The following is a 57,671-nucleotide window of genomic DNA, read 5'->3' as shown; positions in this document are numbered from 1 at the left end:
GACGCCGAGCAGCGGGAGGTGGCCAGCACCCTCACCGGCCCGCTGTGCGTCCTCGCGGGGGCCGGAACCGGTAAGACCCGTGCCATCACGCACCGGATCGCGTACGGGGTGCACTCCGGGGTCTACAGTCCGCAGCGGCTGCTGGCCGTGACCTTCACGGCACGTGCCGCCGCCGAAATGCGCAGCAGGCTGCGCGACCTCGGGGTGGGTAATGTCCAGGCCCGGACCTTCCACGCCGCGGCGCTCCGGCAGCTCCAGTTTTTCTGGCCGCAGGCGGTCGGCGGGACGCTGCCAAACCTCTTGGACCACAAGGCACAGATGATCGCCGAGGCCGCGCGCCGGCTCCGGCTGAGCACGGACCGGGCCTCCATCAGGGATTTGGCGTCGGAGATCGAGTGGGCCAAGGTGTCCATGCTGACGCCGGCCAACTATCTGGAAAACGCCCAGGACCGCGGCAACCCGGGAGGCTTCGACCTCACAGCCGTGGCCAGGGTCTTCCAGTCCTACGAGGATGTCAAGACCGACAGGAACGTGATCGACTTCGAAGACGTCCTGCTGATCACCGTGGGCATCCTGCAGGAGGACCCGAAGGTCGCTGCCACGGTGCGCGAACAGTATCGGCATTTCGTCGTGGACGAGTACCAGGACGTGTCACCGCTGCAGCAACGCCTCCTGGAGCTCTGGCTGGGCGGCCGGGATGAACTGTGTGTGGTGGGCGACGCCAGCCAGACCATCTATTCCTTCACCGGTGCATCTCCGCGCCATCTGCTCGGCTTCAAGGCCCTGTACCCGAACGCGAACGTGGTCAAGCTGATCCGCGATTACCGTTCAACGCCCCAGGTGGTGAAGCTGGCCAATGACCTGCTGGCGGCCCGCCGCAGCGGAGGCCCCGTCGCAGACGCCGCCTGGGCCGCGCCGCTGAAGCTCGTTGCCCAGCGGAATGCCGGACCGGCGCCGCAGTTCACCGAGTGCTCGGACGATGAAGCAGAGGCGGCCACCGTGGCCGGCAAGATCCGCGGCCTGCTCGACGCCGGCACGCCAGCCAGTGAGATTGCCATCCTGTTCCGCACCAACGGCCAGTCCGAGGCGTACGAACAGGCGCTGGCCTCCGCGGGAATCGGCTACCAGCTGCGCGGCGGCGAGCGTTTCTTCGCACGCAAGGAGGTGCGGGACGCCATCCTCCAGCTGCGCGCGGCCACCCGCGCCGTCGCGGAGTCCGCGCCGCAGCCGCTGGGCCAGCTCGTCCGCGACATCGTTGCCTCGCTCGGCTACACGGACTCCGCGCCCCACAGCGGAGGCGCCCTGCGGGAGCGCTGGGAATCCCTTGCTGCGCTGGTGGCCTTGGCGGATGAGCTCGTGCTGAGCCGCGGCCCGGACTTCAGCCTCTCGGATTTTGTCAACGAGCTCCAGGAGCGGTCGCTGGCCCAGCACGCGCCCACGGTGCAGGGCGTCACGCTGGCGTCGCTGCACGCCGCCAAGGGCCTGGAGTGGGATGCCGTGTTCCTGGTGGGGCTGAGCGAAGGGCTCATGCCCATCTCCTTCGCCGACACCCCGGAAGCCGTGGACGAGGAACGCCGCCTGCTCTACGTCGGCATCACCCGGGCTCGCGAGCACCTGGCACTGTCCTGGTCCACCGCACGGACACCGGGCGGCCGCGCCAACCGGAAACCGTCACGCTTCCTGGACGGGCTCCGGCCGGACTCCGTCGCCACGTCGAGCGCACGCGGCAAGGGCGCCGTGCCCCGGCGGAAGGCGGCCGCGCCCGCGTCCTGCCGGGTGTGCGGCAGCATGCTGGCCAGCGGTGCGGAACGGAAAGTGGGCCGCTGCAGCCAGTGCCCGCCCACTTACGAGGAGCAGACCTTCAACGCGCTCCGTGAGTGGCGCAAGGAAGTGGCCCTGTCAGCGGAGGTTCCGGCCTTCGTGGTCTTCACCGACGCAACCCTCACGGCCATTGCCGAGGCCCGGCCGGCGTCGCTGGAGGAACTGGCGGGTCTCGCGGGCGTCGGCCCCTCCAAACTGGAGAAGTACGGCGAAGCCGTCCTCGCGGTCCTGGTGGAAAGCACCGCGCTCTGATGTCCGGCACGCCGCAGACGACGCACGACGGCGCCCCCGTTGAGGTGCGCCGGTCGGCCCGCCGGCGCCGCACCGTCGCCGCATTCTGGGAGAACGGTACGGCGGTGGTGGCGATTCCGGCGAACTTCAGCAGGGCCCAGGAAGCCGAATGGGTGCGGCGGATGCTGGAGAAGCTCAGGGTCCAGGGGGACAAGCAGTCCAACGGCAAGGGCCGGCGGCGTCCCTCCTCGGATGAGGCCCTGGCCGGCCATGCCGCCCACCTGTCGGCAACGTACCTGGGCGGCAAGGCAAGGCCGACGTCGGTCCGCTGGGTCAGCAACCAGAACTCGCGTTGGGGTTCGGCCACTCCCGCTGAGGGTTCTATCCGGCTTTCAGACAAGCTCCGCCCGATGCCGCAGTGGGTCATCGACTACGTGCTGCTCCATGAGCTGGCGCATCTGCTGGTGGCCGGGCACAACGCTGCCTTCTGGAAGCTGCTGGAGGCTTACCCGGAGACCGCCCGCGCCAAGGCCTTCCTGGAAGGCGTGGCATTTGCCACGGCCCGCGGGCTGCCCGCAGCCGACAACCAGCAGGGGCAAGCCGAGGCCGCGAGGCTACCCGCCGCCGTCGGCCCCTAACCGTCCCCTGGCCGGTCCTACCCGCTGGCCGGTCCTACTTGTCCTTGGCCCCGGGAGCTGTGCCGTCGGGTCCCTCATCCTCGGCAGGCCCGCTTTCCTCGGAAGACGCGCTTTCCTCGGCGGCGCCGCTCTCCTCGGCAGTCCCAGCGTCGGGGGTGTCAAAGCCGCCGTTCAGGAGCTTCAGAAGCGCGTCGTCCACCTCGCTGTCGCTGGCTTCGGCGAGCTGGCGGCGTTCGCTGAAGCCCTTGGGGTCGTCCAGGTCCTCGGCTGTGGGGAGCAGGTCGGGATGCTTCCAGATGGCGTCGCGGCCGTCAATGCCGCGCTCTTCCTTCAGCGACGCCCACAGCGTTGCGGCCTCGCGGAGGCGCCGGGGGCGCAGTTCCAGACCTACCAGCGAGGCAAAGGCGTGCTCGGCCGGGCCGCCGGTGGCGCGGCGGCGCCGGACGGTCTCGCGGAGGGCACCAGCCGACGGGAGGACCTTTTCGGTCGCCGCCGCGGTGAGTTCGTCAACCCATCCTTCAACCAGGGCCAGGGCGGTCTCCAGTTTCTGGAGGGCCTGCTCCTGGGCCGGCGTCCGCTGCGGCATGAAGACGCCCTGCGACAGGGCCTCCTGAATGCCTTCGGGGTTGCTGGGGTCGAGGTCCCGGGCGAGCTCTTCAATCCGCGACGTGTCAATGTGGATGCCGCGCGCGTAGGCCTCGATGGCACCCAGCAGGTGCCCACGCAGCCACGGAACCTGGACGAACAGCCGGGCATGGGCTGCCTCGCGGACAGCAAGGAACAGCCGGATGTCGTTCTCGGGAAGGCCGAGCCCCTCGCCGAACTTCGCCACGTTGCCCGGAAGCAACGCCATTTCCAGGTCGGCCAGCGGAACGCCTATGTCCGTGGAACTGACCACCTCGGCGGACAGTGCACCGATGGCCTGCCCCAGCTGCATGCCGAAGATGGCTCCGCCCATGTTCTGCAGCATGGAGGAAGCGCCGCCCATCATGGATTTCATTTCTTCCGGCATCTGCTCGGTCATGGCGCTGGACAACGCGTTGGCGATGCTGTTGGCCACCGGCTCCGTCAGCCGCTTCCAGGTGCCGAGCGTTTCCTCAACCCACTCTGCGCGCGACCAGCCCCGGCCGATCAGGCCCGTGGCTGGCAGGTCGGTGACCGGGTCCAGCCACAGTTCGGCTAGCCGGAGTGCCTCGTCAACCTCGCGGGACTGCGGCGCTGTGACGGACGGATCGGAACTGCTGGCGGCAACTCGACGGGCGTTGTCGTGCGCCAGCTTCCAGTTGACGGGGCCCTCGGACGGGGCGCTCATCATGGCCTGTACCTGTGAAAACATCTGGGCCAGCAAATTTGGATCGTCGGGGAGCCCGGCCGCCTTCGCCAGTTCGGCGGGGTCGATGTCGCCCATGCCCTTGCCGCCCATGAGGTTCTGCAGCATTTCTGCCAGCGGATCCTTCGGGTTTTCGTCGCCGTTGGGCGGATTGAGTGGGTTGGAGGTCATGATCCCGCCGATCGTCGGTGTGACTGTTGATCAACCTTCACGCTACCCCGCAGGCGGGCGGCTGTCTGCCGAAAGGGGGTCCGTTCGCTGTAGGCAAAGAGCTTTCGCCCGGCCCGGACGCGTAGTGTTAGAAATCGGAATATTTGCAGGCTGCGCCACGGCTGTCCGCCTGGCCGCAGCCACAGTGCCGCGATGTACGACGCGGTGGGGAGAGGTCCTTCAGTGACGATTACCAAGGGCGATCAGCCCTCAGAGGAGTCAGCGGCTGCCACCGGCGGCGGCGAACCGGCCGGCGCGGAAGAGGGCAGCCAGCCCAAGACGGCCCGTGACCCCCGGGTCTCAACGATGATGCTCTCCGGACTCCTCGCCCTCGGACTGGGCGTGACGGCCGCCGTCCTGCCGGTCCCTTACGTTGTGGAATCTCCCGGACCGACGTTCAACACCCTGGCCAGTGACAACGCCAAGCCCGTCATCAGTGTCACGGGTCACCAAACGTTCCCGGCTAAGGGGAACCTTGACCTCACCACCGTCTACGTCGACGGCGGCCCCAACGGTCCCGTCAGCGTTTTTGAGGCCTTCGCCGCCTGGCTTGACGGTTCAAAGGCCGTTTATCCGCAGGAACTGATCTTCCCGACGGGCGTCACCAAGGAACAGTCGGCGCAGGAGAGCGCGGTGGCCATGACCACATCGCAGGAGAATGCCGTGGCTTCGGCGCTGAACGAACTCGACATCCCGTACGGGCAAAAACTGGAAGTCGCTGATCTCTCCGACGGATCCGCCGCTGAGGGCAAGCTCAAGGCGGGGGACGTCTTCACGTCGATCAACGGCAAGGCCGTTTCGTCACTGACCGTGATCCAGGAGGACCTGGCCGCCGGCAAAGGCAAGCCGGTCGCCGTCGTCGTTGACCGTGGCGGGAAGCAGGTCACGGAAACGATAACGCCGTCCCGGAGCGAATCGGGGCGGTACATCCTGGGCGTCCTGCTCAAATACCGCTTCACCTTCCCGTTCGACGTGAAAATCTCCCTCGAGAAGGTGGGCGGCCCCAGCGCCGGAATGATGTTCGCCCTGGGAATCGTCGATACCGTGACGCCGGGGGACCTTACTGGAGGCAAACACATCGCCGGAACCGGCACCATCACGCCCGAGGGCAACGTTGGGCCCATCGGAGGAGTGGCCGTGAAGATGCATGGCGCCCGCGCCGCCGGCGCCACGATGTTCCTCGCACCCGCAGCGAACTGTGCCGAGGTCACGGGGCATATTCCCGACGGTCTCCAGGTGGTCAAAGTGGAGAACCTGGACGAAGCACGCCGTGCGGTCGAACTGGCTGCAACAGGTGGGGACACATCGGGTCTTCCTGCCTGCGCAAACAACTAGACTAAACGTAGGAACTATGGCCCGGCTTCACTCGTGGCAGTATTGACAGCCGTTGCCACGCTGGGCGTCGGACCGTGCAAGCTGACAAGTGCGGTGCGCCCACAAGCGCCGGCACTGTGCAGGCTGTCACCATGAAAACTTAAAATATGATCAGCAACTGACAAAGCTATGAGGTACAGAGTTTGTCCCGTCCTGCCAGCCCCACCCCGCCCGGAAGACTCCAGCCAAAGCGCGGTGCCTTGACGCCGACGCTCATTGTCGTAGCGCTGGTTGTCGTCGGATTCATTTTCTTCGCCAACGTGTGGACGGACGTCCTCTGGTACCAGCAGCTTGGCTTCTTCGAAGTGTTCCTCACGGAAAACCTCGCCAGGATCGCCATCTTCGCCGTTGGCTTTGCCATCATGTTCGCCGGCGTCTTCTACGCCATCCGGATCGCCTACCACGCCCGGCCCGTCTACGCCCCGGACTCCGAAATCCGTGACAACCTCAACCGGTACCAGGCCCAGCTGGAGCCGGTGCGCCGCGTTGTCATGATCGGACTTCCTGTGCTGTTCGGGCTCTTTGCCGGCAGCGCGGCCTCCAGCCAGTGGCAGAAGGTCCTCCTGTTCTTCAACCAGGAGCCGTTCGGCCAGAACGATCCCGCGTTCGGGCTGGATATCGGGTTCTACCTGATGACCCTGCCGTTCCTGGGCTTCGTCACCGGATTCCTGATCAGCGTCGCCATTGTGGCCGGCATCGCCGGCATCCTGACGCACTACCTGTACGGAAGCATCCGCATCATGGAGCGCGGCATCTTCACCAGCCGCGCCGCCCAGATCCATCTCGCCGTCACGGGCGCATCGTTCCTGATCCTCCTGGGCGTCAACTTCTGGCTGGACCGCTACACCGCCGTGCAGAACAGCGGCGGCCGGTGGGCAGGTGCGTTGTACACGGATGTCAACGCCGTCATTCCCACCAAGGCCATCCTGGCCGTGGCAGCCATTCTTGTCGCCATCCTCTACATCGTGGCCGCAGTCATCGGGAAGTGGCGCCTACCCGTTATCGGCACGGCGATGCTGGTCATCACCTCCATCCTGGCCGGCGGCGTCTATCCCTGGGTCATCCAGCAGTTCCAGGTGCGTCCGTCGGAGCAGACGCTGGAAAGGGAATTCATTGAGCGCAACATCGGCATGACGCGTGCGGCGTACGGACTCGATCAGGTCAAGGTGGAGCGGTATAACGCCACCACAGCGGCCACCAGCGGTGCACTTACCAAGGACGCCCAGACCACGGCCAACATCCGGCTCCTGGACCCCAACCTGATCTCGGACGCCTTCTCGCAGCTCGAGCAGTACCGCCCGTACTACCAGTTCCCCAAAGCGCTCAACGTGGACCGGTACGAGGTTGACGGCAAGGTACAGGACACCGTCATCGCCGTGCGCGAGCTTAACCCTGAGGGCCTGAGCCCCGATCAGCAGTCCTGGCTGAACCGTCACATCGTCTACACCCACGGCTACGGCGTGGTTGCCGCCAAGGGCAACAAGTTCACCGCAGACGGCAAGCCGGAGTTCCTGCAGTCCGGCATCCCGTCCACGGGCGTGCTGGGCAACGACGACACCTACGAACCGCGGATCTACTTCGGCGAGGACTCCCCGGACTACTCGATCGTGGGCGCGCCGGAAGGCGCAGCGCCCCGCGAACAGGACCGTCCGGCGTCCAGGGAAGGCGGCGAAACGCAGTACACCTTCACCGGAAACGGCGGCCCGAACGTGGGCAGCTTCTTCAACCGGGTGCTGTACTCGATCAAGTTCCAGTCCTCGGACCTGCTGCTGTCTGACGGCGTGAACGAGGCCTCGCAGATCCTGTACGAGCGTAACCCGCGGGAGCGCGTGCAGAAGGTGGCGCCTTACCTGACGGTCGACGGCAACGCTTACCCAGCCGTGGTTGATGGCCGGGTCAAGTGGATTGTGGACGGTTACACCACCAGCCAGTACTACCCGTACTCACAGCAGGAGCAGCTCTCCGACGCCACCACGGACTCGCAGACCACCGCGGGACGCAACGTGGCGCTGCCCAACAGCTCCGTCAACTACATCCGCAACTCGGTTAAGGCCACCGTGGATGCCTACGACGGCTCCGTCACGCTGTACGCCTGGGACGACCAGGATCCGCTCCTGAAGGCCTGGCAGAAGGTGTTCCCCTCTTCGCTGAAGCCATACTCGGAGATGTCCGCAGCGGTCATGAGCCACGTCCGGTACCCGGAGGACCTGTTCAAGGTTCAGCGTGAGCTCCTGGGCCGTTACCACGTGACGGATCCCGTGAGCTTCTACAAGAACGACGACGCGTGGAGCGTTCCCAACGATCCCACCGTTTCGGAACAGGTGAAGCAGCCGCCGTTCTACATGTCGCTGCAGATGCCGGACCAGAAGGCCCCGGCCTTCCAGCTGACATCGTCCTACATTCCCCAGGTAGTGGACGGCAACGCCCGCAACGTCCTCTACGGATTCCTGGCCGCCGATTCAGACGCCGGCGCCAAGAAGGGCGTCAAGGCGGACACCTACGGACAGCTCCGGCTCCTTCAGGTTCCGCCTGAGGCACAGGTTCCCGGCCCCGGACAGGCGCAGAACAAGTTCAACTCTGATCCGACGGTGTCGCAGGCACTGAACCTGCTGCGGCAAGGCGCGTCCGACGTGCTGAACGGCAACCTGCTGACCCTTCCGGCCGGTGGTGGCCTGCTGTACATCCAGCCGGTCTACCTTCGCTCAACGGGTGAGACGTCGTATCCCACGCTCCAGCGGGTCCTGGTGGCCTTCGGCGACAAGATCGGCTTCGCGGCCACCTTGGACGCGGCGCTCGACCAGCTGTTCGGCGGCGATTCGGGCGCCACGGCAGGGGACTCCCCCAACAACGGGAAGACGCCCACCCCGCCAGGCGGCACAACGCCTCCGCCGGCCGGCGCAACCGATGCCAAGGCTGCACTAAAGGCAGCCCTGGACGAAGCCAACGCCGCTATCAAGGCCGGCCAGGAGGCCCTGGCAAAGGGCGACTTCGCAGCCTACGGCGAACAGCAGAAGAAGCTGGCCGCAGCGTTGCAGAAGGCGGTCGACGCCGAGGCCAGGATCGTCGGCACCCCCACTGCCAGCACTCCGACGTCCCCGTCCGCCACGCCGACGCCGACGCCGAGCAGCTAACGGCCGGGCAGTCGACGCCTGAACAGCAAGCACACGGCAGGTTGGAAGCCGGCCCCGCACCCCGGAAGGGGACCGCGGGGCCGGCTTTTCGCATTCCCTCGCGCCGGCTAGGGGCAGCGGTGTGCGGGGCGGGGGCATGGCCTCTTCACGGCCCGGAGACGCAGATCACGTCGCCTGGATTTGGCCTCCCGTTCACCGGACGGTAGAGTTGTTCTTGCGACGCGGGGTGGAGCAGTTCGGTAGCTCGCTGGGCTCATAACCCAGAGGTCACAGGTTCAAATCCTGTCCCCGCAACTGAAGAAAAGGACCCGGATCACCGCAAGGTGGTCCGGGTCCTTTGTTGTTTCCGGTGTGCTGTCCAGATCGGAATGCCGACCATGGGCCCCCTGCGCCGGGGTGGCCGGAGTGCCGGCAAAAGTAGGGTAGTGTTAACCAAGCGACGCGGGGTGGAGCAGTTCGGTAGCTCGCTGGGCTCATAACCCAGAGGTCACAGGTTCAAATCCTGTCCCCGCAACCAAAGAGAGGCCCTGACCGGGGAAATCCGGTCGGGGCCTCTTTGCTTTGCCGGTCCGTTTTTGTCCAAGTGCTAGCAGTTCCTAGTATTCTCTTTCGCAGGGCCCGGAATTCCTGGCCGGCGCGCGACGCCCACTCTGGTCAGTCATTCTCGAGAGGAATGTAGTTCGATGTCCACAACGAAGAACAAGTCCGGCACTTCGAAGGGCAAGCGGTCCAGGCTCTACTGGGCGGTGCCTGCGGCGCTTGTGGCCATGGTGCTGGTGGTACTGCTCGCCAAGTGGCTGACAGGGACGCCGGCGGTACAGTCCTTCATGGCGGACTACCCGGGACATTCCGAACTCCCGGCCGGTGCTCCCGTCGGCTTCCCGGCCTGGCTGGCGTGGCAGCACTTCCTGAACGCCTTCTTCCTCCTGCTCATCATCCGCACCGGCTGGCAGGTACGGACCACCACGCGACCGGGCGGCTACTGGACCCGTAACAACAAGGGCCTGATCCGTACTAAGACCGCCCCCACGAAAATCAGCCTCGAGCTCTGGTTCCACCTGACCCTGGATGCGCTCTGGATCCTGAACGGGCTGATTTTTGCGGTCCTGCTGTTCGCCACCGGGCAATGGATGCGGATCGTGCCCACCAGCTGGGACGTTTTCCCGAATGCGGCTTCCGCGTTGCTGCAGTACGCGTCGCTGAACTGGCCCACGGACAACGGCTGGGTCAACTACAACGCCCTGCAGCTGCTGACCTACTTCGTGACCGTATTCATCGCCGCTCCGCTGGCTTTCATCACCGGCCTGCGGATGTCCAACGCGTGGCCCAAGAAAGCTGCAGCCCTCAACAAGGCGTATCCCATCGAGGCGGCCAGGGCAGTGCACTTTCCCGTGATGATCTACTTCGTGGCGTTCATTGTTGTCCATGTGTTCCTGGTCCTGGCCACCGGCGCCCTCCGGAACCTCAACCACATGTACGGCGGAAGTGACGACGTGAGCTGGGTAGGTTTCTGGATCTTCGCCGCGTCGGTCGCAGTGATGGTCGGAGCGTGGTTCCTGGCGCGGCCGCTGTTCCTGCGCCCCATCGCGTCGCTCATGGGCAAGGTCACCAGCCGCTGATTCGCAGGCCCGTCACAACGCCTTGAGCTGCTGGTAGGTGTCCAGCGCACGTTCGCGGGACTCCTGCAGGCCCACCAGCGGCTCGGGGTAGTCCGGCGCGGCAGCCGGGTTTTTCCAGGGCTCGTGGACGGCCCGGTCATCCAGCTCAGCGAGTTCCGGGATGAACGCGCGCAGGTACCGCCCTCCGGCGTCGAACTTCTTGCTCTGCGTCACCGGATTGAAAATCCGGAAGTAGGGCGAAGCGTCCGCGCCTGAGCCCGCCACCCACTGCCAGTTGGCCGGATTGCTCGCGGCGTCAGCATCAACGAGAGTGTCCCAGAACCATGCCTCGCCCAGGCGCCAGTCGGCCAGCAGGTTCTTCACCAGGAACGACGCCGCAGCCATGCGGACCCGGTTGTGCATCCATCCCGTCTGCCACAGCTGCCGCATGCCCGCATCCACGAGCGGATACCCCGTGCGCCCCTGTTGCCACGCTCCGAGCTCGGCTGCCGACGGCGTTTGCCAGGCAAAGCGGTCGAACTCGCGCCGGTAATTCTCTGTGGCCAGGCCGGGATTTTCATAGAGGAGCTGCCAGCAGAACTCACGCCAGCCGAGCTCGCTTCGAAAAATGCCGACGTCGGCAGGAGCGTGGCGCGGGAAGCTTTCGCGGAGTTCGTGCCAGATCCGGAACGGGCTGATCTCGCCAAAGCGAAGATGCGGGGACAGGCGGCTGGTGCCCTCGACCCCGGGCACGTCGCGTCCGGTCCCGTATTCCTCAACAGGTCCGCCCAGGAAGTCCTCAAGCCTCCGGTGGGCGCCTTCCTCTCCGGGCATCCACGTGTCCGCTAGGCCGCCGCTCCAGTCGGGCCGGCGGGGGAGCAGCCCCCAGCTGTCGAGATCGTCAGTGGCCGGCAGGGAACCGGAAGCCGGGGCCGGCGCTGGAAGCTCAGCGGCCGCGTCGGCAGCGGGCCGGGGTTCGGTCCCGGCGAGGCAGGAACGCCAGAACGGCGTGAACACCTTGTACGGGCCGCCCGTTCCCGTCCGGACCGTCCACGGCTCGAACAGCAGGTTCGCCTGGTAGCTGGTGGCTTCGATGCCCTGTGCGGTGGCCCATTCCTTGACGCCGGCGTCCAGGGTGCGCTCGGGCAGCCCGTAGCGCCGGTTCCAAAAGACCGCCCTGGCACCCGTCTCTTCAACCAGTTCCCGGATGACAGGGGCGGCGGGGCCACGCCGCAGCAGCAGCCGTGATCCCCTCGCCTCCAGGTCTGCGGAGAGCGCCGACAGCGAATGATGCAGCCACCACTTCGCGGCGCCTCCGAGCGGGCGGATGCCGGGGGAGACCTCGTCCAGGATGTACACCACGGTCATCGGGTCCGGCAGGGAGGCCGCGGCGGCGAGGGCCGGGTTGTCGTCGAGGCGGAGGTCGTCCCGGAGCCAGACAATCGTGGAAGCCATGGCTCCACGCTACACGCCGCGGGAATGGCAAAGGCCGGGGTCCGGCGGACCCCGGCCTCATGCCGGTCAGCTCTTGAAAGCGGGTTAGAGCTTGTCGAAATCAGCCTCTTCGACGGTGGAGCCCGACGCGGAACCCGCGGACGAGCCTGCCGCGCCGATGGCCGGCTTGGCGCCTCCGGACTTCAGGGCCGCCAGGCGGGCTTCGATTTCCGTCTGCTCGCCAAGATCCTCGAGCTGGTTGAACTGGGAGTCGAGACTCGACTCCGCGAGCTCCTGCTGGCCGCGGACCTTGGCCTCCTCGCGGCGGATCTTCTCTTCGAAACGGCCAACTTCGCTGGTCGGGTCCATGATGTCGATGCTCTTCAGGGCATCGTGGACCTGGGACTGCGCGGCCGCAGTCTTGGAGCGGGCGACCAGTTCATTGCGCTTGCTCGTGAGCTGGTTGAGCTTGCCCTTCATCTGGTCGAGCCCGGTCTTGAGCCTGTCCACCACGTCAGTCTGGGACGCGATGCTCGGTTCAGCGGCCTTGGCCTCGTTTTCGGAAGCCATCTGGCGCTGCAGTGCAACCTTTGCGAGGTTGTCGAACTTTTGGGCATCGGAGACGTTGCCGCTGCTGCGGTACTCATCGGCCTTACGTGAAGCCGCAAGAGCCTTGTTGCCCCAGTCCTGGGCGTTCTTCACGTCCTCGTTGTAGTCGTCCTGCAGCATCCGGAGGTTGCCAATGGTCTGCGCCACTGCGGACTCGGCTTCGGCGATGTTGTTGGAGTAGTCCCGCACCATCTGGTCCAGCATCTTCTGCGGGTCCTCGGCCTGATCGAGAATGGAATTGATGTTCGCCTTAGCGAGCTGCGCCATGCGGCCGAAAATGGACTGCTTAACCATGGTGTTACCTTTCGTCCTGCTCAGTGTGTCCCACTGAATTCAGTGAACAGTTGATGTACCGCTTCTACCCGCCGGCCGGCTTCCCGGCCCGGCGCCTAGTCTTTGCTTCCTGGCTCTGGCAGCTGGCTAGAAGTCGCCCCCGCCGCCGAAATCACCGCCCCAGTCTCCACCGCCGGAGTCCCCGCCGCCTGAGTCTCCGCCCCAACCGCCGCCGTCGCTGTGACCGCCGCCCCAGCCGACGCCGCTGCCACCGTTCAGGATGGAATTGATGAGGATTCCACCGAGGATCGCACCGCCGAGGCCTCCGCCCCCGCCTCCGCCGCCACCGAACATGCCGCTCCTGCCGTAACCCTGGTTGGCATAGCCGCCGAAGTTGTCGACGTCGGACTGGGCCAGCTGGGCGGCCTGGGCGGCGAGGGCGTGGGCCTGCTGCGCGTACGTCAGCGCCGTGACGGGGTCATTGCGTGAGATGGACAGCGCGTAATCGAGGTTGCGCTGGGCCTCGGCCAGCCGGGTGCGGGCTTCAGTTCCCACGCCGCCGCGCCTGGCGGTGATGTAGTCCGAGGTCGCGCTGATCTGCGCCTGTGCCGACATGATGGTCTGCTGCAGGGAAGCCTGGGCGCGGCGCGCCTGCTCCTGCTGGTCACGGATGCCACTCAGGGCCTGGTCGAGGGAGCGATGCGCCGTCTCCACCCGTTCGAGCGTGGCAATCGGATCGATCTTGCCGCCCTGGATTTCACTTTTCACCTGGGCAAGTGCCGCTTCCACTCCGGCCACGGGGCCGGACAGCTCCGGGTGGGCGCCGGACTGGATCATCGCCCTCGCCTGGGCCAGGTCCTGGGATGTGTCCACAACTGCGGCTTCGAGTCCCTGCCGGGCCTCGTCCAGACTCCCGGCCACCTTGGAAATCGCGCCGAGGAGCACGTTGGTCTGGTGCAGGCTCTCCTCGGCGGCACGAACGGCGACGGCGGCGAGGCTTCCCTCGCCCTCCTCAAGCTTTTCGCGCGCGGTGGTGCCGGCGTTCTGCACGAAGGCGAGGCGCTCCTTGGCCTGAGTGATGTTGTCCGCGACCTGGACGAGTGCGCTCTCGGCGTACCTGCCGCGCAGCTCTGCCAGGGTCTTCTCGGCCTTCGTTATTTTCGCGTCGGCGTCCGTTGCACCAGCGTTCACGGCCGCCAGGGCCTGTGGCGCGTTCTTTTCCAGTTCGCGAAGGGAATCGAAGTCGGCTTTCTGCTCTTGGAGTGACGCCAAGGCTGCCTCGGAACGGCGGATGATCTCGCCCAGCCAGCTGCGCTGCTGCTCCTCGGTGTCGGGAATGTGGTCGTCCAGCTGCTGCTGCAGCTTGAAGGACTCCGACATGTGCCCCTTGGCGTCCTGAAGCGCCTTGGTGAAGTTGCCGACGGCCGCCTCACCGTACTGCGCCTCCGCGAAACCAAGTTCCTGCTCGCTGGACTTGATGGCGTCGTCAGCTTCGATCAGGAGCGAACCGCTCTTCTTGCGGAGGTCATCGACGCTCAAGGAAGCAAGCGGATCAAGCTCGGCACCCTGCGGGCCGTAGCTCGCGCTGGATGCCTGTGTCTTCTTCCGCCGGTTCCGGAGGTACAGGTAGGTTCCCGCGCCGCCGGCCGCCACTATTCCGACGCCCACGAGAACCGCCGTCCCGGCGCCGTCGCCGGACGGGACGTTGCCGCTTCCGCCGCCGGCAGCGTCACCAATGGCAGCTGCAGCATTGATGGCCGCCTGGGCGTAATCGCCGTTGCGGAGCTGCGGATCAACCGCCTTATCCCGGATATTGTCCCTCTGGGCGTTGGTGATTTTGCTGTTCGATGGCTTGCTGAGCTGGTACTGCCGCGTATCGGTCGCGACGGTAAGCAGCATGGTATTCGCGCCGAGATTCGCTTTTTCGGCTACGTCGGCAGCCCACGCGACTCGGTCCGCGGGGCTTTCAAATTTCTTGACGTACACAACGTGCAGCGTCATGGCATGGTCCGTGCCGAGCTTCTTGATGGCCGTTTCGACGTCGGCCTTCTTGCCGCCGAGGACTCCGGCCGTATCGACAATCTTGGTGACGGGATCAAGCGCTACCGGATTTTCAGCCCAGGCTGTCGCGGCGGGTAACGCCAGCATTCCAGTCAGGCCGATCACGGCGAGAACACGTTTAAACATTGACCGCATGGCAACCCTTCAGCACACCCCGCGACTGTATCGGGACGAACAGTCGTCTCAGAATGCAGCAGCGCCCCCACGCCAGGTGTAAAGCCGCAGGTCGCTGTGGCAATTCTTCTTGATTCTATGGTGCACCAATGGGGCCGTCCACCGCAGGGAATATGCCACCAGCGAAAAGCGCTGAAGAGCCGCAACGGCGCGCCCGGCAAGGCAGTCCGGCGCGCCTTGGGAAGGACAGCCTGGCCTCGTATTCAGGAACCTCCCAGCAAACGTCGATTTTAGTTTCAGTCGAATCGTCCATAGTTAATACAGACGAGGATGAAAGGAAGTCCAATGACTGAGAACCCAGTACCGGGCGCAGCACCTGAGAACCGAGATCCTGCAGGGCGGCCCGCTGATCCCTCGGCTCGGCCTGCGCGCGAGGAGGGTCTCCACTTCCCGGGTAGCCAGCCGGAGGGAAACTACGGGGAAAACCCCACCGAACCCCTGGACCGCGACAGTGTTCGCGGCGATGATGACCGGCATGCCTCCGGTGCTGACAACCCCACTATGCGGCTGGACCGGCCGGTCCAGGACGCCGATGGGGAGGGCCGGGGCCACGCGCAGAATGAGCCTTTCAACGGACTCCGCCCCGTGTACCCCCAGCACGCGCCTTTCTACGGTCACCAGTCGGGGCCCGCAACCCAGCAGTTCGCGTCGGCCCCGCATCCGGGGGACCCCGCCCAGCCGCATCAGTCGCCCTATGCCCAGCATGGCGCACACTCCGCCATGCATGACAACCGGGCCAACGCGCCCAAGCGCAAGGCAAGCTTCGGCGTTGGCACCCTCGTGGCCAGCATCCTCGCCGCCGGGCTCGTTGGCGGCGGAGTGGCAACGGTCGGTTCCGGCAATCTTTTCGACGCCGGGACCGCGCCAGCCGTGAGTGCCGGCAGCCAGCCCGGGACCGTGATCGTTAATAACAAGGATGACGTCAACGCCATCACCGCCGCTGCCGTCAAAGCATCGCCGAGCGTGGTGACGATCAAAGCCACGAGCGGCGGCGAGGGCGGCACCGGCTCGGGTGTCATCCTCAACGACCAGGGCCACATTCTCACCAACACCCACGTAGTGACGCTGGACGGCACGGCCGCCAATGCGGACATTGAGATCCGCACGCACGACGGCCGCGTCCTGACGGCGAAAATCACCGGAACCGATCCGCTGTCGGACCTGGCCGTCATCAAAGTGGACAACCCTTCGGGGCTCACCCCGGCGACGCTCGGTGACTCGGGCAAGCTGAATGTCGGCGACACCGCAGTGGCCATCGGCTCCCCGCTAGGCCTGACCGGAACGGTGACCGACGGCATCGTTTCCACGCTCAACCGGACCATCAGCGTCGCATCCTCGGCCGCGCCGAAGGATGGCGCCGACAATTCCCAGGGCGGCGACCAGGGCTTCGAATTCGCTCCGCCAGGGCAGGGGCAGGGCCAAAGCTCAGCAAACAAGGGGTCCATCTCCATCAACGTCATCCAGACGGACGCAGCCATCAACCCGGGCAATTCCGGCGGTGCCTTGGTGAACAGCAAGGGCGAAGTGATCGGCGTCAACGTCGCCATCGCATCGGCCGGCGGCAGCTCCGCGGCGACCGGAACGGGCAACATCGGAGTGGGCTTCAGCATCCCGATCAACCATGCCAAGCGGGTGGCCCAGGAGATCATCGACAAGGGCAAGGCGACCCACGGCCAGCTCGGCGTCAGCGTCAAGCCCAAGGCGGCCTCGGCGTCCGCCTTCTCCGTCGGCGCGGATGTAGACACGGTGGAGGCGGGCTCGGCGGCAGCCAAGGCAGGCATCCGGGCCGGCGACGTTGTGACGCGCTTCAACGACCGCGCTATCAGCGACCCTAACCAGCTCACGGCAGCCGTCCGTGAACAGGCGGCCGGTGCAACGGTCAAGATCACCATCCAGCGGAACGGCCGCGAACAGCAGCTGGACGTGACGCTCGGCGCCGCCGCGGAACAGTAAGCCCAGGCACGGAACCGTAGCGCAGCCGCAGAACGGCAGCGCAGGTACGCAGCAGACAGGCGGCAGTGACGACGGCGGGCCGCACCTCCCGGAGTATCGACAGGGAGGTGCGGCCCGCCGTCGTGCTCGGAAGAATTTGGCTGCCCTCCCTCTGGCGGCCCTGACATAGGCGTTAACGGGGCGGCATCGGGCCGCCCCTATATGGTTAGCTAGGAGCTACCCGTATCCCGGGCGTTCCGCGGCCATGACCTCACCCGGCTGGCTATCCACAAGCATGGAAGGCTGCTGTAAATACAGTGGAAGAGACATTGAAGATCATCGTCCTGGTCAAGCATGTGCCGGACGCCCAGTTTGACCGGCACCTCAGCGGCGAGGGCCACACCACGGACCGCGACGAGAGCATTCTGTCCGAGCTGGATGAATACGCCCTGGAAGCGGCCCTGCAGCTGACCGAAGCGCGCGGCGGAAGCAAAGCGGGCAACAAGGTCATCGCCCTCAGCATGGGCCCGGCCGGCGCCGTGAATGCCATCAAGAAGTCCCTCCAGATCGGAGCTTCCGAAGGCGTTCACCTCACGGATCAGGCACTGGCCGGATCCGACGCCGCCGCCACGTCCCTGGCACTCGCGGCCGCGATCCGCCACATCGGCGCGGACGGCCCGGTGGACCTCGTCCTGACCGGCATGGCCTCCACCGACGGCGAAACGTCGCTCGTGCCGGCCCAGCTTGCCGAGCGGCTGGGGCTTCCCCAGGTGACCTTCGCATCCTCCTTGGACGTCGACGGGGGACGCATCACGGCCCGCCGCGACGCCGACACGCACTCGGAGACGGTCGAGGCCCCCCTGCCCGCGGTGGTGTCGGTGACGGACCAGATCAACGAACCCCGCTACCCCAACTTCAAGGGCATCATCGCTGCCAAGCGCAAGAGCATCACCACGCTGTCGCTGGCGGACGTTGGAGTGGATCCCGCCCAGGTGGGCCACGCCGGATCCTGGACCACCGTGACGTCGGCCGAGGAGCGCCCGCCGCGCACCGCAGGCACGATCATCACCGACGAAGGCGACGCCGGCATCAAGCTGGTCGACTTCCTGGCCGCCCAGAAGCTGCTCTAAGAGGGATCACACCACATGGCAAACGTACTCGTATTCATTGACAACCCGGGCCAGGCTCTGAAGAAGAGCAGCCTGGAACTGCTCACCATCGCGCGTTCCCTTGGGGAACCCGCCGTCGCCTTGAACGGCGAACTGCACGACGATGTTGCAGCCGCCCTGGGTGCCCACGGCGTCACCGCCGTGTTCCGGCCCTCGGCGCAGGACCTGGACGACTTCCTCGTAGCGCCCAAGGCCGCCTACCTGGCCGCGGCCGTGAACAAGTCCGGAGCTACCACCGTGCTGGTGGAAAATTCACCCGAAGGCAAGGAAGTCGCCGCAAGGCTCGGCATCCGGCTGGGCGCGGGCGTCATTACCGACGTCGTTGCCGTCGACGCCGACCGCACCGCCCACAAATCGGTGCTGGCCGGCTCGTACAACACCGCGGCGAAGGCGACCACCCCGCTCACGGTGCTCACTGTCAAGGCAAACAGCGTGACGCCTGAGCCGGCAGCGGCGCCCAGCGCCCCCGAAACGGTGACGGTCGAAGTACCTGCTGACGCAACCGCTTCGGCGGCGCGCATCACGGCCCGGGAACAGAAGGTCGCCAGCGGCCGCCCGGACCTCACCGACGCGCGGATCGTGGTGGCTGGCGGACGCGGGCTCGACGGCGACTTCGGCCCAGTGGAGGAGCTGGCGGACGCACTGGGTGCGGCCGTGGGCGCATCGCGGGCGGCAACGGACGCCGGCTGGATCAGCCACGATGCCCAGGTGGGCCAGACCGGCAAGACCATCTCCCCGCAGCTGTATATTTCGGCCGGCATCTCAGGCGCCATCCAGCAGAAGGCCGGGATGCAAACGGCGAAGGTGATCGTGGCCGTGAACAAGGACGCGGAATCGCCGGTCTTTGAAATCGCCGACTTCGGCATCGTCGGTGACCTCTTCCAGGTCCTGCCGCAGGCGACGGAAGAAATCAAGAAGCGCAAGGGCTGAGTCCTTGACCTCGTACACTGCTCCAGCACAGAGCCCGTTCAACCCGGACAAGCACCGGGTTGAGCGGGTGCTCTGTTTCGCCGCCCATCCGGACGATATCGACTTTGGCGCGGCGGGGACCATCGCCGCGTGGACGGCAGCCGGCGTCGACGTGAGCTACTGCATCATGACCGACGGCGACGCCGGCGGTTTCGAGCCCGCCCACCGGGCCGAAATCATCGCCATGCGGGCCGCCGAGCAGCAGCGTGCCGCCGCGCTCGTCGGCGTCACCGACATCCACTACCTCCATGAGCGGGACGGGTTCCTGGAACCGAACCACCAGGTCATGTGGGGAGTGGTGAAGCTGATCCGCGAAATCCGGCCCGACGTCGTGCTTTCCATGCATCCGGAACGCAACTGGAACCGCATCCAGAAGAGCCACCCGGACCACCTGGCGGTCGGGGAGGCAGTGACCCGGGCCGTTTATCCGGCCGTGGAAAACCCGTATGCGTACCCGGAGCTCGCCGAATCCGGCCTGGCGGCCTACAAAGTGCCGTGGCTGTGGCTCTACGCCGGGCCGGAGGAACGCGAAAACCACTTCATCGATGTAACGGAGCATGTGGACAGCAAGCTCGCGGCGATCCACGTCCACGTCAGCCAGCATCCCGACGTCGACGCCATGGAAGCGGCGGTGCGGAACGGAATGCACGTGAACGCGCGCCGAGGGGGACTCCCGGACGGGCGGAGCGCGGAGGCGTTCCACGTTGTAACAATCAACGGCCCGGGCACGATCGCGGGCTTCTAGGATTGCCTCAATGTAATGCCTGTCATAAGCTGGCCTCTGTTTAAATCATATTTATTAGGGAAGGCAGACTTTGATGGCGAAGACTGCACAGCAGCCGGTCCTGGTGATCATGGGCGTCTCAGGATCCGGAAAATCGACAGTGGCCGGCGTTGTTGCCGGCAGGCTCGGATGGGATCTCGCCGAAGGCGACGACCTGCATCCGGTGCGGAACGTGACCAAGATGCAGGCCGGGGAGCCGCTGACCGACGAGGACCGGTTGCCCTGGCTGGAAACCATTGCGGACTGGATCCGGCAACACACCCAATCAGGCATCCCGGGGGTCATTACATGCTCGGCGCTCAAGAGGCGCTACCGCGATATTCTTCGCGGCGAGAACGTGGTGTTCGTGTTTCTCCAGGGCAGCAAGGACAGCATCTCGGGCCGGCTTGCCTCCCGGCACGGACACTTCATGCCGCCGGCGCTCCTCGAATCGCAGTTCGAGGCGCTGGAAAAGCCCACCGAGGATGAGAACTACATCTCCCTGTGCGTCACGGCCACCCCGGCCGAAGAGGCCCAGGAAATCATTGAACGACTGAATCTCGCAGCTGCCTCCGCCGCTCCGGATCAGAACTAGGAATTTATCTTGAACTCTCGCATTGCAACGCAGCTTCCTGCTGCCGTCGAAGGCTGGACAGGCCACGACACCCACTGCTGGTCGTAGCTGGCCTCGGCATCGCCCTCATCGTGGTGCTGATCGCCAAGCTCAAGCTGCACCCGTTCCTCGCACTCGTGTTGGGCTCGGCCTTCGTGGGCCTGGCATCCGGCGTGGAGCTGCCCTAGATCATCACCAACTTCGAGGAAGGAGTGGGCGGCGTCCTTAAGGAAGTCAGCCTGCTGATCGCCCGGGGCGCCATGCTGGGCAAGCTCCTGGCGGACTCCGCGGGGCCATCGGGTGGTGGACACCCTGCTGGACAAGGCAAGCGGGAACAAGGTGGTGTGGTCCATCACGCTCGTGGCCGTGATCATCGGCCTGCCGATGTTCTTCGAGATCGGCCTGGTGCTGCTGCTCCCCGTCGTGGTGCTGGTTACACAGCGCTCCCGCATGCCCTTGTCGCTGGTGATTTAGCGGCCGGGCAGCTGCCTGCCAGGGGGTTGGCGAGCCCCAGTTTTCACGCGTGCTGCTCCTCGTCGCTTTGACGCACGCTTTCGAAAACCGCGGCCAGCCAGCCCTCGACCCAGGGGACGTGCCTCAGCCCGCTGCCGGGCTGAGGCGTGACGCCGCGTAGACCTTGATTCCCTCCAGCAGGTAGGGGGCAAGGCCTGCGCGGCTTTTCTCGTAGAAGGCCGTGAACCGCGGATCCTCGACGTACATCCGGCCCAGGCCCACGTAGCTGTCCGCGTCGGGCGTCCAGCTCACGCAGACCCAGCGATAATGGCGTTCGACGGCGGCCTGTACGCGCGCGTCGTCGGCCGGCAGGCCGGCGTCCAGGCAGTCGGCGAGTTCCTGGTTGATTGCCTCTGCTTCAGCAAGGAAGTCCCGCTTTTCGGCATCCCCCATGGCCGCATGCCGGGCCTTGCTGTCCTCCACGGCTTTGTCGCCCCACCGCTGGCGGGCCTCGTCCTCGTACGGGTTGCTGTCGAAGTCCTTAAAAATATCCTCGCCGGACATGGCGTCTCCTTGCTGCAGTGCCGAAATGGTTGCCTCGACGGTCCGGGCCATCCGGTCCAGACGGTCGCGTTCAGCCAGCAGCCATTTCCGGTGCACGCCAAGTGCATCCAGCTGGTTAGTCTGGCCGTTCAGAACCTCGCCGATGGTTTCGAGCCCCAGGCCAAGTTCGCGGAGAAGCAGGATCCGCTGCAGGCGCAGCAGCTCGGTCCGCCTGTAATAGCGGTAGCCGTTGTGCCCGGTGTAGGCGGGCGCCAGCAGCCCCAGCTGGTGATAGTGCCGCAGCGTCCTCGAAGAAACCCGGCTCAGCTTCGCCAGTTCGGCGATGGACCAGCTGGGGACTTCTTCCTGCTTCATGACTCCAGCGTAGAAGTTGACGTAACGTCAACGTCAAGTGCTCAGGCGTTGAGCGGCGCGGCTGCCACCGTGGGAAGAGTCGGGGCTGTGGAACCGCCGACCGGCTCCACCGTGATCCCCAAAGAAGCGGCCGAGTGGATGCCCTTGACCACGGCAGGTTTTGACAATGCTTCCGCATCCATCAGGCCCTGCGAGACAGGCGTGGAGCCATCCTTCGGAATGAGCCACATCTGGTAGACCTTGCCCTCCGGCGGGGGAGGAACATCCTTCATCCGGACAACCAGCGCATCCCTGGACGGCGAGATGGACACCATGGCCGTCCCTCCACCGCTGACCTCGACGGTGGCCTGGCGCACGTCCTGTGCCTGAAGAACCTGGGTCAGCGGATCATTCTGGTTGGCCACATACGCCCCGACGCCCACGCCGCCGAGCGCGATGACGGCAGCAGCCGCAACGCCGATCAGCCAGTTCCGCATGCCGGCGGTCCGGCGTCGGACCTCCCGGCGTTCACGCGCCGCGGAAAGCTGATCGGTGACGGGCGGCACAGCCGCCGGCGCCGGAGGCGCGTCCCCCCGGACAGTCGCGGGATGGGCCGGAAGCTGGGCCGCGATGCGCGCGAACAGGTCAGCCGGCGGCTCCTCCTCGGCAGTGAACGTGGCGGCCAGTGTTTCCCTGGCCTGGCGGACGCGCTCGTTGAAGGACTGGCGTTCTGTCTCCGGGGCGGTTTTGACATAGGCCTCGATGGCTTCGCGTTCCGCGTCACTCACGGCATCCAGCGCATAGACCTCGGCGAGCTCGACGGCGCGGCCCGCTGCAAGGTCAGTCGAAATGTCGGCGGCGAAGGCACGGGGCAACTGGCGGCCGTGTGCATCATTCGTATTGGTCATTTCAGCTCACCCCCAGACAGGTCTTCAATCGGATCAGTCCGTCGCGGATGCGGGACTTGATGGTCGGTATGGCCGCGTTGAGCTTTTCAGCGACTTCGCGGTACGTGAGGCCGCCGTAGTAGGCGAGCCGCACGGATTCCTGCTGTGTCTCGGTCAGGGTCTCGAGGCAGCGCACCACGGCCTCGGCTTCGAGCCTGCTGCCCACCTCATCGGAGACGGAATCGTGGTCGATGTCCTGGCTGCTGGCACCGTACTTGGCCTCGCGGTCGGTCGATGACTGCGACGACCTGACCTTGTCCACAGCGCGGCGGTGCGAGATGGTCATCAGCCACGCCAGCGGGCTGCCGCTGGCGGGATCGAACTTGGCGGCGTTCTGCCAGACCTGCAGGAAAACCTCCTGCGTAGCGTCCTCGCTCAGTTCCGGATCGACCAGCACCCTGCGGGCCATGCCGAACACGCGGCGTGAGGTGAGCTGGTAGAACTCGGCAAAGGACGCCTGATCGCCGCCGGCTATCCGCTCCAGCAATGCTGCAAGCTGGCGGTTAAGGTCGACGGCGGTGCCGGGCGGCGCTGGGGCACCAAAGTTCGGCGCGTTGGGAGTTTCCATCACAGTCAAGCATAGGTCGCCGGAAGAGAATCGTTGAGCACCCGTTCCGGATACGGCACTGTCGTGCCGGGCAAAACGTAGTACCGTCCTGCCCGTATGTACTGTTTTCACCTGCCGCTCCTCAATCCCGGGTATTTGCTCAGGAGTGATTCGGCGCCCGAGCGGGTCCGGATGGGTGGGGGCAGGCACTTACTTCGGCATGCTGACGGATGCGCCGACATTGATACATGGTTACTTAGGCATCGGCCTTATGCGCGCCGCCGGAACGTTCCGGTCAGAGCTGGGCGCCGGTGAAGCCCTGCTGGCGCCAGGCTTCATACACCGCGATGGAAGCGGCGTTGGCCAGGTTCAGGGACCGCAGCGACGGCAGCATGGGAAGCCGGACCCTCGACGTGACATGGGGGTCGTGCTTCAACTGTTCCGGCAGTCCCACGGACTCCGGGCCGAACAGCAGGACGTCGCCCGGCCGGTAGGAAACGTCGGCATAGGACACCTCCCCGTCGGAGGTGAAGGCGAACACCCGCTCGGGCTGCAGGGCTTCCCACGCGGCCTCAATGTCACGATGAACCGTCACCACCGCCAGGTCGTGGTAGTCCAGCCCGGCGCGGCGCAACTTGGCGTCCGAGAAGTCGAAACCTAGCGGTTCCACCAGGTGGAGTTCGGCGCCGGTGATGGCGGCAAGGCGGATGGCGTTGCCGGTATTACCGGGGATCTCAGGGGTGTGAAAGAGGATGCGGAACACGGTTCCATCCTATCGCCGGGAAAACGCCCGTCCGCCGGTACCGCGGGGCGGTTCCCTGACAGGGGTGTGAACTGTCAGTGCATGCCCCGGAGCAGCCGAGCCAGCACGGACACATTGACCGTGTTGGGCGCCGGGCCCCCGGCGAGGAAATGTTTGAGGCCCCTTGCCAGCCCCGCTGCATTGACCACCTGCACAACGTCAGACGCGCCACGGGACCGGCGGTGGTGATCGATGACCGGTTCGTGAAGGTTGCCGTCCGGGCTGTGGACCACGGTCCATCCGGTCACGTTCAGTTCCGGAAAAATGTCCTGCATGCGCCTGACCACGGGGGCAAGCTGCGGGGGAGCGATAGACCTGCCGCCGTGGTTCAGCGTGTTGCCGTCCCAGGCGTAGGCGCCCTTGGGCAGCAGCATGGATCCGATCAGGGCCAGCCGGTAGCCCGAGAGCAGGGCGTGGTCGATGTGGCTGTTGTCGGCGGGAGACTGGAGTCCGTTGATCAGGCGGGCCGCCGGGATGGCGGGAAGAACCTGCCTGTCGATGAGCTGAACGGTGCGCATCTCGCGCTGGATCCTTGCTTCAGCACCGAAGATGCCGCGCTTCCTGGGCATTCCGTGGATCTGTTGGCTGGCCAGATCCAGCGGGATCAGCGGCACGGCGCCCGGAACGTCAAAGGGCGGCACGTAGACCGGCGCGTCACCCGAGGTATTCCGCGGTGTCCCGGGCCGGTGGATCGTGGCGGAGGCATGGCTGCCGGCGGCCGGAGCGTCGAAGTGCGCCTCGTCAGCGCCCGCCGCGGTTCGGTGGCGCGGCCCGCCCGCATAGGAGCGGTCGTACGCCGCCCGTCGCCGGGGATCGATCAGCGTTTCGTAGGCCAACGTGACCTGCCGGAAAGTCGCGGCGTCGCCGCCGTGGTCCGGATGGGAGGCGCGGGCGGCCCGGCGGTATGCCACTTTGATCTCCTTGTCCGTAGCGGTCACGGCCACGCGGAGTACCTCGTAATGGGAACTGCTGCCCTCGGTCAAGCACGGTCCTTCGGTTGTCGTTGCCAGCGCAGTCTTGCAGACCGGTATGGCCAGCATATCGGCCGTTTCGCCGGGCCAGCAGTACGGCTAGTCAGACAACGTTCGGGGCCGTGTCCTGCGTTCCCGGTGCCTGCCCGGGGGACATGGACGAACCCTCCGGGGGCCGGATGCCAGGCGTCCCGGCCATGGAAGTGGCCCGGGGGCGGCCGGCACGCCGTGCGCGCCTGGCGGTCCAGCGGAGCGCGCCCGACGTCTAGACTTTTCCGGGGACGGGGCCCGCCTGGCAGGGCGTGTGCCGGTTCGTTCCAAAATTACTGCCCAGTGTCCGCGATTCCAGTAGTGAGGTGTGTATGGCAACCCGAACCCGGTGTGGAATTCGCCGTCGCGGGCTGCAGGCCGTGGCCGCAGCGGCGGCTGCGGCGTTCCTGGGAGGTTGCAGCGTGGGGGTGCCCGATCCGGCGATCCCCGTCACGGCGCCCGCCACCCGGCAGCTCGCCACTCCCACCATCACGCCCGGCCACGACGCCGCGGCAGTCGCCGCCCGCAACATGACTTTCTCGGCCGGGACAACGCTTGCACGCGGTGTGGCCGTGGGGCTGTCGGAGGGGCTGGCCGAAGCGCCAAAGTGGCGGCAGTCCGGGAACAATGCCGGCGGCACAAGCCTCTACGTGAAGTCCGACGGCTGCCAAGCTGTTGCAAAGGTTCGGGTGAATCAGTGGCCGCTGGTCAGGGGCGATGACCGGGAATCCACGGCCGGGCTGTTCACCTACCTCGACCCGACCATACTGCCCAAATACCTCAAAACGGCGGCACTGCGCTGGGGCGGGGTACCGGGCAAACCCGGCCCGGCGGTGGACGTCCTTGTCCTTGAGCGGGCGGCCCGGCCCGGAGGCAAGGCCGCCGTTGTGCTGGCGAGGGTATTCGGAACCGCCGGCTCCTCCGTGTATGTGTCCGTCTCGTGCCCGTCGGCTCCGGCGCTCGCCGCCGCAAGGGCCGACGTCGAGCGCTGGTTGACCGTGGTTCCGCCCGCCGGCTAAGGGCGCGGGCCTGGCCAGTTAGCGGCCGGCGCCTAGCCGCAGCCTGCCTGCCAGGTGCGCCCTGCGGGCGCCACTCTGCTGCTACCGTCTTGCCGCCGTTGCGAGCCGGTTGAGTGCCAGTGCGCCCACGAGCAGTCCGAAGTCCCGCAGGGCAACGTCGTAGAAACTGCCGAGGATCATCAGATTCACGATAATCCCGAACAGCCAGGCGGCGACGACCAGTGAACCGATCCGTGGGCGCAGCGCGACCAGCAGCCCGGCGAGTATCTCGATCACCCCGACGCCGTACATGATGGTCTGCGCGGGTAGCGGAACCAGGGTCGGCACCACCGGGGCGAGATAGGTGGTCCAGTCCGCGAGCACATTGGTGAATTTGTCCAGGCCGAACAGAATAGGTGCCACCGTGAAGACGGTGCGAAGAACAAGGAACGCCTGCCGGACCGTTTCCGGTGCCGGGGCTTCCGTTCGTCCGGGTGCCTTCAAGGCTGAGGTTTTCATGATCACTCCTTCTATAAGTAGGTATCTTGATTTTAGACCTGCCCGTCTTCTTTAGCAACGAATCTTGTTTTTAGAGATAGGCTGGAGTCATGACCCGTCAACCAAGCACCAGGCTTTCGTGGGCAGGGCGCCTCGCCGCCCTGGCGTCGCTGGGGGATGACACCCGGCGGCGGCTGTTCGAATTCGTCGCCGCATCGGCGTCTGCGGTGGGACGCGACGACGCCGCGGAAGCCTTGGACCTGCCCAGGAGCACTGCCTCATTCCACTTGGACAGGCTGGTCCGTGAGGGTCTGCTTATGGTTGAGTTCAGAAAGCTGGGCGGCAAGGGCGGGCCGGGCTCCGGCCGCCCGGCGAAGCTTTACCGCCCGGCGCTGGAGGAAGTGGGGGCGTCGGTCCCGGAGCGCAGTTATGACCTGGCGGGCGAGCTGATGGCCTCCGCGATCGAGGAATCGATGTCCGGCAACGGGTCCGTCCGTGACGCGCTGGTAGCCGCGTCCTACTCCCGCGGCCGCGCTTCCGTGGGCGGGGGAGCGTCACTCGAGGAGGTGCTCGCCGGGATCGGGTACAGGCCTGCGCCTGACGGCGAGGGCGGACTCATCCTCATGAACTGCCCCTTCCACCGGCTGGCGGACGGGCATGCAGACGTGGTGTGCGCGATGAACGGCGCCCTCCTGAGCGGAGCCGCCGCGGCCTGCGGGGTCCCTGAAGACAAGGTGGAAGAGGACCGGACGGCCGGACGCTGCTGCGCCCGGATCCGGCCGTAGCTGCCTGCGCGGGCCCCCGTCTGCTGGTTAGGTCCGAGCCGACTGCTCAGCCATGGCCGGCTGCCGCGTTCGGCGCTTCATGCCGGTGAGGAGCACGCCGGAGATGACCAGCAGTCCGCCCAGAATTTGCGGGACGGTGATCGGCATGCCCAGGAGCAGGGTAATCACCGCAGTGAAGACAACCATGAGGTTCAGGTAGTTTCCGGCAACCGCCGGGGCGGTGGACTTGAGCGCCAGGTTCCACAGCAGGAAGGCCCCGAATGACGGGAAAAGTGCCACGTAGGCGAGCGACCATGCTCCCTCCGCAGTGTCCGGCAGCCCCGCGCCGGCAGCCAGCGCCACTGGCATGAGCGAGATTGTCGCCATCGCCACCTGGACTGCGGTGGCGGCGATAGCTGGCACGTCCAGCCGCCTGGCGATGATGGTGTAAAGCCCCCAGACGACGATCGCGCCGAGCATGAGCAGCTCACCCATGTTGAAAGACAGGTGAAGAATCTGCTGCAGGTCGCCTCCGGTGAGGACAAGCAGCACACCGAACAGGCCCAGCGCTATCCCAAGCCAGCCCACCGGCCCGGGTCTGTCTCCGAGCATGAACATGGCCATCACCACGATCAATGCCGGATTGGCTGCCGTGATCAGCGACGCGTTGAGGGCCGACGTGTGGGCCAGGGCGCTGTAGAGCAGCAGTGTATAGCCACTCAGGCCAAGGGCGCTCAGGAGCAGCAGCGTCGGCCAGCGCCGCAGCACGGCGCGCCAGTCCGGCCGTTCCACCCACTGGGCCAGGAGCAGCAGCGGCACGGCCACGAGGGCCCAGCGCCAGAAGGTCAGTTCGAGCGGCGTCATTGATCGCATCGCCGCCTGGCCGACGACAAAGTTGCCGGACCAGAACAGGGTGGCAAGGACGAGGTAGAGGGGTGCTCTCACCGCTCGAATCTACATGAGGCGCGGCAACGGGAGGCATCGGCGCAGGCGGGCGCCGGGGCAGGGGCGGGCGACGGCAGCCGCAGGGGGAACTTAGCCGCGGGTAGAATTTTAACCGTGCCTGCCTACCTGGATCATGCCGCCACCACGCCCATCGCCGCCGAAGCCCTGGCCGCGCTGACCCGTGAACTGGGGCGGACCGGAAACCCGTCGTCGCTCCACGGTGCGGGCCGTCGCGCGCGGCGGTCCGTAGAGGACGCACGGGAAACCATTGCCTCGGCCGCCGGGGCCCACCCGTCGGAGGTCATTTTCACCTCCGGCGGCACGGAGGCGGACAACCTCGCCGTCAAGGGTCTCTACTGGTCCCGGCTCGCCGAGGACCCGCGCCGGCGGCGCATCCTGTGCACCGCCGTCGAACACCACGCCGTGCTGGATACGGTGGAGTGGCTGGAGCGTCACGAGGGGGCGGAGGTGTCCTGGCTGCCGGTGGGCTCGGACGGTGTCCTGGACCTCGAGGCGTTTCAGGCCGAGCTGCTCCGCGATCCCGCATCCATTTCCCTGGTCACCGTCATGTGGGCCAACAACGAGGTGGGCAGCATCCAGCCCGTCCGGCGGGTGGCCGAGCTCTGCCGCGCGGCCGGTGTGCCCGTCCACTCCGATGCCGTTCAGGCCTTCGGGTCGGTTGGCGTGGACTTCAGGGCGTCCGGGCTGGACGCGATGTCCATTTCGGGGCATAAGATCGGCGGGCCCGTCGGCGTTGGTGCCCTCATTCTGGGACGCGCCGTGAAACTTACTCCGGTGCAGCACGGCGGGGGCCAGGAGCGTGACGTCCGTTCCGGCACGCTGGACACCGCGTCCATCGCCGCCTTTGCCGCTGCGGCCGAGGCCGCCGCCACGAAGCTCCCGGCGGAGTCAGCCCGGATCACTGCCATGCGGGACCGTCTCATCGCCGGGGTGCAGGCCGCCGTCCCGTCCGCCGTGCTGCGCGGAGCGCGCGGGGCCGGCAGATTGCCCGGCAACGCGCACTTCACGTTCCCCGGGTGCGAGGGTGATTCGCTGCTCTTCCTCCTCGACCTCGCCGGCGTCGAATCGTCCACGGGCTCCGCCTGCACCGCCGGTGTTCCGCGCCCGTCGCACGTCCTCCTGGCCATGGGACTGGATGAGGAAACTGCCCGGGGCGCCCAGCGTTTCACGCTGGGCCACCCGTCAACGGATGAGGATGTGGACGCGCTGCTTGCTGCCCTCCCCGGAGCGTACGCCCGCGCCCGGCAGGCAGGAATGGCCGGACACGAGTCCTCCATCCAGACTGCCGCCACCGTCGCCCGCCAGGGTTAGGGAATCAGCTGGTCAAACGGGACTGCCGCATCCGCCAGGGAGTCCGGGGCCACTTCGGAGCGGGCCGAAATGAGGGCCTTGATGGTTTTCTGTGCGCTTGGTTTGGCGGACCCCGGCGTGTTGACGCTCATGCCCGCCACCACACGCCCGTCCCGCTGCCAGAAGGCGACGAACTCCTTCGCTTCGAGGGACCCGCGAATGACCGGAGAAGATCCTTCCGCGAGTGTCGGAAAGCCTGAATACTCCATGCTGACGTCGAACTGATCGGTGTAAAAATACGGAACGGCGTCCAGGACGGATTCCTGGCCGAGCATGGCCTTGCCGGCCACCTTGCCGCCGTTCAGCGCGTTGGCCCAGTGTTCGCTGCGGTGGTGCTCACCCGTGAACGGATGAAGGGCGTTGGCGACGTCGCCCGCCGCGAAAATACCCGGGGCGCTGGTCCGCAGCGAGGCATCGGTCAGGATGCCATTACGCATCTCGAGCCCGGCTGACTGGGCCAGGGCGGTGTCCGGAACCACGCCCACAGCAATAACCACGACGTCGGCCGGCAGGTGCTCGCCCGAATCGGTCAGCACGCCGGTGGCTCTGCCCCCGTGCCCCGCAATCTCACGCGCGGATGCCGGCAGCCGGAACTGCACGCCGTTGTCCTCGTGCAGGGACCGGAAGAACCTGCCCAGGTCTGGACCGATCGCCCCGCCGAGCGGAACCTCCTCGAGCCCCAGCAGGGTGACCTCGTTGCCGTAGGTGCTGGCGGCTGCCGCCAGCTCCATGCCTATCCATCCGGAGCCGATGAGGACCACCCGCCTCCCGCCGGCCGCGAGCTGCTCCCGCAGGCGGCGGCTGTCATCCAGCGTGCGGAACGTGGTGACGCCGTCGAGCTCGCTGCCCGGCAAGGGAATCTGCCGGGGCGCCGCCCCTGTGGCGAGCAGCAGCGCGCCGTACTGCTGCGAGGTCCCGTCGGCGTAGCGGACCATGCGGGCGGAAGGATCGACGTCGGACACCGCAGATTCGAGACGCAGGGTGACGTTATTTTCCGCATACCAGGCTGCCGGAACTACCTCGACGGAGTCCTCGCCGGCTTTTCCGAGGAGGTATTCCTTGGACAGCGGCGGCCTGATGTAGGGATGGTGCGGTTCGGCGGCGGCGACGGTGATAGTCCCCTCGAACCCTTCGGTGCGCAGCGTCCGTGCCGCGGTGGCCCCCGCCAGGCCTCCGCCGGCGATGACAATGCTCTCAGGAGTCATGACCTGCTCGATTCGTCCGGTGGCCCCATGGCCGCGTTCTAAAACTAGTACTTTTGACTTTAGAAGGGGTGGCTGGCGCGGTCAAGGCAATTTAGGGCCTGATTCGGCGGGGCGCTAGAATAGACGGGCAAGCGGTGCGTCATCTGGCGCGCGTGTCATCCGGGGCGTGAACGAAGCCCCGCACTGCGCTTCGGAATCTGGCGCCACGAATCGCCGGCCGCGCCGCCATCAGACTACAGAAAGCCGAAATGCGAGTTCTAGCAGCCATGAGCGGCGGAGTGGACTCCGCCGTCGCCGCCGCCCGCGCCGTCGAGGCGGGGCACGACGTCGTCGGGGTTCACCTGGCGCTGTCCAGGATGCCCGGCACCCTGCGCACGGGAAGCCGCGGCTGCTGCACGATTGAGGACTCGCGGGACGCATGGCGCGCGTGCGACGTTCTGGGAATCCCGTACTACGTGTGGGATTTTTCCGAGCGGTTCAAGGAAGACGTGGTCCAGGACTTCATCGATGAGTACGCTGCCGGCCGGACGCCCAATCCCTGCATGCGCTGCAATGAGCGCATCAAGTTCGCGGCGCTGCTGGAGAAGGCCATCGCCCTGGGCTTCGATGCCGTCTGCACCGGACACTACGCCAAGGTGATCAACGACGCCGACGGCAACCCCGAGCTGCACCGCGCCGCCGACTGGGCCAAGGACCAGAGCTACGTCCTGGGGGTGCTGACCCATGAGCAGCTCAAGCACTCCATGTTCCCCCTCGCCGATACCCCGTCCAAGGCCGAGGTCAGGGCGGAAGCGGAACGGCGCGGCCTGTCAGTCGCCAATAAGCCGGACAGCCACGACATCTGCTTCATACCGGACGGCGATACCGCCGGTTGGCTCGCCGAGAAAATCGAAATGACCACCGGTGACATCGTGGACGAAACCGGGTCCAAGGTCGGCGAACACCCGGGCGCCAATGCCTTCACCGTAGGCCAGCGCCGAGGCCTCAAGCTTGGCCGGCCCGCCCCCGACGGCAAGCCCCGGTTCGTGCTGGAAATCCGGCCGAAGGAAAACAAGGTGGTGGTGGGGCCGGAGGCGCTGCTCGCCATCGACGAGATCCGCGGCATCAAGGTTTCCTGGGCCGGGCTGCCCATCGCGGAGGTGGCCACCGGGGCCGAATTTGACTGCTACGCGCAGGTGCGCGCCCATGGCGATCCCGTCCCCGCGACCGCCCGCATGGTGCGCATTGCCGATGACGCCGGAGTGCTCCGCGACAGCCTCGTGGTGACGTTGACGGATCCGCTGCGCGGAGTCTCGCCCGGACAGACGGTGGTGCTGTACCAGGGCAGCCGGGTCCTCGGCCAGGCGACCATCGACGCTGCGCGCTCGCTGCAGCGCGCGGAGCTTTCCTGACGCGCACTCTTGTTCTGATCTGACCCAGCTTCGGACCGCAAAACGGCCGGCGGATTACCGCCGGCCGTTTTTCGTACCCATGAGTAGGTTCGAAGGCCGCGCCGCGCACCGTTATGGTAAATTTTGTGTCTCATCTCACAAGATGCAACGTTTTACCGGGCAACCGTCTGATTCAATCAAGGCATCAGGGCAGCGTGCCGCCCGCACGATACATGCCGGGCCGCGCGCGCATTCATCGAACAGAAAGTTCACAGATGGCAATGAACAAAAAGGCCTGGCACGGCGCTATCGCGTTCGCAGGCATTTCCGCTTTCGCACTGACTGCCTGCACGGGCCCCTCCGGCGGCGGCGGAACAACCACCGGCAGCGCTGGCGGTGGCACCATCACGTACGGCACCACCGACAAGGTGGTTACCCTGGATCCGGCCGGTTCCTACGACGCCGGCTCCTTCATGGTCATGAACCAGATCTATCCGTTCCTCATGAACGCCAAGCCCGGATCTTCCGATGCTTCCCCGGACATCGCCGAGTCTGCGTCCTTCACGAGCCCCACGGAATACACCGTCAAGCTCAAGTCAGGCCTCAAGTTCGCCAACGGCCACGCCCTCACGTCCTCGGACGTGAAGTTCTCCATCGACCGCGTGGTCAAGATCGCCGACCCCAATGGTCCGGCGTCACTCCTGGGCAACCTGAAGTCGGTGGATGCCAAGGACGATTCCACCGTGGTCTTCACGCTCAAGGCCGGCAACGACCAGGTCTTCCCGGGAGTCCTCGCAGCCAACTCCGGACCGATCATCGACGAAGAGGTCTTTCCGGCGGACAAGATCATGAGCGACGACGACATCGTCAAGGGTAAGCCGTTTGCCGGGCCGTACACCATCGAGAGCTACAAGAAGAACGAGCTCGTCAGCCTCAAGGCCAACGCCGACTACCAGGGCCTGCTGGGCAAGCCGGCCAATGACGGCGCCAACATCAAGTACTACGCCGACTCCAACAACCTGAAGCTCGATGTCCAGCAGGGCAACATCGACGTCGCCGGCCGCGTTCTGACCGCAACCGACGTTGCGGACCTTGAGAAGGACTCCAAGGTCAAGGTCCACAAGGGCCCGGGCGGCGAGCTGCGCTACATCGTGTTCAACTTCGACACCATGCCCTTCGGTGCCAAGTCCGCTGACTCTGATCCCGAGAAGGCCCTCGCAGTGCGCCAGGCCATGGCCAACATCGTGGACCGTGACGCCATCGCCGCTCAGGTCTACAAGGGCACCTACCTGCCGGCGTACTCCGTGGTTCCGGACGGATTCGCCGGCGCCATCCAGCCGCTCAAGGAAATGTACGGCGACGGCAACGGCAAGCCCGATGTTGACAAGGCCAAGAAGGCCTTCGCCGACGCCGGCATTTCCGGCACCGTCAACATCAAGCTGCAGTACAACCCGGACCACTACGGCAAGTCCTCCGGTGATGAATACGCCATGATCAAGGAACAGCTGGAGAAGTCCGGCCTGTTCAAGGTGGACCTCCAGTCCACGGAATGGGTCACCTACTCCAAGGCCCGGACCGCCGACGCCTATCCGGTCTACCAGCTCGGCTGGTTCCCGGACTACTCCGACGCCGACAACTACCTGACGCCGTTCTTCGTGCCGGGCAACTTCCTCAAGAACCACTACGAGAACCCGGCTGTTACCGAACTGGTGAACAAGCAGCTCACCACCGTTGACAAGACCGAACGCGAAAAGGTGCTGGGCGAAGCCCAGACGGCCGTCGCCAAGGACCTGTCCACGCTGCCGCTGCTGCAAGGTGCACAGCTCATGGTCGCCGGAGCGGACGTCAAGGGTGTGGAAAAGACCCTCGATGCATCGTTCAAGACCCGGCTCGGCGTGATCTCCAAGTAGGAGTTCATCTCCATCAGGTCCTGACCAGCTAAGGAGGCGGGACGCCCGCAAGGCGTCCCGCCTTTCTTGCTGGTTGCCGAACAGCAGAGTCCGGGACCCCGGGTCCCGGAAACACGAACCTAGGCAGTAATGACAACACTGATTGAGGCGCCGCCAACCGACGCCGACGGCCTTCTGCCGTCAAAGAAAAAGAAGTCCGGCGGGGGACTGGGCCAGTACATCCTGATCAGGTTCCTCCTGATCTTTCCCACCATATTCATCCTGGTCACCATGGTGTTCTTCCTCATGCGGATCACCGGTGATCCCATCACGGCCGCGATGGGCGGCCGGCTCCCCCCGGAGCAGTTGCAGGAGCGGATCCAGGCTGCGGGCTACGACCGCCCGCTGCTGGTCCAGTACTTCGAATACCTGGCGCAGCTCGTCACGGGTAATTTCGGTACCACGCTGTCGGACAACCGCAAGGTCACGGAGATGCTGGCCACCTACGGCGCGGCCACCCTCGAACTGACCATCAATGCCCTGATCGTTGCGCTCCTAGTGGGCATTCCCTTCGGCATGATCGCCGCCCATCGCCGGGACCATGTTCCCGACGCCGTGCTGCGCGTGTTCGCGATTCTCTGCTACGCCACGCCGGTATTCTTCGCCGGCCTGCTGCTCAAACTGACGTTCTCAGTGTGGCTCGGTTGGCTCCCGGTAGCGGGGCGCGCCAAGACGTCCAGCGAACTGGCATTGACAGGCCTCCAGGCGCCCAGCGGCATCTATTGGCTCGATGCAATCCGCAGCGGCAATATGGCTGCTTTGGGCGACGTCATGGCACATGCCGTACTTCCCGCGATTGCTTTGGGACTCCTGACGGCCGGCATCTTCCTCAGACTGGTCAGGACCAACGTGATCGGCACGCTCGGCCGGGACTACATCGAGGCGGGGCGGTCCCGCGGGGTCAGTGAATTCCGCCTGGTCACCAAACACGCGTACAAGCCTGCGCTCATTCCCATCATCACCGTGATGGGCCTTCAGATCGCCGTGATGCTTGGCGGCGCCGTGCTGACGGAAAAGACCTTCGAGTGGCAGGGCCTGGGCTTCCAGCTGGCCAACTACCTGACAGCCCGCGACTTCGTGGCGGTCCAGGGCATCGTGGTGCTCCTGGCTGTCATCGTGGCTGTCACCAACTTCATCGTGGACATCGTGGCCGCGCTGATCGATCCCCGCGTGAGGTACTGACATGAGCACGAATGTTCCGGTGGAAGCCACCGTGGACCACAGGGCGCCGCTATTCAAGAGGCTCCCCGTCATTTCGCATTTCAACAAGAGCGTGGGGCTGCAACGGGGGATGCTGGTCATTGGCCTCGTCCTGACCGGGACTTTCCTGCTGACCGCCATCTTTGCGCCGCTTATTGCCCCCTTTGGGTTTGCCCAGCTTTCCGACGCCGACGGCAGCTTTCCCACGCAGGAACCGCCCGGCGGCAAGCATCTTTGGGGCACTACCGTCGGCGGCTACGATGTCTTTTCCCGGGTCATCTGGGGTTCCCAGACCGCCGTCCTCGTGATCGTCGTGGCCGTCGTGCTGTCCATCTTCGCCGGCGTCATCCTGGGCCTGGTGAGCGGCTACATCGGCGGCTGGCTGGACCGCATCCTCGTGGTTGTGGCCGACGCGATTTATGCGTTCCCCTCGCTGCTCGTGGCCATTGTCATGGCCATCGTCATCAGCGGAGGACAGTCGAGCCTCTTCGGCGGCGTCCTGGCGGCCGCCATCTCCATCACCGTGGTGTTCATTCCGCAGTACTTCCGGGTCATCCGGGCTGAGACCATCCGGCTTAAGGCTGAGCCGTTCGTCGAATCGGCCAAGGTGGTGGGCGCATCGAGTATCCGCATCATGAGCAGGCACATCTATCGGAACGCCACGCGGACACTTCCGCTGATCTTCACGCTGAACGCCTCCGAAGCCATCCTGACCCTTGCCGGCCTGGGTTTCCTGGGGTTCGGCATTGAACCCTCCTCGGCCGCTGAATGGGGCTTCGACCTCAACAAGGCCCTGGCGGACACCACCTCCGGAATCTGGTGGACGGGTGTATTCCCCGGCCTCGCGATCGTCTGGACAGTGCTGGGCCTCACCCTCGTGGGCGAGAGCATCAACGACCTGAACGATCCGCGCCTTCGCGGCCGCAAGAAGGCTGCCTCCGGCAAGGGCGGACCGGATTCCAGCGCCGGTGACCAGGCAGCCATCGAAGCAGAAGTGAGAAGCGCATGACCGTTAACATCGACAGGCGAGGCACCGGGACAGGCCCGGTCCTCGACATTGACCACCTCGAGGTCACCTTCGCTACCGACGCCGGCGATGTGTATGCCGTCAAGGACGTCAGCCTCGAGGTCAACCCCGGAGAGGTCCTCGCCATCGTGGGCGAATCCGGTTCCGGGAAGACAGTCACCGCCAAGACCATCCTCGGTCTCCTGCCGGAAACGGCCACCAGCCGCGGAGCCGTGCTGATCAACGGAAACAACGTCATCAGCGTCAGTGCCACGGAGCTCCGGCAGATCCGGGGGCGGGACGTGGCCATGGTCTTCCAGGAGCCGTCCACGGCCCTGAACCCGGTGTTCACCGTCGGCTGGCAGATCGCCGAAGGCATCCGGGCGCATGCCGGCGGTCCCGGCCGTAGGCGGGTCTCTGCCAAGGACGCGAAGGCCAGGGCCATCGATGCCCTCCGCAAGGTGGGGATTCCCGATCCGGAAACGCGGGTCAACTACTACCCCCACCAGTTCTCGGGAGGGCAGAAGCAGCGCGTGGTCATTGCCGCTGCCCTTGCGCTGAATCCAGGCCTCATTGTGGCGGATGAACCCACCACGGCCCTGGATGTCACCGTCCAGGCCGAGATCCTGGAACTCCTGCGGGACCTGCGGGACACATACGGGACTTCCATCGTGCTGATCACGCACAACATGGGAGTCGTGGCCGATCTCGCCGACCGTGTCGTGGTGATGTACCAGGGCGACGTCGTCGAGGAGGCGTCGGTAAAGACCCTGTTCGCCGAACCGCGCCAGGACTACACCAAGAAGCTGCTGGCGGCGGTCCCTCACCTCGGCCGCAATTCGGCCTCGGAAGGAATGACTGAACGTGCCCACCAAGGCGGGAAGGTACTGGTGGAGGCCAAGGGTCTGACCATCGAGTACCCCGGCCGGCTGGGCAGCCCTGCCTTCAAGGCCGTGGACGGGGTGAGCTTCACAGTGTCCGAGGGCGAGGTCTTTGGGCTCGTGGGCGAATCAGGTTCCGGCAAAACCACCATCGGCCGTGCCATTGCGGGGCTCAACCGGACCACCGGCGGAAGCCTCAGCGTGCTGGGCTACGAGATGCTCAACCTCAAGGAGCGGACCTTCAAACCGCTTCGCAAGGACATCGGTTTCGTGTTCCAGGACCCGGCGGCGTCGTTCAATCCGCAGCTGACCATTGGGGACTGTGTGGCGGAGCCGCTGATCATCCACACGAATCCGTCGCCGGCGCAGGCGCGCAAGCGCGTCGGCGAGCTGCTCGAATCAGTCCAGTTGCCGGCGTCGTACGCTGACCGCTTTCCGCACGAGCTGTCCGGCGGGCAGCGCCAACGGGCCTCCCTGGCGCGGGCCCTGATCCTCAACCCGAAACTGCTGATCGCCGACGAGCCAACCTCCGCGCTGGACGTTTCGGTGCAGGCGAAGGTGCTGGAGCTGTTCAAGGAAATCCAGCAGGAGTTCGGGTTCGCGGCGCTGTTCATCAGTCACGACCTGGCCGTGGTGGACATGCTGTCGCACTGGGTGGGCGTGCTCTACCACGGCAAGCTGGTTGAGCAGGGGATCGGCCACCATGTCATGGGCGCTCCCCGGCACGACTACACCAAACGGCTCATCGCGTCCCTGCCCGTCCCGGATCCTGCCGAGCAGGCCAAACGCAGGGAGGACCACCGGGCCCTCCTGGGCATCTAGCCGCAGTACCGGCAGAACAGCCCTGCCCATCCGCCACGCATGGCGGATGGGCAGGGCTGTCTCCGTTCAGGCGGTGGTGCGCGGCTTACTCTGACACCACTTTGATGTTGAATACGCGGTCCCCTTGCCGAAGGAAGATGCGGAGCCACAGCGGAAGCCACATCTCCATTCCCCGCGCAGCTTCGAGGGGACCCAGATCCCTGATGTGCTCCGGCCGCCAGCCGAATTCCCGCAGGAGCCCGGCAACCACTTCCTTGGCCTGGGCGTCATCGCCAGCCATGAACACGTCATGGTCGCCGCCGGCCAGGCGGTCCGGGGCCACCATGACGTCGGCCCGCATGGTGTTCAGGGCCTTGACCACGCGGGCCGTGGGAAAGGACCGCTGGATGGTTTCCGCCAGGCTGTCCGTATTCGAGATGGAGAGCGACGGCGGGAAGCCCGCCGAATGGTCCAGCGGATTCGCCACATCGATGAGCACCTTGCCGTCCAGATTCTTCGTGCTGGCGGCGGCCAGTACGTCCAGCGATACCGCTCCCGGAGTCGCGTTGATGATCACTTCGCCGCCCGCAGCGGCGTCGAAGAATGTGGCGGCCCTGGCGTGCGGGCCGGCTCCGGCGGCCCACTCCAGCGCCGCCTCGTTGGTGGCACTCCGGGACCCGATGGTGACAGAATGCCCCGTTTCGACCAACTTTCCGGCCAGTGTCCTGCCCGCCGTGCCGGTGCCAAGAACTGCAATCCTCATGTCCAACCTCCATCACCGGTGTGTTGCGTGACACTTTTCATTGTCCGCTCCTCCGGAGCAGTTGCGGACGTGGGGCGCCGCCCGCGCGGACCCGGACGCAGCCGCTTAACACCGGCGGAGTTTCCGGCCGTGCCCATAGACTGGATCCATGACCGAGCTAAACCATGATCTGCCTGGCACCGACTCCTACGACCCCGCCGCGAGCTCCCTCGCCGGGCACGTGGATCCTTCAGTGATGGCGGAGCTGTTGTCGATCCGGTCGAGCATCGACAACATCGATGCGACGCTCGTGTACCTTCTGGCGGAACGGTTCAAGGCCACGCAGAAGGTGGGCTTCCTCAAGGCGGCACACCGGCTTCCGGCCGGTGATCCCGGACGTGAGTCCGCCCAGATCGCCAGGCTGCGGCGGCTCGCCGAGGATGCCCAGCTGGACCCCGCCTTCGCGGAAAAGTTCCTGAACTTCATCATCGGCGAGGTGATACGCCACCATGAGGCGATCGCCGAGGACCACAACGCCACCGGCAGCGACGGGGCCGGCAGCACCAACAGCCCCGACAGCGGCAGCGCGTCAGCCGGTGCCGCAGCGGGCCCATCCGCAGCAGGCCCGACCGCTTCGCTCAGCGCCTAAGCCGTGGCCGATGCAGCAACGTCACCGCAACGGCAGGTGACGGCCACCGCACTCGGACCATGGCCCGGGCAGGACCCTGTCGAAGCCACCCGGATTATCCGCGGGGAACTTGGCACCCCGCATCTTCCGTTCCTGGCCGAGCTGCCGGACCGGGGAGTGGGCGCGGACGCCGTCGGCCGGACGGCGTCCCTGCTCGTGGAGATGGCAGTGGATGTCCAGCCCCATGGCTGGCGCATCGTCGACCGGCCCGGGCGTGACCTCATCCGGGCCAGGTCCGCGCTTTCCACGGATATCAACGTGCTCGCCGATGTCGCCGGAGAAGAGGACGGCCAGGCTGCCGCCGAATTCAAGGTCCAGCTGCGGGGGCCGCTGAGCCTGGCCGCCGGACTGCACCTCCACAACGGCGAACGGGCCCTGATCGACTACGGTGCACGCCGCGACATCGCAGCCTCCCTTGCCGCCGGCGTTGGCGAGCACCTCACCCGCGTGTCCGCAGCGGTGCCGGGCGCGCGGCTCGTTGTGCAGCTCGACGAGCCGGACATCGCCTCCGTCCTGGCCGGCACCATTCCCACCTCCAGCGGCTACCGGACGCTCCGGTCCGTCGCCGGGCAGGAAGTGACCGAGTTGTGGCGTGTAGTGATCGACGCCGTCCGCAGTGCCGGGGCCGCCGAGGTCACCGTCGCGGTACCGGAGATCGAGGCCCCGTTCGACAGGATCCTCGCAGCAGGTGCTGACGGCATCGCCGTCCCGCTGAAGGCACTGACATCCCGCCAGTGGGAACAGCTGGCCGAAGCGGTTGAAGCGGGCAAGAGGATCTGGGCGGGCGCCCTGCGCGTGGACAACCCTGCGGCGGAACTGCCCAGGGTCGCCGATATCGTCGACACGGTACGGCGCCCCTGGCAACAGCTGGGGTTGCCGCTGACAGAGCTGGGAACGCTCCGGATCACTCCGTCGGGAGGGCTTGAGGGGCACACGCCCAAGGCCGCGACGGCGGTGCTCACACGGCTGACGCAGGCGGCCGACGGCCTGAACCAGCTGGCGCTCGGCTGAACCATCGCCCGGCCCGGGAGGAGGCGTCAGGTACGTTGTTCCCAGCGGTCCGGCCTGGCATGCGACGGAAGGAATCCCGGCGCCGAACTCCCACGCGGATACGACTCGAGCCGGTAATCGAAGTGTCCGGCATAGACCAGCACCAGGCCGACCTGCGGCTGGATCACCTTCACCTGGATGCGGTGCCTGCCGTGCGCTCCTTCTGCGGGGTCCCACCACTGCTCGGCATAGGCCTTGGCGTCGAGCGGCGCCGGCAGCGGCACGCGCAGCGGTCCCAGGAACAGCCGGGACGCCTCGGAGACTCCCCGAAGCCGGCCCCCCGCCGTTACGCTCAGGTTCAGGTCGGTGACCAGCCGGCGGTACCTGCCCACATAGTCTACGAGCCGTGCCGCTCCAGAGGGGCTGCCGGGGCCGGCGGTGCGCACGCTGGTGGTGTCCTGGAAGATCCGTGTGCGGCCGGGAAAGAAGATTTGCCGGCGGGCGGTCAGGCTCGAGCGGCCGAACGGGTCCAGATGCGCATGGTTTTCGATCCGGAACGGCACCCGCTCGCCGTATTCCGGAAAGAACGCCTCCTCGCCGGCGGTCAACCCCAGCAGCGGCCGCAGCCAGGGCTGCCGGCAGCCCACGACGTCGAACACGCCTTCGCCGACGCCGTACCGGCCGGATCCGGGAGCCAGCGAAAAGTAGTCCTGAAGTTCGGGCTGAAGGCGGGCGAAGCCGGCACCCATGGCCTGCTGGTAGATCGGCATGTTCACGGGGGCCTCCTAGGGGCTGATCTGCTCACCTGAATCCTAGCTGTCGATTACAGCCGCCCTGCCGCCTTGAGCCGGATGTAGGCGTCAGCCAGCGCAGGGGGCAGCTGATGCGGTTCCGCATCCACAACCTCCACGCCGAGGTGGCGGAGCTGCAGGCTCACTGCCTCCCGCTCCAGCAGGGCGCGCTCCGCAGCCGCCGCACGGAACACTTGTGCCGCCGTCGTCCGTTCCTGCAGCAGTTCGCCCAGCATCGGATCGCGGACGGAGGCCACCACGACGACGTGCTGCTGCGCCAGGCGCGCGGCCATCGGAATGAGCCCTTCCTCCGGAGCGCCGCCGTCGAGCGACGTCAGCAGCACCACCAGGGAGCGGTGCGCGGAAACGGCCCGGACCTGCCCGGGAATTTGTGCCCAGTCAAGCTCGATCAGTTCGGCTTCGAGGGGCGCCATGGCCTGCACGAGCTGTCCCAGCAGGTTTCCGCCGGCAGCTGTTCCGGCCCTGGCACGCGTCCGGCGGTCGAAGGCGAAGAAGTCCACCCGGTCCCCGCCCCGTTCGGCAAGGACGGCCAGCAGCAGTGCCGCCTCCATTCCCGTGTCCAGACGCGGTTCGTCGTTGACGCGCGCCGCAGCAGTCCGCGAGGTGTCCAGCATGATCACCACCCGCCGGTCCCGTTCCGGCCGCCACGTCCGGACCACGACGGCGGACCGTCTCGCCGTGGCGCGCCAGTCAATGGAGCGCACATCATCGCCGCGGACGTAGTCCCGGAGGGAGTCGAATTCGGTGCCTGCGCCGCGGATCTGGACGGCGGCTTTGCCGTCCAGCTCCCGGAGCCTCCTTAGTTTCGAGGGGAGGTGGCGCCGGGAATTGAACGGCGGCAGCACGCGGACAGATCCCGGGCACTGTACGGTTTTTTGGCGTGCGGCCAGGCGCAGCGGGCCGAAGGATCGAATAGTGACGTGGGGTGCGTTGAGGTCGCCCCTCCTGACGGGCCCCAGCCGGACGGTCAGCCGCCGTCTCTCACCCGGCGGGACCTCTGTTTCCTGGACCGGGTTTGTTGCCCCTGCCGACGGTTGCCAGGCGTCGCGGACGACTGCCCGCAGCGTCCGTTTCCCGGCGTTGCGGACCGTGAGCACCGACTCGGCGGTGCCGGCCAGGGTGACATTGCCGGGGGAGGACCGCTCGACGGCGACATGCGCCACTGATGCGGCCAGGCCCAGGTCCAGCAGGATCAGAGCGGCAAGGACAAGGACCACGGCCAGCGCTGCTTCCCACCCGGGGAACAACAGCACCGGACAAAGCCCGGCCAAGGCCAGGAGGACCAACCTCCCCGATATTGCCATCAGCTCAGCGGGGGACGGGCACGGAGGTCAGGATGCTGGCGAGCACATCATCCGCCTGGACGCCGTCCATCAGTGCCTCGGGCCGGAGCGCCACGCGGTGCCGCAGACAGGGAAGGGCGAGCGCCTTGACGTCATCAGGGGTGACGAACTGGCGGCCTGACAACCAGGCCCAGGCACGTGAGGCGTTCAGCAGGGCAGTGGCTCCGCGGGGCGATACGCCCAGCTGGAACGACGGTGCTGAACGTGTGGCACGGACCAGGTCAACGATGTAGCCCATGACTTCGGGCGCAACAGCCACGTTCGCCACGGCCCGGCGGGCACGCTCAAGCTCGTCCGCGCCTGCCACCGGACGTATACCGGCGGCGGCCAGGTCACGGGGGTCGAAGCCCGAGGCGTGCCTTCGGATGACCTCGATTTCAGCGGCCCGGTCCGGGAGGGGCATGGTCAGCTTGAGGAGGAACCGGTCCAGCTGCGCTTCCGGCAGGGGATAGGTGCCCTCGTACTCCACGGGGTTCTGGGTAGCCGCAACCATGAACGGCACAGGCAGCGGCCGGGACACACCGTCCACCGAGACCTGGCGCTCTTCCATGGCCTCCAGGAGCGAGGCCTGCGTCTTGGGCGGTGTCCTGTTGATTTCGTCTGCCAGGAGCATGTTGGTGAAGACCGGACCCTCGCGGAAACTGAAGTCGGAGTTGGCCGCGTCGTACACCAGGGACCCGGTGACGTCGCCGGGCATGAGGTCCGGCGTGAACTGCACGCGCTTGGTGTCGAGGCTCAGGGCCGCGGACAGCGCGCGGACCAGCAGCGTCTTCGCCACGCCGGGGACCCCTTCGAGCAACACGTGGCCGCGCGACAAGAGGGCGATCAGCATGCCGGTGACTGTGGCTTCCTGCCCGACGACGGCCTTGGCCACTTCATGCCGCACATCGAGGAGCGCCTGGCGGACCGGGTCCGGAGCGCGGTGAGCGGGCGGCCCGGCCAAGGTGGTCACCGGGGCATCGCCGTAACGCCCGGGAGCATCGCCGGTTGGTTGGTCGCTCATGTGGTGGATACCTCTTTCTCTAGTTCGGAAAGCTGCTGGGCCCAGCTGACGAGCTCGGCCTCCGTTTGCGGGCTACGGTGCAGGATGCTGATGGTTTCCAATGGCTCCCTGGCCAGATGCCTGGCGGCGGCCGCTGCGACATCGTCCGCGGTAGCGCCCGCCCCGAGCCGGAGGGCCGCTGCAAGGCGGACCAAAGTCCCTGCCCGGAGATTGTCCGCCGCCCGGCCCACGGCATGGGCATCGTGATAGAGGCGGGCCCTGCCTTCGGCCGTTTCGGCGGCCTTGACGATGACCGGCAGGGGTTCGAAGACCAGCGGCCCGAGGCGCCTGCCCCGCCAAATGACCGCCAGCAGCGCCACGAAGGCGAGCCACGGGCCCAGGACGGCCACCCAGTCCGGCGCGAGGTCGTCCAGCGATGTGGGGGAGGGCGCGGTGCCGAGGTCCGCCACGCCGGGCAGGTACCAGACAAGGTGTCCTTCGCTGCCCAAGGTCCGCAGGGTTAGGGCCGCGTTGCCGTTTTCGTCCAGCAGGCGGTTGCCGATGATCGCCGTGCTGCCGAGGACCACCAGCCTTCCGTCCTCCGCCGACGCGTACAGCCCGCGCTCGTTGCCGCCAGCGCCGTAACAGATGCTGCCGCCGGTGTAGACGAAGCCCTGGTCCGCGCTGACCGCCCCCGCAGCCTCGGCATCGGCAACGGCACACCCCGGCTCCAGGGTGGTTGCCGGCTCCTGAACCACACCGGCCTGGCGGATGGTGCCGCCCAGGCCCGTCAGCGTTGCGAGTCGCGGGGACACGACCACCAGGCGGTCGGCAGCCCCTAGCAGCTGGCGGAGCCGTTCACCCGCCAGGAAGCCGCGCGGATCATAGAGCAGGACGGTGGATCCGCTGCCCTCCCGGCGGGCCGCAGCCAGTGACGCCAAGGTGTCCTCGAAGGACTCGGACTGCTGAACGGCCACGCCTTGGCGGCCCAGAATTTCAGCCGCAGCCCTGGCGCCGTTCGGTGCCGGATTGCGGATGGACAGCTCGGCCGAATCGGTCCGGGGCGACAGCTGCAGGGCGAGGATCACGGCGAGGGCCACGGCCATGGTCAGGCTGAAAGCCAACCGCGCCCGGTGCCGCCGGATCCAGCCGGGCAAGCTCCGTGCGTCGAGGTGGGAGGGCAGTCGGCGGAGTCGGTGGAGTCGGTGGACAGGTGCGCTGTGCACGGTTTCGCTGCCGCCGGGCGGGCGTACTGGCTGCGGCGCTGTCACTTCGGCACCACGAACCCGGCGGATGCGGTGTCCGCATAAGACGGCGGAAGGGATGCAAGGGCCGAGTCCAGATCGGCCATGGAGGCATGGTCTGCTGCGTCCGCGCTGCTGCTTCCGTAGCGGACCGCGTCAAACACGCGCGCCGCGTCTGCCAGTTTCCCGGCGGCCGTCGGGAAGGCGCGCGAGAGCTGTTCGGCAGCTTCGTCCGCCGTACGGCCCGGCTGAGGCTCGAGGACCGCGCGGTCTTCGGCGGAACGCACCAGCGCCCGAAATTGATCGACGACGGCGGCCGGCCAGTCGCCGCGGGCCGCCGCGGCGGCCGCTTGGCGTCGGTACACCGCGGCGGTGACTGCGTCGTCGGCGTCAAATACCTCTTTTGGCGGTTGGCGCCGCGTGTTCAGCCGCGGGCGGGCCAGGATGATGGCCACGCCCAGCAGGACGGCGATGCCTATGCCGATCAGAGGGGCAGTTGCCGTGCCCTCGGCAGTTGCCTGACCGTCGCCCAATGACTGCAGCCAGTCCAGGAATTGCCGCCACAGCTCGGCAAGCCAGCCCGGTTCAGCATCCCGGTACTCGCGTTTGGACAGCTCCTCCACGGCCCAGCGCCGCGCCTCCTCCCGGTCGGGCTGCACCGGAGGTTCTGCGGGCTGCAGGATCAGGGTGAGGCCGGGCCACGCGAACGCCGAAAGTTCCCGCGGGCCGTTCATCCGCGCGTCGTAGGACCGCCGGACGGCGGCCGCCAGCCGGTCGCGGGACCGGTGGACCCCGTCCTGTAGACAGGCACTCCGCGGCCAGGGATGCCGCCGTCGTCGGCCCCGGTTTCCAGCAGCCGGAGCAGCGCGATATCCAGGCCGTCCTTGCGCATGCGCAGGTCCATGTACAGCAAAGCCATGACGGACGTCTGGAAGGCGAATCCCACGGCTCCGGCAAGGGCAGAGACGACGGCAGTGGCCACGGCGACAGCCACGCCGATGGTCGCGGCCTGGCCCGCGGCGTCGTGCGGGGCAACCACACCGGTAAACAGCCCGGAAACAAGGCTGACCGGGATCAGGACTATCTGGACGATGACGCTCACGAGGAGCGATACCACCAGGATGATGCCGAAGATGCGCCACCAGTTCCCGCGGGTGATGCTCCATGAGCGCCGGATCCCGTCGAGCGCGCCGAGTTCTTCAATGACGATGGCGGCCGGAGCGACGGTCAGCTTCACGGCTATCCACACGAAGGCAGCCAGGAACGCCAGCCCCAGCGGAAACACGATTGCGAAAGACAGCGGGCCAGCGGTGCTGACCAGCAGGAAGGTGACGGCCGCGAACACAGCGGTCGCCAGGAGGCCGGCTGCCGCCGCAATGCCTGCTATGCGTACCAGTGCCCAGGCCCGCCCGCGCGCCAGCATCCACATCTGCCGGAAACCCGTGCGCCGGTTGAGGATGGACCTGGCCACGGGAACCACCATGGCGCCCTGGAGCACCGCGGAAATAAACAGGGTCACGACCGAGATCACCGCGATGGCGCCGGCCACGGCCAGACCGATGCCGGCCAGTTCGGAACTGCTTTGGGTCTCCAGCCAGGCGCCCATCGACGCTTCGGAGGTGGCCCCCGCTGCCGTGAGGACACCGGCGGCGATCGCGCCCAGCGCCTGCGCAAGGAGGCCCGCGCCGAGCATGGCTTTGGGGTTACGCCTGATCGTCTGGAATGAACCGTCCATGATTTCGCCGAACATCAGCGGCCGCAGCGGGACTACGCCCGGCTTTGGCGGCGCCGCATAGGCGGGGTAGCCGGAGGGCAGGTTCCCCGGTGCGCCCCACGGCTGCTGATTGCCGTACTGCGGGTTTCCCGGCTGGGGGTTCGCCCACTGCGGGTTTCCCCATTGGGGCGGTGCGCCCCACGGCTGCTGGTTTCCGTGCTGCGGGTTTCCGGGCTCTGTGTTTCCCCATTCCGGGTTTCCCCGTTGGGCTGGTGCGCCCCAGGGTTGGCCCGGCTGTCCGCCCTGGTTTTGGGGGGAAGCAGGGCCCCACGGCTGGCGTCCGGCCTCCGGCGGCGATTGTTCCGGCGGCGGGCTATTAGGGTCCTGCTGTGACAACCTGTTCCTCCCCAAGGTTCGCACCGGAAACGGCCGGGCCACTCCAGACTATAGTTCCGCCGTCGGGCATCCTAGCGTCCGGGCGATTTCGGGGCCGGGCGGCGCCGCCGCCCACTACTCCGGGCTGTTCAGGCGGCATTGTCCTCCCCGCCGAAGCCTGAAGGTCCACGTGCGGGGCCGGGTGCCGGCGCCATGCCGAGGATGCGGCCAATAAGACAAAGCAACAGCAATAAGGGAATATATAACTATGAAGGCACGCATTCTGGTAGTTGACGATGACGAGGCACTCGCAGAGATGATCGGCATCGTCCTGCGCAATGACGGGTTCGAGCCCGTTTTTTGCGCCGACGGAGGGCAGGCCATTGAGGTTTTCCGCTCGTCGAAGCCGGATCTCGTGCTGCTGGATCTCATGCTCCCCGGTACCGACGGCATCGAGGTATGCCGGCAGATCCGTTCGGAATCGGATGTTCCCATCGTCATGCTGACGGCCAAATCCGACACTTCGGACGTGGTACGCGGGCTTGAGTCCGGCGCCGACGACTACGTGCCCAAACCCTTCAAACCGGCGGAGCTGGTCGCCCGCGTGCGGGCTCGCCTCCGCCCCGGCGACCAGAAGGCGCCGGAGACGCTGCGCATCGCGGATATCACGATCGACGTCGCCGGTCACCTGGTGAGCCGCGGCGACGAGCGGATTTCCCTGACGCCCCTGGAGTTCGATCTTCTGGTTGCGCTGGCGCGCAAGCCGTGGCAGGTGTTCACTCGTGAGCTGCTGCTCGAGCAGGTCTGGGGTTACCGGCATGCAGCGGATACCCGGCTGGTCAATGTCCATGTCCAGCGGCTGAGGTCAAAAATTGAACGTGATCCGGAAGCTCCGGAAGTAGTATTGACGGTTCGTGGTGTCGGCTATAAAGCAGGTTCCTGACCCGCAGGGGCCTAATCCCTCTGATGCCCCGGTGGATTCCGCTCCCGGAGCCCACCCGCCGCACCCTGTGACGCCGGCCAAGGCCGCTGACACGTCGCACAAGCCCGGTGCACACCCCGTGCCGGAGCACACCGACGCCTTTGGCGCAGGCCTTGCCAGGTTGCCGTTCCAGATCCGCATCTGGCGGCGGCGTGCGCTGATTGTTGCAGTGCGGGTCGGGCGCCTGGTGCGCACCGGCCTGGACCGGTTCTTCCCGGGAATCCGCTACCTCCTGCATTCCCTGCAGCGAAGGTGGCGCCGGTCGCTGCAGTTCCGGACGGTCCTGACCACCCTGTTGCTGTCCATCAGCTCCTTTGCCATTGTGGGCGCCTACCTGTCGAACCAGATCGCCAACAACCTCTTCCAGGAACGGCTGACCCAGGCGGAGTCCGAAACCCGCTACAACGTCAAGCAGGTGCAGGACACGTTTGACGGCGCGCAGGTCACCGACCAGTCCAGCGTGATCACCCTCGTCTACGACACGCTGAATGCCGTCGAGGGCAGGGGCTCCGTCATCCAGCGCCGCTACGTGTTCGAGGCGATGCCGGAGCAGACTAAGCCCCGCAACCGCTGGGTGGAGTCCCGGGCGTCCGACCAGCTCACCGTCAGCGTCATCCCGCCCGAACTCCGGGCCGCAGTGCAGGATTCGGGCAAAGAGCAGTTCTGGGCCTCCACCGAGTTCCCGGTGGGCACAGAAGACCGTCCGGGCATCGCCGTCGGGAACAAGGTGACCTTCAACGGCACCGTCTATGAGCTCTACCTGATCTACGACCTCAACACCGCGCAACAGACGCTGGACGAGATCCAGAACGTACTCTGGGCGGGCGGCGCAGCGCTGATCCTGATGATCGGCGGCATCGCCTGGTACGTCACCCGGAACGTTGTCAGCCCGGTGAGCCACGCCGCGGTGGTGTCCGAGAAGCTTGCGGCCGGACAACTGCAGGAGCGCATGGTGGTCAAGGGAGAAGACGAAATGGCGCGCCTGGGGGCGTCCTTCAACCACATGGCTGCCAGCCTTCAGGAGCAGATCACGCAGCTGGCGACCCTCTCCCAGATGCAGCAGCGGTTCGTCTCCGACGTTTCCCACGAGCTGCGCACGCCACTGACCACGGTGAGGATGGCTGCTGAGGTGCTGTTCGACGCCCGCCACGACTTTGACCCTATTAACAAGAGGTCGGCGGAGCTGCTTTACAACCAGGTGGAAAGGTTCCAGTCGCTGCTGGCGGACCTGCTCGAGATCTCCCGGTTCGACGCCGGCGTTGCCATGCTGGACGCCGAGGCCACGGACATCGTCCAGCTCGTCTCCCACGTCATGGAAGGAGCCGCGCCCGTTGCAGAGGAGTACGGCTCTGGCATGACACTGAACGCCCCGGAGGGCAGCGTGGTGGTGGAAATGGACGCCCGCCGCATTGACCGGATCCTGCGGAACCTGGTCCTGAACGCCCTTGAACACGGCGAAGGCCGTCCCGTCAACATCTCCGTGGCCTCCAACGAGACCGCGGTGGCCGTCACCGTCAGGGACCACGGAATCGGTATGAGCCCCGCGGAGGCTGCCCGGGTCTTCGACCGCTTCTGGCGCGCCGACCCTGCCCGGGCACGGACCACCGGAGGCAGCGGGCTGGGGCTCTCCATCGCCACCGAAGACACCAAGCTCCACAACGGCTGGCTCCAGGCCTGGGGCAACACGGGCGTCGGCTCCAATTTCCGGCTGACGCTTCCGCTGAAGCAGGGCGGCACGATCACGAAGTCGCCCCTCCAGCTGGAGCCGGCGGATGTTAGCCTGCACGGCCACGGCGATCACACCGTTCTCGTGTTGGGCAGCACACCCGCCGGGGCCATGGACGCCGCCGGTGAAGCCGAAGCCGCCGTAGGGACCGAAGCCGCCGTAGGGACCGACGCTGCTGTAGGGACCGACGCCGTCCGCCTGCCGGGCGGAGCCGGGGCTTCGAAAGCGGCCGGGACGGGAGAGCGGTCATGAGCGGCTGGCGGCCGAACCTCCGCGGCGTAGTGGCGTGCGTCCTCGCCGTCGTGCTCCTCTTCCTGGCAGCCTGCGCGCAGATTCCCCGGTCCGGAGCCGTCGGCAAGAGCCGCGAGGAAGGCGCCGGCAATCCCAATGCGCCCGTTTTCTTCCCGCGGGCGCCCCTGACCGGGTCAAGCCCCGAGGCGGTCATCGAGGACTTCTACAGCGCCGGCAGCGGGTACGAGGATGACTACGCGGTGGCGCGGCAGTACCTCACCCAGGCGTCTGCCGTTGCGTGGAAACCCGACCAGCGGACCCTCGTGTTCCGTTCGGAGCAAGTGGTGAAAACCGGCGTCGAAGGCGTCTTCAACTACGAACTTGACGTCGCCTATTCCGTCGATGCCGACGGCGTCGCCACCCAGATGCCGGAAGGAACCAAGGAAAGCATCCCGGTCACGCTGGTTCAGGTTGACGGCGAGTGGCGGATCTCGAAGATTCCTGACGGCACTGCCATCCCCGAGGAAACGTTCAGGGTCATCTACGGGGCCTATCCGATCTACTTTTACGATCCCAGCTTTACGTATGCCATTCCTGATGTGCGCTGGTTCATCAAGAAGAAAACCGTGAAGTCGATGACGAGTGCCCTGCTCGGCGGGCCTGCGCCGTATCTGAAGGGCGCCGTCGTCAGCGCCTTCCCCTCCGGAATGAAGCTGGCCCGTGAGTCCGTGCCGGTGGTTTCGGGAGCGGCCCAGGTTGACCTGTCGGCCAAGGAACTGACCGAGGCGTCAGCCGAGGACAGGCTCCGGATGCAGACTCAGCTGGCCCTGACGTTCCGCAGCCAGCCCGATGTGATCAACGTCGAGCTCAGGGCCAACCAGGACCTTGTGCGCGTGGAGGACAACGGTTCTGTGTTGCCCCCTGTCCAGAACAGGAACGTTCCGGCACGCCAGATCGCTGTCAACCGTAACGAACTCGTTCGCTACGAAAACAACCGAATTTCGCCGCTGCCCGACATGCAGTCGGTCGCGGCGCTAAAGCCCCGTTCGCCGGCCGAGTCGCCGGTCTCCCAGTCCGTTGCGTTCCTGAACGGCAGCCGGAGCACCCTGTATTCCATGGTGCCCGGGCAGCCCGCGCGTGCCCTGACAACCCGCACCACGCTGACCCACCCTTCGTTCAGCCTGCACGACTGGGTGTGGTCTGCCGGACCGGGCGCCCAGGGAGTCACCGAGCTGACAGCATTCCGTCCCACCGGAGTCGCGGCCGGCGCCACAGTGCCGTCCGTGACGCTGACGCCGTCCTGGCTGGCGGGCCGATCCGTGAAGGATTTCCGGGTGTCCCGCGAGGGGGTCCGGGCGCTGGTCATTTCCGAGCGGAACGGCCAGACACGCGTCCAGGTGACGGGCATCATCCGCAGTGCTGACGGTACGCCCAAGGAATTGACATCGCCCGTCACCCTGCATGCAAGCGGCAGCCCGGATCAGGGCGTGTGGGTCAACGACACGACCGTTGTGGTGATGAAGGGCGCGGCTTCCGCGGACGTTACGCCGGAACTGCTTTCCCTTACGTCCGCCGAGCCGCAGAAGCTTGCTCCGTGGCCGGGGCTCGTGGCCCTCAGCGCCGGCAACGGACCGGAAGAGATCTTCGCCCAGTCCGCCGACGGTATTTTCCAAAGGCTCGGAAATGGCTGGTCCCCGCAGCTGAAAGGGCCGGCGGACCCGTCGTTCCCGGGCTGACACGTTCGGGGGAGTTCTCCACATAGGGCAATCGGACTCTTCATCCGCGCCGTCCGGCCCGGCAGGCTGGGCGGGTGGAAATGAAAAATCCGGCACCGGCCGGCCGCGTGCCAACCGACCCTGACCTGCTGCCGCTACCGGCCTGGGCCGCGAGGCACCGCGGCGAACACCGGCAGCGGTTCCTGAAAGCCGCCGACCTCCTTGCGGGGGCAGCGGCGGAGGTTCTGGCTCTGGCGCTGCCCGTAGAGTGCGTCTGCTGCGGCCGGGAGGACCTGGCCATCTGCGCAGGCTGTGAGCGCCGCCTCCGTCTCCTGACCCGGTATCCCTTCCGGGCCGAGTCCGCCGCGCCCGCGCTCATGGACACGGACGGTTCGATCCTCCTTCCGGTCGTGGCTGCCGGGATCTACCGGGAAGAACTGGCGCAGTCGGTCCTGGCCTTCAAACGCCACGGACAGGGGCAGCTCCGGGCTGTTCTGGCGAACGCCCTCGGACGGGCCATCGCCGCCGTTGCCGCCGGGGATCGGGGGATCGTCCTGGTTCCGGTGCCCAGCAGCAACAGCGCGTACCGGAAGAGGGGATTCAGCCCCGTCCATTTGCTGCTGGCCCAAGCGCTCCGCAGCAGCAGCCTCGACGGCATCAGCTGCCAGGACACCCTGCGGAAAGTCAGGATCACCGGCGTGCCGGGTACCTTGGCGGGTGGGCAGAAGGGGCTTGGACGGGGGGACAGGGCCCGCCGGGTTCGCGGTTCCATGCGTGCAGTCCGGAGGCGCTCCAAGGGCGGGCTGCTGGGCTGCCCGTGCATCATCGTCGACGACGTCCTGACCACCGGAGCGACGCTCGCCGAAGCCGCCCGGGCGGTCCATCAGGCAGGGGGAATCGTCCGCGGTGCTGTGGTCCTGGCGGCCACCCGCGCCCCCGACGCGCCGCCCTCACCGACGTAGGAGCCGGGGTGCGGCGCCTACCGGAGACATACAAAAAAATAAACAGCGAAAGGATGAATAACTCGTTGCTATGAACTAACGTCGGGTATGGGTACCAAGATCAGTTGTACCTTTCGATAGCGGCTCGGAAAGGGGCTCGACTGTCATTCAGATCGTCCCCGGGAAGTGCCGCCGTCGTGTCACCGAAGTCATTTGGAGGGCACCATGGAGTTCATGATCAGCGGACGAAATCTGACGGTCTCGGACCGATTCCGCGAATACGCCGGCGAGAAGATCTCGAAGATCGAATCGCTTGGGGACAAGGTCCAGAGGGTCGACGCGAAGGTTTCGAAGGAAACGAATGCGCGTCAGACCGGTGACCAGCTCACAGTCGAAGTGACAGTCCTGGGCCGAGGCCCCGTGATCCGTGCCGAAGCAAGCGCCGCAGACAAGTTCGCCGCTTTCGACCTCGCCTATAACAAGCTGCTTGAGCGGCTGCGCCGGGCCAAGGACCGCAAGAAGGTCCATCACGGGCGGCACACGCCCAAGGCGGTGCGCGAGGCAACAGCCACCCTGGAGCCCGCAAGCTCCAATGAGCCGATTTACGTCGAAGCGAGCCATCGCGCCGAGCCTGCTCCGGAGCCGGCCGAGAAGTCGCCGTACGACGTCGACAACGACATTCCTGCCGGCGATTCGCCGGTGCTGATCCGCCGCAAGGTGTTCCCGGCCGCCTCCCTTACCCTCGACGACGCCGTGGACAACATGGAACTTATCGGGCACGACTTTTACCTCTTCGTGGACAAGGCCACGAATGCTCCTTCTGTCGTGTACCGCCGCCGGGGCTGGACGTACGGGGTCATCACCCTGGACCATTACTGCGAGCCCGGTGAGAATACGCATGAAGAGCAGATCCACGCGTACCGCTCGGACGATGCGGCCGCGACTGCATAAGATGGTGCCCAAACAACGAAAGGGCTGACATGGGTGCATCGCTGAGCCTTTCACAGGCCCGGCGGATCGCCCTGGCAGCACAGGGATTGGACAAAGGACGGCCCGCCGGCACCGTGACTTCACGGACGGTGGGCCGGACCTTTGCCCGGATCCAGCTGGTTCAGATCGACTCCGTCAATGTTCTGGCAAGGAGCCATTTCCTGCCGTTCTTTTCTAGGCTCGGCAATTACGACCGTGCCATCCTCCAGCAGATGGCCGGAAAACATCCCCGGCGCATGATGGAGTACTGGGCGCATGAAGCGAGTTTCATCCGGCCGGAGCATTTCCTGGACCTCGTTGCGTGGCAGAACCGTACGTGGGTGGGGGCCTCAGCCATGGATCCGGGGCTGCGCTCAGGCGTGACCGGCCGCATCCTTGAGGCGCTGGCCGATGGCAAGCCGATGACGGCGGCTGAGCTCACTGCCAGGATCGGGCATGTGGAGGACCGCAAGCACGTCAACTGGGGCTGGAACTGGAATGCAGTCAAGCGGGTCCTGGAACACCTCTTTGAGGAGGGCGTGGTGTCGTCCGCGGCGCGTACGGAGCAGTTCGAACGCAGGTATGCACTGACGCGCAATGTCCTGCCCGGGCACGCGCTGGACACGGTGCCGGATCCGGCGGCGTCTATGGACAGGCTCATCGACGCCGCCGCCCAGGCACACGGGATCGGCACGGCGCGGTGTTTCGCTGACTATTTCAGGACGCCGCTCAAGGCCGCAGCGCTCTCGGTCGAGCACCTCGTGGACAGCGGACGGCTGGTTCCCGTCACGGTGGACGGCTGGGACCGGAAGCTGTACCGCCATGTAGACGCACGGCTGCCGCGCTCGGCCTCAGGCAGGGCACTGCTCAGCCCCTTTGACTCCCTGGTCTTCGAGCGGCGCAGGCTTGAGGAACTCTTCGGCTTTCACTATCGGATCGAAATCTACACTCCTGAGCCCAAGCGCCGCTTCGGCTACTACGTCCTTCCCTTCCTTCTCCGGGACCGCCTGGTGGCGCGGGTGGACCTCAAGGCTGACCGGGCCAGCGGTAGACTCCTGGCCAAGGCATGCTTCGCCGAGCCGGACGCGCCGGGGGACACCGCCGTCGAACTGGCCGCGGAGTTGCGGCTGATGGCCGACTGGCTCGGGCTGGACGACGTGATTGTGTCCCCGGCGGGGGACCTGTCCGCCAGTGTGGCGGCCGCCGTTAACGGGGCGGACGCGCTGTATCCGCTCTGAGAAAACAGGCGCCACGTGCTGTGCGTCTCTCCCGTAGACTGAACACGCCAGAATTCGGCAGCATGAGACTGGGAGCAACTTCACGTGGCATCACTAATCGAAAAACTTCTCCGCACGGGTGACAAGAAAACCCTAAGGCAACTGCGGAACTATGCCGATTCCATTAACGCCCTTGAAGACTCATTCAAAACTTTCACCGACGCTGAACTGCGCGAAGAAACAGACCGGCTCCGGGCCCGCCACCAGGACGGTGAAACCCTCGACGATCTCCTTCCCGAGGCCTTTGCCGCTGTCCGGGAAGCGTCCTCCCGCACCCTGGGCATGCGCCACTTTGACGTTCAGCTCATGGGCGGTGCGGCCCTTCACTTGGGCAACATCGCAGAGATGAAAACCGGTGAGGGCAAGACGCTCGTGGCCACAGCTCCGGCCTACCTCAATGCCCTGGCAGGTAACGGCGTGCACGTCATCACCGTGAATGACTACCTGGCCGAATACCAGTCCGAGCTGATGGGCCGCGTGTACCGCTTCCTCGGCCTCAGCAGCGGCTGCATCCTTTCCAACCAGGACCCGTCTGTCCGCCGCGAGCAGTACGCCGCCGACATCACGTACGGCACCAACAACGAATTCGGCTTCGACTACCTGCGCGACAACATGGCCTGGGACAAGTCCGAGCTCGTCCAGCGCGGACACCACTTCGCGATCGTCGATGAAGTCGACTCCATCCTGATCGACGAGGCCAGGACCCCGCTGATCATCTCCGGCCCCGCCCAGGGTGACACCAACCGCTGGTACAGCGAGTTCGCGAAGGTGGTGCTCCGCCTGCAGCCGGACCGCGACTACGAGGTCGACGAAAAGAAGCGCACCGTCGGCGTCCTCGAAAGCGGGATTGAAAAGGTTGAGGACTACCTGGGCATCCAGAACCTCTACGAATCCGCCAACACGCCGCTGATCGGCTTCCTCAACAACGCCATCAAGGCCAAGGAACTGTTCAAGCGGGACAAGGACTACGTCATCCTCGACGGCGAGGTCCTCATCGTCGACGAGCACACCGGCCGTATTCTCGCCGGCCGCCGCTACAACGAGGGCATGCACCAGGCGATCGAAGCCAAGGAAGGCGTCGAAATCAAGGCCGAGAACCAGACTCTCGCCACCGTGACGCTGCAGAACTACTTCCGCATGTACGAGAAACTCTCCGGCATGACCGGCACCGCGGAAACAGAGGCCGCGGAGTTCATGAGCACGTACAAGCTGGGGGTCGTCGCCATCCCGACCAACCGGGACATGCAGCGGATCGACCAGTCTGACTTGGTTTATAAGAACGAAGCCGTCAAGTTCGATGCCGTGGTGCGGGACATCGCCGAGCGTCACGAAAAGGGCCAGCCCGTCCTCGTGGGCACCACGAGCGTCGAGAAGAGCGAATACCTTTCCAGGCTGCTCGCCAAGGAAGGAATCCGCCACGAGGTCCTCAACGCCAAGAACCACGCCCGTGAAGCCGCCATCGTGGCTCAGGCGGGCCGCAAGGGAGCCGTAACCGTCGCCACCAACATGGCCGGCCGCGGTACCGACATCATGCTCGGCGGCAACGCCGAGTTCACGGCCATCGCCGAGCTGGCCCAGCGCGGCCTTGACCCCGAGGAGAACTCGGACGAGTACGAGGCCGCCTGGCCGGCCGCTCTGGAGGCTTCCAAGCAGGCCGTCAAGGACGAGCACGAAGAGGTACTGAATCTCGGTGGCCTCTACGTCCTGGGTACCGAGCGCCACGAGTCCCGCCGGATCGACAACCAGCTGCGCGGCCGCTCCGGACGCCAGGGAGACCCCGGCGAATCCCGTTTCTACCTGTCGCTGACCGACGACCTCATGCGCCTGTTCAACTCCGGAGCAGCGGAGCGCCTGATGAACAGCTCGGTGCCCGACGATGTGGCGCTCGAATCCAAACTCGTCTCCCGCGCCATCGCCTCGGCCCAGGGCCAGGTCGAGGGCAGGAACGCCGAGCAGCGCAAGAACGTCCTGAAGTACGACGACGTCCTGAACCGCCAGCGCGAGGCAATCTACGGCGACCGCCGGCGGATCCTTGAAGGTGACGACCTCCACGAGAAGGTGCAGTACTTCCTGGAAGACACCGTCACCGCCCTGATCGACGAGGCCACGGCCGAGGGCAACGGCGATGACTGGGACTTCGAACAGCTTTGGACGAACCTCAAGACCCTCTATCCCGTCAGCATCACGGCGCACGACGTGATCGATGAGGCCGGCGGAAAGTCGCGCATCACGGTTGAATTCCTGAAGGAAGAAATCCTGTCGGATGCGCGGCTGATGTACCAGGCCCGCGAGGAAGCCATCGGTTCGGAAAGCATGCGCGAGCTTGAGCGCCGCGTGGTCCTCTCCGTCATCGGCCGGAAGTGGCAGGAGCACCTCTACGAGATGGATTACCTGAAGGAGGGCATCGGCCTGCGCGCCATGGCACAGCGCGATCCGCTGGTCGAATACCAGCGCGAAGGCTTCACGATGTTCCAGGCCATGATGGAAGCCATCCGCGAGGAGAGCGTCGGCTTCCTGTTCAACCTTGAGGTTGAAGTCACTCCGGCGCAGGACGTGGTTATAGCCGATGCCGCCGGCGGCCACACCGAACACCAGGAGCCGCAGATCCGTGCTGCCGGACTCGAAGCGCCCGAGAAGCCTGCCCAGCTGCAGTACACGGCGCCGGGCGAAGACGGCGGAGCCCAGACGCGCATCGAGGGCAGGTCAGCCGGACGCTCGGGAAACCCGGCGAAGGCCGCATCACAGGACCGCCGTGATGCCAAGAAGAAGAAGCGCTAGGACTTAGCGCGGCTGAAACCTAGTGAGGGACCGGAGCAGTTGCTCCGGTCCCTCACCGCTTTTGCGCCGGGTCATCCGATTTCCAGGGCGGTCACGCGCCAGATCTGCTTGCTGCGTTCCAACCGGACGGCCACAGCGCGTGTCCGGAGTTCGTCGGTCACCACCGCACTGGCCTCGTAGATGTCCGGTGTCACCTC

General features: G+C 66.2%; 47 protein-coding genes, 2 tRNA genes and 1 pseudogene (2 of these 50 cut by a window edge). 30 read left to right on the top strand and 20 right to left on the bottom strand.

Annotation, left to right across the window (positions count from 1 at the left end):
• Both CXQ90_RS01530 and CXQ90_RS01525 read left to right on the top strand, forming a co-directional pair.
• Positions 1 to 2,073 carry the 3' portion of an ATP-dependent DNA helicase UvrD2 gene (locus tag CXQ90_RS01530; RefSeq protein ID WP_104136436.1) on the top strand. Its footprint begins 60 nt before the window's first position, so 2,073 of the gene's 2,133 nt are visible here — the last part of the coding sequence; the start codon falls outside the window, past its left edge; the stop codon is at positions 2,071 to 2,073.
• Positions 2,073 to 2,690, top strand: a complete 618-nt coding sequence (locus CXQ90_RS01525; RefSeq protein WP_104136434.1) for a M48 family metallopeptidase — start codon at positions 2,073 to 2,075, stop codon at positions 2,688 to 2,690. The genes CXQ90_RS01530 and CXQ90_RS01525 overlap by 1 nt, the downstream gene beginning before the upstream one ends.
• Positions 2,691 to 2,724: 34 nt before the next feature.
• Here the strand turns inward: CXQ90_RS01525 and CXQ90_RS01520 are convergent, their stop codons facing one another.
• Positions 2,725 to 4,191, bottom strand: coding sequence for a zinc-dependent metalloprotease (locus tag CXQ90_RS01520; protein ID WP_104136433.1), 1,467 nt, complete (start codon positions 4,189 to 4,191; stop codon positions 2,725 to 2,727).
• A gap of 222 nt (positions 4,192 to 4,413) precedes the next feature.
• Here CXQ90_RS01520 and CXQ90_RS01515 point away from each other — a divergent pair, with 222 nt between their 5' ends.
• The 5 genes from CXQ90_RS01515 to CXQ90_RS01495 all read left to right on the top strand — a co-directional run bounded on the left by CXQ90_RS01515 (position 4,414) and on the right by CXQ90_RS01495 (position 10,354).
• On the top strand, positions 4,414 to 5,565 hold the full coding sequence (locus CXQ90_RS01515; RefSeq protein WP_258064296.1) for a PDZ domain-containing protein: 1,152 nt from the start codon (positions 4,414 to 4,416) through the stop codon (positions 5,563 to 5,565).
• A 239-nt stretch (positions 5,566 to 5,804) separates the two neighbouring features.
• Positions 5,805 to 8,735, top strand: a complete 2,931-nt coding sequence (locus CXQ90_RS01510; RefSeq protein ID WP_104136429.1) for a UPF0182 family protein — start codon at positions 5,805 to 5,807, stop codon at positions 8,733 to 8,735.
• A 220-nt stretch (positions 8,736 to 8,955) separates the two neighbouring features.
• Positions 8,956 to 9,029, top strand: a tRNA-Met gene (locus CXQ90_RS01505).
• Positions 9,030 to 9,175: 146 nt separating this feature from the next.
• A tRNA-Met gene (locus CXQ90_RS01500) sits at positions 9,176 to 9,252 on the top strand.
• 166 nt (positions 9,253 to 9,418) lie between these two features.
• Complete coding sequence (locus tag CXQ90_RS01495) at positions 9,419 to 10,354, top strand: cytochrome b/b6 domain-containing protein (protein ID WP_104136428.1); 936 nt, start codon at positions 9,419 to 9,421, stop codon at positions 10,352 to 10,354.
• 12 nt (positions 10,355 to 10,366) lie between these two features.
• On the opposite strand, the gene CXQ90_RS01490 is transcribed toward CXQ90_RS01495, so the two are convergent.
• From CXQ90_RS01490 to CXQ90_RS01480, 3 genes are all read right to left on the bottom strand, one after another.
• Positions 10,367 to 11,788, bottom strand: a complete 1,422-nt coding sequence (locus CXQ90_RS01490) for a deoxyribodipyrimidine photo-lyase (protein WP_104136426.1) — start codon at positions 11,786 to 11,788, stop codon at positions 10,367 to 10,369.
• Positions 11,789 to 11,872: 84 nt separating this feature from the next.
• Positions 11,873 to 12,670: a PspA/IM30 family protein gene (locus CXQ90_RS01485; protein WP_104136424.1), complete on the bottom strand. Its 798-nt coding sequence runs from the start codon at positions 12,668 to 12,670 to the stop codon at positions 11,873 to 11,875.
• 126 nt (positions 12,671 to 12,796) lie between these two features.
• Positions 12,797 to 14,845 (bottom strand): TPM domain-containing protein, encoded by a 2,049-nt coding sequence (locus tag CXQ90_RS01480; RefSeq protein ID WP_104136422.1) that lies wholly within the window; start codon positions 14,843 to 14,845, stop codon positions 12,797 to 12,799.
• A 324-nt stretch (positions 14,846 to 15,169) separates the two neighbouring features.
• Here CXQ90_RS01480 and CXQ90_RS01475 point away from each other — a divergent pair, with 324 nt between their 5' ends.
• The 6 genes and pseudogenes from CXQ90_RS01475 to CXQ90_RS01450 all read left to right on the top strand — a co-directional run.
• Positions 15,170 to 16,837, top strand: a complete 1,668-nt coding sequence (locus tag CXQ90_RS01475) for a S1C family serine protease (RefSeq protein WP_104136421.1) — start codon at positions 15,170 to 15,172, stop codon at positions 16,835 to 16,837.
• A gap of 308 nt (positions 16,838 to 17,145) precedes the next feature.
• Positions 17,146 to 17,946 (top strand): electron transfer flavoprotein subunit beta/FixA family protein, encoded by an 801-nt coding sequence (locus CXQ90_RS01470; protein ID WP_104136419.1) that lies wholly within the window; start codon positions 17,146 to 17,148, stop codon positions 17,944 to 17,946.
• Between the two features lie 15 nt (positions 17,947 to 17,961).
• The gene (locus tag CXQ90_RS01465) at positions 17,962 to 18,915 is read left to right on the top strand and encodes an electron transfer flavoprotein subunit alpha/FixB family protein (RefSeq protein ID WP_104136418.1); all 954 of its coding nucleotides are present in this window, start codon (positions 17,962 to 17,964) and stop codon (positions 18,913 to 18,915) included.
• A 4-nt stretch (positions 18,916 to 18,919) separates the two neighbouring features.
• Positions 18,920 to 19,699, top strand: coding sequence for a PIG-L deacetylase family protein (locus CXQ90_RS01460; protein WP_104136417.1), 780 nt, complete (start codon positions 18,920 to 18,922; stop codon positions 19,697 to 19,699).
• Positions 19,700 to 19,772: 73 nt separating this feature from the next.
• The gene (locus CXQ90_RS01455) at positions 19,773 to 20,312 is read left to right on the top strand and encodes a gluconokinase (protein WP_104136416.1); all 540 of its coding nucleotides are present in this window, start codon (positions 19,773 to 19,775) and stop codon (positions 20,310 to 20,312) included.
• Positions 20,313 to 20,333: 21 nt separating this feature from the next.
• Positions 20,334 to 20,783, top strand: a pseudogene (locus tag CXQ90_RS01450) (gluconate transporter); the annotation flags it as partial.
• A 144-nt stretch (positions 20,784 to 20,927) separates the two neighbouring features.
• On the opposite strand, the gene CXQ90_RS01445 reads toward CXQ90_RS01450, so the two are convergent.
• The 5 genes from CXQ90_RS01445 to CXQ90_RS01425 form a co-directional block, all read right to left on the bottom strand.
• Entirely contained in the window at positions 20,928 to 21,701 is a 774-nt protein-coding gene (locus CXQ90_RS01445; protein WP_104136415.1) for a MerR family transcriptional regulator, read from the bottom strand.
• A gap of 41 nt (positions 21,702 to 21,742) precedes the next feature.
• Entirely contained in the window at positions 21,743 to 22,588 is an 846-nt protein-coding gene (locus CXQ90_RS01440; RefSeq protein WP_104136414.1) for an anti-sigma factor, read from the bottom strand.
• 1 nt (position 22,589) lies between these two features.
• Positions 22,590 to 23,195 carry a sigma-70 family RNA polymerase sigma factor gene (locus tag CXQ90_RS01435; protein WP_104136413.1) on the bottom strand — a complete coding sequence of 202 codons (606 nt, stop codon included), beginning with the start codon at positions 23,193 to 23,195 and terminating at the stop codon, positions 22,590 to 22,592.
• Positions 23,196 to 23,469: 274 nt separating this feature from the next.
• Positions 23,470 to 23,937 carry a tRNA (cytidine(34)-2'-O)-methyltransferase gene (locus CXQ90_RS01430; RefSeq protein ID WP_104136412.1) on the bottom strand — a complete coding sequence of 156 codons (468 nt, stop codon included), beginning with the start codon at positions 23,935 to 23,937 and terminating at the stop codon, positions 23,470 to 23,472.
• 74 nt (positions 23,938 to 24,011) lie between these two features.
• The gene (locus tag CXQ90_RS01425) at positions 24,012 to 24,959 is read right to left on the bottom strand and encodes a J domain-containing protein (RefSeq protein ID WP_104136864.1); all 948 of its coding nucleotides are present in this window, start codon (positions 24,957 to 24,959) and stop codon (positions 24,012 to 24,014) included.
• 350 nt (positions 24,960 to 25,309) lie between these two features.
• On the opposite strand from CXQ90_RS01425, the gene CXQ90_RS01420 reads away from it, so the two are divergent.
• Positions 25,310 to 25,996, top strand: coding sequence for a hypothetical protein (locus CXQ90_RS01420; protein WP_104136410.1), 687 nt, complete (start codon positions 25,310 to 25,312; stop codon positions 25,994 to 25,996).
• Positions 25,997 to 26,077: 81 nt separating this feature from the next.
• Here the strand turns inward: CXQ90_RS01420 and CXQ90_RS01415 are convergent, their stop codons facing one another.
• Entirely contained in the window at positions 26,078 to 26,494 is a 417-nt protein-coding gene (locus tag CXQ90_RS01415) for a hypothetical protein (RefSeq protein ID WP_104136409.1), read from the bottom strand.
• An 89-nt stretch (positions 26,495 to 26,583) separates the two neighbouring features.
• Between CXQ90_RS01415 and CXQ90_RS01410 the strand changes: the two genes are divergently transcribed.
• Positions 26,584 to 27,258, top strand: a complete 675-nt coding sequence (locus CXQ90_RS01410) for a metalloregulator ArsR/SmtB family transcription factor (RefSeq protein ID WP_104136407.1) — start codon at positions 26,584 to 26,586, stop codon at positions 27,256 to 27,258.
• A gap of 27 nt (positions 27,259 to 27,285) precedes the next feature.
• Here CXQ90_RS01410 and CXQ90_RS01405 read toward each other — a convergent pair whose 3' ends face one another.
• Positions 27,286 to 28,182, bottom strand: coding sequence for a DMT family transporter (locus tag CXQ90_RS01405; protein WP_104136405.1), 897 nt, complete (start codon positions 28,180 to 28,182; stop codon positions 27,286 to 27,288).
• 114 nt (positions 28,183 to 28,296) lie between these two features.
• Between CXQ90_RS01405 and CXQ90_RS01400 the strand changes: the two genes are divergently transcribed.
• Complete coding sequence (locus tag CXQ90_RS01400) at positions 28,297 to 29,514, top strand: cysteine desulfurase family protein (protein WP_104136404.1); 1,218 nt, start codon at positions 28,297 to 28,299, stop codon at positions 29,512 to 29,514.
• Here CXQ90_RS01400 and CXQ90_RS01395 read toward each other — a convergent pair.
• Positions 29,511 to 30,758: an NAD(P)/FAD-dependent oxidoreductase gene (locus CXQ90_RS01395; protein ID WP_104136402.1), complete on the bottom strand. Its 1,248-nt coding sequence runs from the start codon at positions 30,756 to 30,758 to the stop codon at positions 29,511 to 29,513. The two genes, CXQ90_RS01400 and CXQ90_RS01395, sit on opposite strands and share 4 nt — an antisense overlap.
• Before the next feature lie 248 nt (positions 30,759 to 31,006).
• Between CXQ90_RS01395 and mnmA the strand changes: the two genes are divergently transcribed.
• The 5 genes from mnmA to CXQ90_RS01370 all read left to right on the top strand — a co-directional run bounded on the left by mnmA (position 31,007) and on the right by CXQ90_RS01370 (position 37,986).
• The gene (gene mnmA, locus CXQ90_RS01390; protein WP_104136401.1) at positions 31,007 to 32,149 is read left to right on the top strand and encodes a tRNA 2-thiouridine(34) synthase MnmA; all 1,143 of its coding nucleotides are present in this window, start codon (positions 31,007 to 31,009) and stop codon (positions 32,147 to 32,149) included.
• A 254-nt stretch (positions 32,150 to 32,403) separates the two neighbouring features.
• On the top strand, positions 32,404 to 34,038 hold the full coding sequence (locus tag CXQ90_RS01385; protein ID WP_104136399.1) for an ABC transporter substrate-binding protein: 1,635 nt from the start codon (positions 32,404 to 32,406) through the stop codon (positions 34,036 to 34,038).
• Between the two features lie 129 nt (positions 34,039 to 34,167).
• The gene (locus CXQ90_RS01380; RefSeq protein WP_104136398.1) at positions 34,168 to 35,259 is read left to right on the top strand and encodes an ABC transporter permease; all 1,092 of its coding nucleotides are present in this window, start codon (positions 34,168 to 34,170) and stop codon (positions 35,257 to 35,259) included.
• A 1-nt stretch (position 35,260) separates the two neighbouring features.
• On the top strand, positions 35,261 to 36,286 hold the full coding sequence (locus CXQ90_RS01375; protein ID WP_104136396.1) for an ABC transporter permease: 1,026 nt from the start codon (positions 35,261 to 35,263) through the stop codon (positions 36,284 to 36,286).
• Positions 36,283 to 37,986, top strand: coding sequence for an ABC transporter ATP-binding protein (locus CXQ90_RS01370; RefSeq protein WP_104136394.1), 1,704 nt, complete (start codon positions 36,283 to 36,285; stop codon positions 37,984 to 37,986). Before CXQ90_RS01375 ends, CXQ90_RS01370 begins: the two co-directional genes overlap by 4 nt.
• An 85-nt stretch (positions 37,987 to 38,071) precedes the next feature.
• On the opposite strand, the gene CXQ90_RS01365 is transcribed toward CXQ90_RS01370, so the two are convergent.
• Complete coding sequence (locus CXQ90_RS01365; protein WP_104136392.1) at positions 38,072 to 38,728, bottom strand: NADPH-dependent F420 reductase; 657 nt, start codon at positions 38,726 to 38,728, stop codon at positions 38,072 to 38,074.
• Positions 38,729 to 38,876: 148 nt separating this feature from the next.
• Here CXQ90_RS01365 and CXQ90_RS01360 point away from each other — a divergent pair, with 148 nt between their 5' ends.
• Together CXQ90_RS01360 and CXQ90_RS01355 are read left to right on the top strand one after the other, a co-directional pair.
• On the top strand, positions 38,877 to 39,356 hold the full coding sequence (locus tag CXQ90_RS01360) for a chorismate mutase (protein WP_258064290.1): 480 nt from the start codon (positions 38,877 to 38,879) through the stop codon (positions 39,354 to 39,356).
• Between the two features lie 3 nt (positions 39,357 to 39,359).
• Entirely contained in the window at positions 39,360 to 40,406 is a 1,047-nt protein-coding gene (locus tag CXQ90_RS01355; protein WP_104136391.1) for a hypothetical protein, read from the top strand.
• A gap of 26 nt (positions 40,407 to 40,432) precedes the next feature.
• On the opposite strand, the gene CXQ90_RS01350 is transcribed toward CXQ90_RS01355, so the two are convergent.
• The 6 genes from CXQ90_RS01350 to CXQ90_RS01325 form a co-directional block, all read right to left on the bottom strand.
• On the bottom strand, positions 40,433 to 41,161 hold the full coding sequence (locus CXQ90_RS01350) for a DUF4166 domain-containing protein (protein ID WP_104136389.1): 729 nt from the start codon (positions 41,159 to 41,161) through the stop codon (positions 40,433 to 40,435).
• 47 nt (positions 41,162 to 41,208) lie between these two features.
• Positions 41,209 to 42,501 (bottom strand): DUF58 domain-containing protein, encoded by a 1,293-nt coding sequence (locus CXQ90_RS01345; protein WP_104136388.1) that lies wholly within the window; start codon positions 42,499 to 42,501, stop codon positions 41,209 to 41,211.
• A 4-nt stretch (positions 42,502 to 42,505) separates the two neighbouring features.
• Positions 42,506 to 43,543: a MoxR family ATPase gene (locus CXQ90_RS01340; protein ID WP_258064289.1), complete on the bottom strand. Its 1,038-nt coding sequence runs from the start codon at positions 43,541 to 43,543 to the stop codon at positions 42,506 to 42,508.
• The gene (locus CXQ90_RS01335; protein WP_258064288.1) at positions 43,540 to 44,679 is read right to left on the bottom strand and encodes a DUF4350 domain-containing protein; all 1,140 of its coding nucleotides are present in this window, start codon (positions 44,677 to 44,679) and stop codon (positions 43,540 to 43,542) included. The genes CXQ90_RS01340 and CXQ90_RS01335 overlap by 4 nt, the downstream gene beginning before the upstream one ends.
• Positions 44,680 to 44,789: 110 nt before the next feature.
• Positions 44,790 to 45,500 carry a DUF4129 domain-containing protein gene (locus CXQ90_RS01330; RefSeq protein ID WP_104136386.1) on the bottom strand — a complete coding sequence of 237 codons (711 nt, stop codon included), beginning with the start codon at positions 45,498 to 45,500 and terminating at the stop codon, positions 44,790 to 44,792.
• Positions 45,497 to 46,876: a proline-rich domain-containing protein gene (locus CXQ90_RS01325; protein WP_146068834.1), complete on the bottom strand. Its 1,380-nt coding sequence runs from the start codon at positions 46,874 to 46,876 to the stop codon at positions 45,497 to 45,499. Before CXQ90_RS01325 ends, CXQ90_RS01330 begins: the two co-directional genes overlap by 4 nt.
• Positions 46,877 to 47,123: 247 nt before the next feature.
• Here CXQ90_RS01325 and mtrA point away from each other — a divergent pair, with 247 nt between their 5' ends.
• The 7 genes from mtrA to secA all read left to right on the top strand — a co-directional run bounded on the left by mtrA (position 47,124) and on the right by secA (position 57,474).
• Entirely contained in the window at positions 47,124 to 47,798 is a 675-nt protein-coding gene (gene mtrA / locus CXQ90_RS01320; RefSeq protein WP_104136382.1) for an MtrAB system response regulator MtrA, read from the top strand.
• A 118-nt stretch (positions 47,799 to 47,916) separates the two neighbouring features.
• On the top strand, positions 47,917 to 49,815 hold the full coding sequence (gene mtrB / locus CXQ90_RS01315; protein ID WP_258064337.1) for an MtrAB system histidine kinase MtrB: 1,899 nt from the start codon (positions 47,917 to 47,919) through the stop codon (positions 49,813 to 49,815).
• Complete coding sequence (locus CXQ90_RS01310; protein WP_104136378.1) at positions 49,812 to 51,530, top strand: LpqB family beta-propeller domain-containing protein; 1,719 nt, start codon at positions 49,812 to 49,814, stop codon at positions 51,528 to 51,530. The genes mtrB and CXQ90_RS01310 overlap by 4 nt, the downstream gene beginning before the upstream one ends.
• An 80-nt stretch (positions 51,531 to 51,610) precedes the next feature.
• Positions 51,611 to 52,471 carry a ComF family protein gene (locus tag CXQ90_RS01305; protein ID WP_104136859.1) on the top strand — a complete coding sequence of 287 codons (861 nt, stop codon included), beginning with the start codon at positions 51,611 to 51,613 and terminating at the stop codon, positions 52,469 to 52,471.
• A 204-nt stretch (positions 52,472 to 52,675) separates the two neighbouring features.
• A complete protein-coding gene (gene raiA / locus CXQ90_RS01300) occupies positions 52,676 to 53,401 on the top strand; it encodes a ribosome-associated translation inhibitor RaiA (RefSeq protein ID WP_104136377.1) in 726 nt (241 codons plus the stop codon).
• A gap of 29 nt (positions 53,402 to 53,430) precedes the next feature.
• The gene (locus tag CXQ90_RS01295) at positions 53,431 to 54,657 is read left to right on the top strand and encodes a winged helix-turn-helix domain-containing protein (protein WP_104136375.1); all 1,227 of its coding nucleotides are present in this window, start codon (positions 53,431 to 53,433) and stop codon (positions 54,655 to 54,657) included.
• A gap of 84 nt (positions 54,658 to 54,741) precedes the next feature.
• On the top strand, positions 54,742 to 57,474 hold the full coding sequence (gene secA / locus CXQ90_RS01290; protein WP_104136374.1) for a preprotein translocase subunit SecA: 2,733 nt from the start codon (positions 54,742 to 54,744) through the stop codon (positions 57,472 to 57,474).
• Between the two features lie 71 nt (positions 57,475 to 57,545).
• Here secA and CXQ90_RS01285 read toward each other — a convergent pair whose 3' ends face one another.
• A protein-coding gene (locus tag CXQ90_RS01285; protein ID WP_219816629.1) for an Rv3235 family protein crosses the window boundary here: on the bottom strand, positions 57,546 to 57,671 show its 3' portion. 303 nt of this gene lie beyond the right edge of the window; 126 of the gene's 429 nt are visible here — the last part of the coding sequence; its start codon lies off the right edge, out of view; it ends in the stop codon at positions 57,546 to 57,548.

Origin of the sequence: Arthrobacter sp. ZGTC131 (assembly GCF_002929275.1) — a bacterium.
Lineage (GTDB): Bacteria > Actinomycetota > Actinomycetes > Actinomycetales > Micrococcaceae > Arthrobacter.
Note: the sequence above shows the minus strand (reverse complement) of the source record. Positions and strands in the feature narration are given on the sequence as shown.

Excerpts from the sequence above, each read along its gene's own strand:
- CXQ90_RS01525 (WP_104136434.1), top strand. The coding sequence starts at position 2,073 with ATGTCCGGCACGCCGCAGACGACGCACGACGGCGCCCCCGTTGAGGTG.
- CXQ90_RS01520 (WP_104136433.1), bottom strand. The coding sequence starts at position 4,191 with ATGACCTCCAACCCACTCAATCCGCCCAACGGCGACGAAAACCCGAAG.
- CXQ90_RS01495 (WP_104136428.1), top strand. The coding sequence starts at position 9,419 with ATGTCCACAACGAAGAACAAGTCCGGCACTTCGAAGGGCAAGCGGTCC.
- CXQ90_RS01490 (WP_104136426.1), bottom strand. The coding sequence starts at position 11,788 with ATGGCTTCCACGATTGTCTGGCTCCGGGACGACCTCCGCCTCGACGAC.
- CXQ90_RS01485 (WP_104136424.1), bottom strand. The coding sequence starts at position 12,670 with ATGGTTAAGCAGTCCATTTTCGGCCGCATGGCGCAGCTCGCTAAGGCG.
- CXQ90_RS01480 (WP_104136422.1), bottom strand. The coding sequence starts at position 14,845 with ATGCGGTCAATGTTTAAACGTGTTCTCGCCGTGATCGGCCTGACTGGA.
- CXQ90_RS01475 (WP_104136421.1), top strand. The coding sequence starts at position 15,170 with ATGACTGAGAACCCAGTACCGGGCGCAGCACCTGAGAACCGAGATCCT.
- CXQ90_RS01465 (WP_104136418.1), top strand. The coding sequence starts at position 17,962 with ATGGCAAACGTACTCGTATTCATTGACAACCCGGGCCAGGCTCTGAAG.
- CXQ90_RS01455 (WP_104136416.1), top strand. The coding sequence starts at position 19,773 with ATGGCGAAGACTGCACAGCAGCCGGTCCTGGTGATCATGGGCGTCTCA.
- CXQ90_RS01445 (WP_104136415.1), bottom strand. The coding sequence starts at position 21,701 with ATGAAGCAGGAAGAAGTCCCCAGCTGGTCCATCGCCGAACTGGCGAAG.
- CXQ90_RS01440 (WP_104136414.1), bottom strand. The coding sequence starts at position 22,588 with ATGACCAATACGAATGATGCACACGGCCGCCAGTTGCCCCGTGCCTTC.
- CXQ90_RS01435 (WP_104136413.1), bottom strand. The coding sequence starts at position 23,195 with ATGGAAACTCCCAACGCGCCGAACTTTGGTGCCCCAGCGCCGCCCGGC.
- CXQ90_RS01420 (WP_104136410.1), top strand. The coding sequence starts at position 25,310 with ATGGCAACCCGAACCCGGTGTGGAATTCGCCGTCGCGGGCTGCAGGCC.
- CXQ90_RS01415 (WP_104136409.1), bottom strand. The coding sequence starts at position 26,494 with ATGAAAACCTCAGCCTTGAAGGCACCCGGACGAACGGAAGCCCCGGCA.
- CXQ90_RS01410 (WP_104136407.1), top strand. The coding sequence starts at position 26,584 with ATGACCCGTCAACCAAGCACCAGGCTTTCGTGGGCAGGGCGCCTCGCC.
- CXQ90_RS01395 (WP_104136402.1), bottom strand. The coding sequence starts at position 30,758 with ATGACTCCTGAGAGCATTGTCATCGCCGGCGGAGGCCTGGCGGGGGCC.
- mnmA (WP_104136401.1), top strand. The coding sequence starts at position 31,007 with ATGCGAGTTCTAGCAGCCATGAGCGGCGGAGTGGACTCCGCCGTCGCC.
- CXQ90_RS01385 (WP_104136399.1), top strand. The coding sequence starts at position 32,404 with ATGGCAATGAACAAAAAGGCCTGGCACGGCGCTATCGCGTTCGCAGGC.
- CXQ90_RS01380 (WP_104136398.1), top strand. The coding sequence starts at position 34,168 with ATGACAACACTGATTGAGGCGCCGCCAACCGACGCCGACGGCCTTCTG.
- CXQ90_RS01375 (WP_104136396.1), top strand. The coding sequence starts at position 35,261 with ATGAGCACGAATGTTCCGGTGGAAGCCACCGTGGACCACAGGGCGCCG.
- CXQ90_RS01370 (WP_104136394.1), top strand. The coding sequence starts at position 36,283 with ATGACCGTTAACATCGACAGGCGAGGCACCGGGACAGGCCCGGTCCTC.
- CXQ90_RS01365 (WP_104136392.1), bottom strand. The coding sequence starts at position 38,728 with ATGAGGATTGCAGTTCTTGGCACCGGCACGGCGGGCAGGACACTGGCC.
- CXQ90_RS01360 (WP_258064290.1), top strand. The coding sequence starts at position 38,877 with ATGACCGAGCTAAACCATGATCTGCCTGGCACCGACTCCTACGACCCC.
- CXQ90_RS01345 (WP_104136388.1), bottom strand. The coding sequence starts at position 42,501 with ATGGCAATATCGGGGAGGTTGGTCCTCCTGGCCTTGGCCGGGCTTTGT.
- CXQ90_RS01340 (WP_258064289.1), bottom strand. The coding sequence starts at position 43,543 with ATGAGCGACCAACCAACCGGCGATGCTCCCGGGCGTTACGGCGATGCC.
- CXQ90_RS01330 (WP_104136386.1), bottom strand. The coding sequence starts at position 45,500 with ATGAACGGCCCGCGGGAACTTTCGGCGTTCGCGTGGCCCGGCCTCACC.
- mtrA (WP_104136382.1), top strand. The coding sequence starts at position 47,124 with ATGAAGGCACGCATTCTGGTAGTTGACGATGACGAGGCACTCGCAGAG.
- CXQ90_RS01310 (WP_104136378.1), top strand. The coding sequence starts at position 49,812 with ATGAGCGGCTGGCGGCCGAACCTCCGCGGCGTAGTGGCGTGCGTCCTC.
- CXQ90_RS01305 (WP_104136859.1), top strand. The coding sequence starts at position 51,611 with ATGAAAAATCCGGCACCGGCCGGCCGCGTGCCAACCGACCCTGACCTG.
- raiA (WP_104136377.1), top strand. The coding sequence starts at position 52,676 with ATGGAGTTCATGATCAGCGGACGAAATCTGACGGTCTCGGACCGATTC.
- CXQ90_RS01295 (WP_104136375.1), top strand. The coding sequence starts at position 53,431 with ATGGGTGCATCGCTGAGCCTTTCACAGGCCCGGCGGATCGCCCTGGCA.